We start from the raw sequence: 42,306 nt of genomic DNA, 5'->3' as shown, positions 1-42,306 counted from the left end.
GGCGGGAACAATCTTCTCGAAAGGCCTTCATGACCGACCAGCAGCCGGCCCCCAACCCGCACGCCACGGCGGACGAGGTTGAGGCCGCATTCTCCGATACGAAGCTCGCCCAGGTGCTCTACCACGACTGGGAAGCCGAGACGTACGACGAGAAGTGGCACATCAGCTTCGACGAGCGGTGCATCGACTACGCCCGCGACCGCTTCGAGGCCGCCACCGGCGGGGAGAACGAGAAGCCCTACGGCCGCGCCCTGGAGCTGGGCTGCGGCACCGGCTTCTTCCTGCTCAACCTCATGTCCGCGGGGGTCGCGGAGACCGGCTCGGTCACCGACCTCTCGCCGGGCATGGTGAAGGTCGCGCTGCGCAACGGCGAGGCCCTGGGCCACACCGTCGACGGGCGCGTCGCGGACGCGGAGACGATCCCGTACGAGGACAACACCTTCGACCTGGTCGTCGGCCACGCCGTGCTGCACCACATCCCCGACGTGGAGCAGTCGCTGCGCGAGGTCCTGCGCGTGCTCAAGCCCGGCGGCCGGTTCGTCTTCGCGGGCGAGCCCACCACCATCGGCGACTTCTACGCCCGGTGGCTCGGACGGATCACCTGGGGCATCACCACCAACGCGACGAAGCTCCCCTTCCTCGCGGACTGGCGCCGCCCGCAGGCCGAGCTCGACGAGTCCTCGCGCGCCGCGGCGCTCGAGGCCGTCGTCGACATCCACACCTTCGACCCCGACGAGATGGAGGCCATGGCGGCCTGCGCCGGCGCCGTCGAGGTCGAGGCCACCACCGACGAGTTCACCGCCGCCTTCCTCGGCTGGCCCGTGCGCACCTTCGAGGCGGCCGTGCCGCCGTCGAAGCTCGGCTTCGGCTGGGCCGGGTTCGCCTTCGGCGGCTGGAAGAAGCTCTCCGCGCTCGACGAGGCCGTGATGCGCCGCGTCGTGCCGCGCAAGTTCTTCTACAACCTGGCCATCACGGGCACCAAGCCCGAGTAGTCCGGGCACGCCGGGTTGGACGGGGCCGATCTCGCCTATCTCCGCACGGCCGACGGCGCCGCCGCCGTCGCCGCGGCGGACCGGCTCGCGTTGACCGACCGCACCCTCCTCTCGGACGTGGGGACGGTGCGTGGCATCGCCGGTCCGCACGCCCCCGCCGTCATCGAGCAGGTGCGGGCCCGCCGCCGCGCGGCCGCCAAGCTCGGCGACGTCGACGGCTGGTTGCTCACCGACGAGGCGGTGCAGCAGGCCACCCCGTCGGCGGTCGCGGAGCACCGCGCCCGCCGCCTGGCGTGGCTCTCGGTGCACGACGTCACCTGCTCGATCGGCGCGGAGCTGCGGGCACTGGTGCAGGTCTGCCCGCGGGTCGTCGGCAGCGACCTGGACCCGCTGCGCGCGCGGATGGCCGCGCACAACGTGCCCCGCGCGCTGGTCTACGTGGCCGACGCGCTCACCCCCACGTCCACCGCCGACGTCGTCATCGCCGACCCCGCGCGCCGGGCGGGCGGGCGGCGCATCGTCGATCCCGAACAGATGTCGCCCGCGCTCTCGGCCCTGCGCGCCGCGTACGCCGGACGCTCGCTGGCGGTGAAGACGGCGCCCGGCATCGACTACGACGGCCTGCGGCGGGGCGGCTTCGACGGGGAGGTCGAGATCGTCTCGCTCGACGGCGGCGTCCGGGAGGCCTGCCTGTGGTCGGGCCCCGTCGCCGTCCCCGGGCTCACCCGGGCGACGGTGCTGCGCACGTCGGGTTCCCGCGGCTACGAGGTCTTCTCCACCGACCCGCACGACGTGGACCCGGAGCCGGCGGGGAAGTACCTCGTCGAGCCCGACGGTGCCGTGATCCGCGCCGGCTTGGTGCGGCACTACGCCGCGCGCCACGGGCTGTGGCAGATCGACCCGCACATCGCCTACCTCAGCGGCGACGCCGTGCCCGCGGGGGAGCGTGGGTTCGAGATCCTCGAGGAGATGAAGTTCTCCGAGAAGGCGCTGCGCGCGGAGCTGCGGCGGCGCGACGTGGGGTCGGTGGAGATCCTGACGCGCGGCGCAGGCGTGGATCCGGATGCGCTGCGGAAGAAGCTGAAACTGGCGGGCTCGTTGCCCATGACGGTGGTGATCACCCGCATCGGCCGCGAGGTCGTCGCCTACCTGACCCGCCCGACGCGGTGATCAGGCGGTCTTCGCGTTCTCGCGCGCTTCCTCGTCGAGCACCCGCTGCACGGCCGCGCTGATGGGTCGGCCCGTCTCCTCGCTGATGTCGCGGACGATGTGCGCGGCGTGCTGCAGCGCTCGCTTCCGCCAGAACTCGTCGCGCGCGCTTCGCCGTGGCGCTTCGGCTCGCTCGGTCATGGACGTTCTCCTTCGGCCTGCTCGTCCTCATTCTTGCTGGTGACCCACTCGTCGGCAAGTGACCGGAGCATCTCCCGGTCTTCCTGTGTTGCTATCTCCGACTCCTTCAGTCGGCCGATCACTGCCCATCCGAACGACATGCGGTCACTGTCGTCGCTGAGGACCTGATCGAACGACCAGCTGACTCGCCGCCACCACTCCGCCCGACGGTCCGCCTCGACCTTCTGTCGCCACGACACCAGTACGCCAATCGCCGCGAACATCCCGACCGCCAACGTGACCCACGCCTGTGCCGGCATCGCATCGCCCCCTCTTCCATTGGACGCGTCAGCGGCTCCGACGGTTCCCGCGGCGGCCGGATCCGCGGATGACACCATGGAGCGCATGCACGAATCCCGCCGCTCCGATGTCGAGATGTTCCACGTCATGGACGTGCTGGCCGCGGCGGCGCGGCGCCGGGAGACCCACGGCGACGTGATCTCGCTGGCCGCGGGCCAGCCCAGTGCGGGTGCGCCGAAGCCGGTGCTCGCCGCCGCGCACGCGGCGCTGGACGCCGGGCCGCTGGGCTACACCGAGTCGATGGGCATCGCGCCGCTGCGGGAGACCATCGCCGCGCACTACGGCCGCGCGTACGGCCTCGACGTCCCGCCCGAGGCGGTGGCCGTGACCACCGGCTCGTCGGGCGCGTTCACGCTGATCTTCCTCGCCGCCTTCGACGCGGGCGACACCGTCGTCATGGCCCGGCCCGGCTACCCCGCCTACCGGAACACGCTGACGGCGCTGGGCTGCGAGGTCGTGGAGCTGGACTGCGGCGCCGACACCCGCTACCAGCCGACGGTCGCGATGCTGGAAGCGCTCGACACGCCGCCCAAGGGACTCATCGTCGCGAGCCCGGCGAACCCGACCGGGACGATCCTGGCACCGTCGGAACTCGTGGCCCTGGCGCGCTGGTGCGAGGCGCACGGCACGCTGCTCATCTCCGACGAGATCTACCACGGCGTGAGCTACGGCCGGCCCACGTCGTGCGCGTGGGAGACGTCCCGCGAGCAGGTGGTCATGGGCTCGGTGTCGAAGTACTTCGCCATGACCGGCTGGCGGCTCGGCTGGATGCTGCTGCCCGAGTACCTGCGGCGGCCCGTCGAGCGGCTCACCGCGAACATGACCATCTGCCCGCCCGCCATCAGCCAGTACGCGGCGGTCGCCGCGTTCTCCGACGAGGCGCGGGTCGAGCTGGACGCGCACGTCGCAGGGTACGCGCGCAACCGCGAGGTGGTCCTCGCCGGACTGCGGGAGCTGGGCGTCACGGAGGTCGCGCCGCCGGACGGCGCCTTCTACGCCTACGCCGACATCGGCCACCTCACCGACGACTCCCTCGCCTGGTGCGCGCGGGTGCTCGACGAGACCGGCGTCGCGATCACGCCCGGCCTGGACTTCGACACCGTGCGCGGCCGGCGGACCATCCGCCTCAGTTTCGCCGGCGCGACCGCCGAGATCGAGGAGGCGCTGCACCGCCTGCGGCCCGTGTTCCGACACTGAGTGTCATATCCGGTGATCCATGTCACACTGGGGCGGTGGAGACCTTCCCGCACCGCCCGGTGATCGCGGCCTCGTGGCTGCGGTCGGACCGCGCGGGCCTGCGCCCCGACGCGCATCCCGACCCCGAGATCGGCGCCATCGAGGCCGCCGACGCCCTGCTCGACGCCGCCCGGCCGGTGCTGGCCCGGGCCGCCACCGCGCTCAGCGGGTCGAACACCGCGCTCCTGCTGGTGGACCACCGCTCCCGGCTCGTCTCCCGGGTGACGGCCGACCTGACCCTGGAGCGCCGCCTCGAGGGCCTGGGCGCCATCGCAGGTGCGGGATTCGGCGAGGAGGAGATGGGCACGACGGCACTGGGCACGCCGCTCGAGGTCCGGGGCGACGTGGCGATCAACGGCGCCGAGCACTACCTCGAGCAGTTCCGCACGCTGAGCTGCTTCGGGCGCCCGATCATCCATCCGGCGACGCGGCGCCTCGCCGGCGTCATCTGCATGGCGGAGATCGCGGACCGGATCAACCCGTTGTCGATCCCGCTGGTGCGCGGCCTGGTCGACGACATCTCGGGCCGGCTGCTCGACCGCTCCCATGCCTCGCACCGCGCGGTCATCGCCGCCTATCAGCGGCTGGCGCGACGCCGGGACGTCGCCGTGGCCGCGATCGGCGACGACCTGCAGCTCACCAATGCCGCCGCCGCGCAGCTGCTCGCGCCCGGCGACTTCGGCACGCTGCGGCTGTTGCTCGCCGACGGCGCGCCGCGCACGGCCGTGCTCACGCTCGTCTCGGGCGTCGTCGCCGACGTCGTGGTCAGCAGGCCCGACGGTGCGCCGCACGCCGCGGTCTTCCGGCTTCGACCGCGCCCCGGCGGGCCTTCCGCGCCGGTCATCGCCCCGCGGCCCGTGACCGCGCCGACCGTCGCCGTCAGCGGCGAGCCCGGCACCGGCCGGAGCACGCGCGCCCTGACCTGCGTCGCCGAGGACGCGCACACCGTCCTCGACGTGGCCGGCGCGATCCTCGCCGGGCGCGAGCCGGACGTTCCGGCGGTGCTGCGCGCGTGTCGGGAGGCGGGCCGCGGCCTCGTCGTCGACGGCGCGGACCTGCTCGACGAGCGCTCGGCGAGGCTGCTGCACGCGGCCGTCGCGAACCCGGCGGCGGGCCCCGCGGTCTCGATCGTGGTGGTGACGGGGCCGGCCGAGTCGCTCTCGCCCGCCGTCGGCGCGCTGGTCGCCTGCTGCCGGCGGCGGATCGTGCTGCCGCCGCTGCGGGAGCGGACCACCGAGATCGCCTCCCTCGGCCAGGGGCTCGTGGCCGCGGTGGACCCGCACCTCGAGCTCGGCGCCGACGCCGCGGACGCCCTGCTGTCGCAGGATTGGCCGGGCAACCTCGCGGAGCTGTCGATGGTGCTCACGGAGGCGGCGGACGCCGTCCTCGCGCGGGGCGGGCGCACCGTCACCGCCGAGGACCTGCCGGCCGAGTACCGCGGCTCGACCCGTGCGGCCCGGCTGCGGGGGATGGAGCAGGCGGAGCGCCAGGCGATCCTCGCCGCGCTCGCGTCCGCCGACGGCAACAAGAGCCGCGCCGCCGCGGAACTCGGCATCAGCCGCACCACCCTGTACGCCCGCATCCGGGCGCTCGGCATCCGGGGCTGACCGGACCGTTTCGGCTGGTGAGGAAGGGTGCGCGGCCCGGCGCCGCCCGGTGACCGTCCACCCGGAGTGTCCAGTTTCCGAACACGGCCGCCCGCTCGCTCCGTGCGAGAACTGTAGGTGACGCCACGTGGCGTGCATCACACCCACGGTTCGCAAGGAGAATCCGATGACCACCATCGCCGTGCCCGATCTGCTTCCCGCCGTCGCCGATTTCGTCTCCCGGGATCGGAGGATGCTGATCGGCGGGCAGTGGGTCGACGCCCTGTCCGGCCGCACCTTCGACACCCACGACCCGGCGACCGGGCAGGTGATCACCCGGGTCGCGCACGGCGAGGCCCCCGACATCGACCGCGCCGTCGCCGCCGCCCGCGCCGCCTACGAGGGACCGTGGTCGCGGATGAAGCCGAACGAGCGGGAGCGCCTGATCTGGAAGGTCGGCGACATCCTCTCCGAGCGCGCCGAGATCTTCGGTCAGCTCGAGGCACTCGACAACGGCAAGTCGGTCGCCATCGCCACCGGCGTCGACGTGGGCTGGTCGGCCGACGTCTGGCGCTACAACGCCGGCCTCGTCACCAAGATCCGCGGCGCCGCGGTCACCCCGTCGATGCCCTTCGCGCCCGGCGGCGAGTTCCACGCGTACACCCGCCGAGAGTCGCTCGGCGTGTGCGGCCAGATCGTGCCGTGGAACTTCCCGATCCTCATGGCCACGTGGAAGCTGGCACCCGCGCTCGCCGCCGGGAACACGGTGGTGCTCAAGCCCGCCGAGCAGACCCCGCTCACGGCGCTGATGCTCGGCGAGGTCTTCGAGGAGGCGGGCTTCCCGCCGGGCGTGGTGAACATCGTCCCCGGCTTCGGCGACGCCGGCGCCGCGCTGTCGGGTCACCCCGACGTGGACAAGGTGGCCTTCACCGGCTCCACCGAGGTCGGCAAGAAGATCGTCTCCGCCGCCACCGGCAACCTCAAGAAGGTCTCGCTGGAGCTGGGCGGCAAGAGCCCCAACATCGTCTTCGCGGACGCCGACCTGGAGGCCGCCGTGGCAGGCTCGGTCGCCGCGTGGACCTTCAACCACGGCCAGTGCTGCGTCGCCGGCACCCGGATGTACGTGCAGCGGTCCATCTTCGACGAGTTCACCCAGGCGGTCGCCGACGCCGCGGCCGCCGCCAAGATCGGGCCCGGGCTGGATCCGACCACCGAGCTCGGCCCGCTCGTCTCGCAGGAGCAGTTCGACCGGGTCAACGGGTACATCCAGCAGGGCCTGGCCGACGGTGCGCGGGCGCTGACGGGGGGCAAGCGCTGGGGCGACGAGGGCTACTTCATCGAGCCCACGGTCTTCGTTGACGTCGAGCCCGGCTTCTCCATCGTCGAGGAGGAGATCTTCGGCCCGGTCGTCGCGGCCCTGCCCTTCGACGACGAGGACGACGTGGTGCGCGCCGCCAACGACTCGATCTACGGCCTCGCGGCGGGGATCTGGACCAAGGACGTCTCCAAGGCGCACCGCACCGCCGCGGCCGTCAAGGCCGGATCGGTGTGGGTCAACCAGTACAACGGCTTCGACACGGCGCTGCCCTTCGGCGGCTTCAAGCAGTCCGGCTGGGGCCGCGAGCTCGGCGACTCCGCGATCGACCTCTACACCCAGACCAAGTCCGTCAACATCGCGCTCTGACGCGGAAGGGGAACATCATGAAGACCAAAGCCGCAGTGCTGCTCGAAGCCGGAAAGCCCTTCGAGATCATGGAACTCGAGCTCGACGGCCCCGGTCCCGGCGAGGTGCTCATCAAGTACACCGCCGCCGGCCTGTGCCACTCGGACCTGCATCTGACCGACGGCGACCTCCCGCCGCGGTACCCGATCGTGGGCGGCCACGAGGGCTCCGGGATCATCGAGGAGGTCGGCCCCGGCGTCACGAAGGTCAAGCCCGGCGACCACGTGGTGTGCAGCTTCATCCCGAACTGCGGCACCTGCCGCTACTGTTCCACCGGCCGCCAGAACCTGTGCGACCTCGGCGCCACGATCCTCGAGGGCTCGATGCCCGACGGGACCTTCCGGTTCCACGGCGGCGGGCAGGATTTCGGCGCCATGTGCATGCTCGGCACGTTCGCCGAGCGGGCCACCATCAGCCAGCACTCGGTGGTGAAGATCGACGACTGGCTCCCGCTGGAGACGGCCGTCCTCGTGGGCTGCGGCGTCCCGTCGGGCTGGGGGACCGCGGTCTCGGCCGGCGGCCTGCGCCCCGGCGACACCGCCGTGATCTACGGCATCGGCGGCCTCGGTATCAACGCCGTGCAGGGCGCCGTGTCGGCGGGCTGCAAGTACGTCGTGGTGGTCGATCCGATCGCGCTCAAGCGCGACACGGCGCTGAAGTTCGGTGCGACGCATGCCTTCGCGACCGCGGAGGAGGCGCAGGAGAAGGTGACCGAGCTGACCTGGGGGCAGGGCGCCGACGCCGCGCTGATCCTGGTGGGCACCGTCGACGAGAAGGTGGTCCAGGACGCGACCGCGGCGATCGGCAAGGGCGGCAAGGTGGTGATCACCGGCCTCGCCGACCCGGAGAAGCTCACCGTGCACGTCTCCGGCACCGATCTCACGCTGAACCAGAAGACGATCATGGGCACGCTGTTCGGATCGATGAACCCGCAGTACGACATCGTCCGGCTGCTGCGTCTTTACGATGCGGGGGAGCTCAAGCTCGACGAGCTGATCACCACCCGGTACTCGCTGGAGGACGTGAACCAGGGCTACGCGGACCTGCGCGAGGGCAAGAACATCCGTGGCGTGATCATCCACGACTGACCGAACGCGGGCGACGGCCCCGGGCACGCGCCCGGGGCCGTCGCGGCATGCGGAGGGACTCGACTCAGGCGAGCGCGCGGCGGAACGCGGCGATGGCGAGGTCGAATCCGGCCTGCGCGCCGTGGGTCTCGCGCAAGGCGTTGAGCATCATGAAGTCGTGGATGACGCCGCCCACGCGCACGGCGGTCACCTGGTTGCCGGCTTCGCGGAGCTTCGCCGCGTAGGCCTCCCCGGCGTCGCGCAGCACGTCGGCCTCGGCGGTGATGACGGTGGCGGGCGGCAGGTCCCGCAGCTGCTCGACGGTGGCGTTCAGCGGCGAGGCGAAGATCTCGGCGCGCTGCGCGGGGTCGGTGGTGTACTGGTCCCAGAACCACTGCATGGCGTCGCGGCGCAGGAAGTAGCCCTCGGCGAACTCGCGGTACGAGCCGGTCTCGAAGTCCGCGTCGACCACCGGGTACAGCAGGACCTGCGCGGCCAGCGTCACGTCACCGCGGGCCTTGGCCTGCAGGGCGAGGACGGCCGCCATGTCGCCGCCGACGGAGTCGCCGGAGACCGCGATGCGGGTGCCGTCGAGGTTCTTCTCGGCGCCGGAATTCACCACCCACTGCGCCACGGCGTAGTTCTGCTCGATCGCGATCGGGTAGCGCGCCTCGGGGGAGAGGTCGTACTCGGGGAAGACGACGGCCGCTCCGGTGCCGACGGCGAACTCGCGGACCAGGCGGTCGTGGGTGTGGGCGTTGCCGAAGACCCAGCCCGCGCCGTGGACGTAGAGGATGACGGGCAGGACGCCGGTGGCGCCCTTCGGGCGGACGATGCGGGTTCGGACCTCGCCGGTGGGGCCGCCGGGCACGGTGATCCACTCCTCGTCGACCTCGGGGAAGGTGACGCCCTCGCCGGACTGGACCTCGTCGACGGTCTTCCGGCCCTCGACGGGGCCGAGGTCGAACAGGTAGGGCGGATTCGCGGTGGCGTCGGAGAAGGCCTGGGCGGCGGGCTCGAGGACGGTCTTGCTCATGATCTGCTCCTTGTCGACTTTCGCGGAGAACGAGCGTTCTCACGCTGGGTGCTACAGTAGGGGAACGATCGTTCTCACGTCAAGGGGTCATGCGGAATGGATACGGATCAGCAGCGCGCCGCCGTGCTGGAGGCGGCGGAGAAGCTGTTCTACGGCAAGGGGATCCAGGCCGTCGGCATGGACGAGATCCGCACCGCCGCCGGCGTCTCGCTCAAGGCGATCTACAAGCTCTTCCCCTCGAAGGACGCGCTCGTCGCCGAGGTGCTGACGATCCGCGACCGCCGCTGGACCGACGGGCTGCACAAGTACGTCGACCGGGCGGGCGCGCCGGAGGAACGGGTGCTCGCCGTCTTCGACTGGCTCGACGAGATGTTCGCCGAGAACGACTTCCGCGGCTGCTCGTTCATCAACAGCTACGGCGAGTTGGGTGCGACCTCATCCACGGTCGCCGAGGCCGCTCAGCACAACAAGTCCTGCTACCAGGACGAGCTCGCCGCACTCGTCGCCGAGGCCGGCCTGCCGGAGCGCGTCGCGATCCAGATCGGGCTGCTCACCGAGGGGGCGCTCACCACCGCCGCCATCCTCGGGCCCGACGGCGTCGTCGACGGTGCCCGGGATGCGGCGAGGGTCCTCATCGCCTCGCAGCGAGCGGCTACGCCGAGGCGGTGAGGACGAGCGGACCGTCCTCCGTGATGGCGACGGTGTGCTCGCTGTGTGCGGCGCGGGAGCCGTCCGCGGAGCGCAGGGTCCAGCCGTCCGGATCGAAGATGATCTTCTCGGTGGTGGCGCAGAACCAGGGCTCCAGGGCCAGCGTCGTGCCGGTCTGCAGGAGCATGCCCTTGCGGGCCTTGCCGGTGTTCGGCACGTGCGGGTCCTCGTGCATCGTCCGGCCCAGGCCGTGTCCGCCGAACTGCGTGTTCACCGGGTAGCCGTACTTCTTCGCGACCTCGCCGATGGAGGCCGAGACCGTGCCCAGCTTGGTGCCCGGGCGCATGTGATCGATCGCGGCGTCGAGGGCCTCGCGCGTGGCCAGGATGAGCCGCGTGTCCTCGTCGCGTGCGGTGCCCACGCTCACGCTGCGGGCGGCGTCGGCGACCCAGCCGTCGATCGACACCGCGATGTCAACGGTGAGCAGGTCACCGTCCTCGAAGACGTACTCGTGCGGAAGTCCGTGCAGGCAGGCGTCGTTGACCGACAGGCAGGTCACGTTGCGGAACGGGCCGCTGCCGAAGGACGGCGCGTAGTCCCAGTAGCAGGAGACGGCACCGCGGTCCTCGATCATCTTCCGCGCGCGGTACTCGAGCTCCATGAGGTTCATCCCGGGCTCGGCCATCGTGGTGAGCTCCTCGAGGAGCTCGGCGATGAAGATGCCGGTGGTGCGCATCTTCGCGATCTCGGCGGGGGTCTTGAGCTCCATCATGGTATTAAAATACCACGCGCTAGCCGGTGGGGCTGAACCGCTCCGCGGCCAGGTACTCCGCCGCCAGCCCGTCCAGGGGCTCGCCCAGCACGGCCGCCAGCGCGACGACGGTGCCGAACGCGGGGGTGGCCATCCGGCCGGTCTCGATCTTGCGCAGCGTCTCCGGGGAGATCCCGGCCGCGCGGGCCACCTCGTCGGGCCGGCGATCGCCCCGGGCCGTGCGCAGGCGCGCCCCCAGCCGCCGACCCGCGGCGATCTGTTCGGGGGTGAGGGGCTGCCGGACCATGCGCCCAGCTTAGCCGGTCAGATCGCCACCATCCGGGTCGCGGCCGAGGCGCTGCGGCGGCCGCGGATCGCGATGAGCTCCCGGGCGTGCGCGTCGAGTGCGACGTCGCCCGGCAGCCGCGGCGCCCACGGCCGGACCGCGGTGGCGTCCCCGTCGGCGTCGAGCGCGGCCAGCACGTGCAGCGCGTGCGCCGCCGGCTGGGGCTCGTGCTCGTGCGGCCAGCAGGTGGCGAGGTGTACCGAGACGTGCATGGTCTGCCGCCCCGTGTGCAGCAGCCGCGCCGTCACCTCGATGACCTGCCCGATCTGCACCGGCCGGTAGAAGCGCACGCCGCCCACGTAGACCGTGACGGCCTCGCCGCCGCTCCAGCCCGCCGCGCAGAGGTAGGCGGCGTCGTCCATCCAGCCCATCACCCGGCCGCCGTGCGCCTTGCCGCCCCAGTTGATGTCGGTGGGCGCGGCGAGGAAGCGGGTGGTGCGCCGCTCGGCCTCGCTCGGCAGCGTGTAGTCGGCGCCGTTCATCGCCGCCGCGATCCGCCGCCGCACGTCGGTGCGGGCCTCGGCCTCCTCCGCGGCGCGCACGTCCTCGGCGAGGACGGGCTGCCACTGGCGCACCGGCGTCGGCTTCCCGGCCTCGTCGACCGCGACGAAGACGAGCAGGCACGTGCTCGCGACGGTGAACGTGCCCACCCGCGGATCGGCCGAGGCGACCTCGCACCGGATGTGCATGCTGCTGCGCCCCGTGTAGACCAGCGTGGCCCGCACCTCGACCACGTCGCCCGAGGCGATGTCGCGGCCGAAGCCGATGTTGCCGACGTACGCGGTCACGGAGTAGCCGCCCGACCAGGCGGCGGCGCAGGCGTAGGCGGCCTTGTCGATCCACTCCAGGACGCGGCCGCCGCGGACGCCGCCACCGAGGGTGGCGACGTCGGTGGGTGCGGCCAGGAACCGCAGGGTGATCCGGCGATCGGTGATGGGCATCGGGCTGAGCTCCTTCGCAGAGCGGTGAACGGATCGCACCATGGTGGAGAGGTCCACGAACGCACTCGACACCGGGGGAGCGCGATGAGGAGTCGGTGATCGGGCGGTAACCGCGCGGGGCGTCCGTGCGTAACACCGCGAGGCGGGCGCCGTACCTACCGAGCGGCGGGTTCGCGCGCCAGGACCACGTCGAAGCGCGTCCGCGACCACGCGACGCCGCCCAAGTCGCGGCCCGCCGGCGCCGGGGTGCCCGCCGGCTGCCGGTCGAAGCGCTTGATCAGCGAGTCCTTCACACCGAAGACGCTGTCGCCGACGACGAGCTGCTCGTCGCCCTCGACGAAGATGTGCGTGACCAGCGTCCGGAACCCGGGGGCGGAGACCATGAAGTGCAGGTGCGCCGCGCGCATCGGGGACCGGCCGGTCGCCGCGAGCAGGCGGCCGACGGGGCCGTCGGCCGGGATCGGGTAGGGCGTGGGTCGCAGGCCCCAGAACCCGTACGCCCCGTTCGCGTCGGCCGCGATCCAGGCCCGCGCCGCGGTGCGGTCGTCGCCGTACTGCACGTCGTAGAAGCCGTCCTGGTCCGCCTCCCAGACCTCGATGCGGGCGCCGGGGACCGGCGCACCGTCGGTCCCGGTGACGGTGCCCTCCACCCAGCACGGCTCGCCGACGGCGCCGCCCGCGATGTCCCCGCCGAACGGGATCTCCGGGGCGTCGTCGACGAAGAAGGGCCCGAAGACCGTGGCCTCCGTGGCGTCGCCGTCGAGCTCGTTGTTGACGGTGACGGTCTGCATCGACGCGCCGAGCACGTCGGAGAGCAGGATGAACTCCTGCCGCTTGTCGTCGGTGATGTCGCCGCACGCGGTGAGGAAGGCGATCGCGGCCTCCCACTCCGCCTCGGTGAGCCGGACCTCGCGGACGAGGGCGTGCAGGTGCCGCACGAGCGCGGCGAGCAACTCCTTCAGGCGCGGATCGTCGGTCGCGGCGAAGGATCGCAGGACGCGGTCGGTGAGTGCCTGCTCGGCCGCCGACTGCTCGGGGGTGACGGTGTGGTCCATGGCGAACTCCCTAGACGGTGCCGGGCGCGGCGCCGGACCACGCAGCGGAGAGGATGCGGTGCAGGTCGGCGGCGGTGACCGGGCGCGGATTCCCGGACGGGACGAGGGGCGCGATCGCCTCGACGGCGGGATCGATGTCGTTCTCCGCCATGCCGAGGTCGCGCAGCGGCCGTACCCCGCCGAGCTCGGCGTAGAGGGCCGCGAGGCCCGCGACGGCGTCGTCGGCGCCGAAGGCCTCCGCCAGCCGGGCCTCCGCCTCCGGCGCGCCGGTCGCGTTGAAGGCGAGGACGTGGGGGAGCACCGCGGCGTGCGTCGGCGCGTGGGGGAGGTCGAAAGCGCCGCCGAGGATGTGGCAGATCTTGTGGTGCAGGCCGGATCCCGCCGAGGAGAAGGCCGACGCGGCGAGGTACGCCGCGTACAGCACCCGCTCGCGCCCCGGGAGCCCCGACGGGTCGGCCGAGACGGCCGGCAGACCCTCGCGCAGGGCACGCGCGGACTCGGCGGCGAGCACCCGGTCGATCGGGTCGGCCCGGGGGCCCCACATCGCGTCCACGCAGTGCGCCAGGGCGTTGAGCCCCGACGTCGTGCTGGTGGCGACGGGCAGGCCGAGGGTCAGCTCGGCGTCGTAGACGATCGCGCGCGGCGCCACCCTCGGGTCGACCCCTGTGGTCTTGCGGCCGTCCTCCGTCAGGCCCCACACCGACGTCGCCTCGGACCCCGAGTACGTCGTCGGGACCGCGACGATCGGCAGGGACGAGGTCAGCGCCACCGCCTTCGCGAGGCCGATCGCGGAGCCGCCGCCGAAGCACAGCAACAGGTCCGCCTGTGCGTCGGCGGCGGCGGTGCGGGCGCGGTCCGCGACCTCGATCGGGACGTGCATCGCCACGTCGTGGTGGGCGAGCGCCACCGGCAGGCCCGCGGTGATGGCCGCAGCCCGCTCGGACTCCCGGGGCGTGCAGAGGAGCATGATCCGCTGCGCGCCCGAGGTGACCTCGGCCAGGGCGTCGCCGACGGTGCCGGATCCGAAGCGGACCTGCTGGGCGAGGGTGTCGTGGGTGAACCTCATGCGCGTACCTCCGTGAGTCGCTCGGCGAACCAGTCCGCGGCCACCGCGTTCCGTTCGTCGGCGTGGTTGTAGATGGTGTGTTCCCCGTCGTCCCAGACTCGCAGAGTCGCGTCGTCGGCGCCGTCGAGGAACGGCTGCTGATCGGCGAGGTCCACGAGCGGATCCGCGCCGCCGTGCAGTACGAGCAGCGGACACGCGATCCGGTCGGCCGAAGGATCGAAGCGCAGGCGCGCGAAGTTCGCGGTGACCGCCGCGTCGTCGTCGGTGCCGAGCATCGCGCGCGCCTGCTCCGCGAAGGTCCGGAAGGGGAGCAGCCGCGGCGCGGCGAAGGCGCCGTTGACGCAGCACGCGCCGACCCCGTCGTGGCGGGCGGCGGTGAGCGCCGCGAAGAGGCCGCCGACGCTGTTGCCCCACACGCCGACGGGGCCGTCGGCGCGCGCGAGGTCCACGAACGTCCCGATGGCGGCGGCGACGTCGACGTCGAGGTACACGCTGTGCTGGAGGCGGGAGTCGCCCTGGCCGGGGCCCTCCGCGAGGATCACCGCGAGCCCGCGCGCCAGCAGCGCGTCGGCGTAGCGCAGGTAGGTAGCGCCCCAGCCGCTCTGGCCGCCGAAGACGACGACGGTGCCGCGCGGCGCCGGGGGCCGCAGGTGCCAGCCGGCGAGCCGGCGGCCGCCGAACGCGGGCTCGATCCGCCACATCGGCACGGGGGAGTGCGTCGCCGCAGCGGCGACGGCCCCGTCGAAGCGCGCGTACAGCGCCCGCTTGCGATCGGTGTCGGCGTTGAAGGCCATCTGCGCGAACAGGAAGCACGCGGCGGCGGCCCGGAAGAGCTCGTACGAGGTGACGCTCCGCCCCGCGGCCGCGGCGTCCGCGGCCTGCGCCGCGCGCGCGGCGCCGAGTCGTTCGGCGACCCCGTCCCACGGCTCGCCCGCGTCGGTGCCGGCGCGCAGCGCGAGCACGTCGTCGTAGCGCATGCCCGCGTCGAGCAGGCGCGTGACGCCCATCGCCCGCCAGTGCGCCTCGTTGGCCGCGGTCGCGCCGGTCATCGGGCCACCGCCTCGGGGCGGGCGGCGGCGCGGCGCAGTGCGGCCCCGAGGCCGTCGATCAGCCGCGGGAGATCGTCGAGAGCGCCCGCGCCGTACAGGTGGAAGTCGGGGCGTACGACGATCGTCTCGGTCCCGGTGGCGGCGAAGTACGCCGCGTACGCGCCGCCGGTGTCCTCGACGGAGTGCTCGTGCCCGGGTTCGACGGTCACGATGGTCGCCCCGAGCCCCGCGAGGGAGGCCAGGCGGTCGGCGCCGAGTACGGCGGTCGCGTCCGCCGTCGTGATCACCGCGAATCCCCACGGATGAAGATCGTCGAACCGCCCGGCGCGGTCGCCGCGGCGCACCACGCCCTGGGGCGCGAGGGTTCCCGCGAGGCAGTTGCGGTCGTCGTGGTCGACGACGCCCGCGGTGATCGTCGGGAAGGGCGGCAGCGACGGGACCTCGCCGCGCAGGAACGCGGCGTCGCGCTCCGCGGCCGCAGCCGGATCCTTGAGGTTCGCGACCCGGCCGAGCTCCACGGCGCAGGCCTGAATGACCTCGACGTGGGGCCGGCGCTCCTGCTCGTAGGTGTCGAGGAGGGCCTCGTCCGCCCGGCCGGACAGCACCAGGTCGAGCTTCCAGGCGAGCGTGATCCCGTCGCGCATGCCGGAACACGCGCCCTGCCCCATGTAGGGCGGCATGGTGTGCGCGGCGTCGCCGGCGAGGAAGACGCGGCCCACGCGCCATGCGTCCGCGGTGCGCGCGGAGAAGGTGTAGACGATGTGCCGCAGGATGGTCAGGTCCTCCGGTCCGAGGCCGTGCTGCGCCCGCAGCCACCGCCACGCGAACTCCTCGGTCGCCATCTCGTCGGCGTCGTCCTCGGGGCGGACGGCCACTTCGAACCGCTGGCGGCTCCGGCCGATCGGCATGAACATGTGCGGCTGGACGGGATCGCAGAACTGCCGGGCCACGGCGAACCGATCGCCCAGGGGGCGCGCGCATTCGGTGTCGATGTTGAGCCATCGATCATCGACGTGGAGGTCGGTGAGGCCGACGCCGAGGATGTGCCGGACGGTGCTCGAGGCACCGTCGGCGCCGACCACGTACGACGCGGTGATCACCCGCTCGGGGGCGTCCGCCCACTGCGCGTCGCGGTCGCGCGTGAACGGCCGCACCGCGAGCTCGACGCGGTCCTCGTGCTGCTCCATGCCGACCACGATCGTGCCCTGGAGCACGTCGACGTTCGGGTACGTGCGGTTGCGGTCGTCGATCGCCTGCTCGATGTGGGGCTGGTACATCGAGTAGTGCGCGGCGAAGCCACTGGACTCGCCCGACCAGTCCACCGCGATGAGCAGATCCTCGGCGCCGTTGCGCCACTCGTACACGGACGCGGGGGCCGCGTCGCGGAGCGCGGCGTCCACGTCGCCGGCGGCCTGGATGATGCGGGCCGTCTCGCCGTCGATGTGGGTGAGCCGGGGCATGCCGTACAGGCCGGGCCAGCGCTCGATCACCACGACGCGGTGCCCCGCGCGCGCCAGCATCGACGACAGGACGAGACCCGTCGGGCCGTAGCCGACGACGGCGACGTCGTACTCGGTGGTGCTTCTCGGTTCCGCGTTCACGGGTCTCCTCCAGGGGCTGGACGGTGGGCTGGACTGTGCGATGGGAGGGACCCTACGAAGCTGTGACCGGCGCCACTATCCGCTGTGCGACGCGACCGGCCGATTCGCGTCGCGAGGTGGTGTCGCGGACCGCCGGTGGTGGGGACGGCCGGGTGTAACGTGCTGGTGAGGGCGCCTCCGGGGTGCCCCGCGGAGCTGTGGAGGCGAGTGCGATGTGGGGTGGCGCGGAGGTGGGCGGCGCGACAGCGCCGTCCCCGCTCGGCCGCTTCGGGGGCCTGCGGACCCGCGATGTAGACGCCTTCCGGAGCGCGGCGGGCGGGCTGCTGAGCACCCATTCGATCGTCGTTCCCCGCGGCGACGGTGCGCCGTTCGACGGCGAGGTGCGATCGGCCCGGATCGCCGACCTGGGCATGATCTACCTCGAGCAGGGCGTGCCGGTCGACGTCGACATCCTCGATCGGATCGACTACTACGACCTGATGCTGGCCGTCGGGGGCAGCAACCGGCTCGAGCTCGTCGACGCCGACGGGGGCGCGGTGATCGACGGCGCCGGCGCGGCGCTGCTCTCGCCCAGGATGCGGGCGCGGATGCGGATGGACGGCGCGTACCGCCAACTGCACCTACGGCTCGAGCGCGCGGCCGTGCACGAGCGCCTGGAATCCCTCGTCGGGCGGCCCGTCGGCGGGCCCGTCGTCTTCGATGTCGCGTTGGACCTCGGTGGTCCGGGGATGCGCAGCTGGTCGAACGCGCTGCGCCTGCTGCTGCGCGACCTCGATGACGAGGCCGGGCTCGCCGCCGAGCCGGCGATGTCCCGGCACTGGCGCGACCTCCTGATCACGGGGCTGCTCGTGGCGCAGCCGCACAGCCACTCCGCGCTGGTGCACGAGTCCGGTCCGGACCGGGTGCACCCGAAGGTCTTCCAGCGCGCGCTCGACCACATCGACGCCGGCCTGCGCGGGCCGCTGTCGGTGCCGGACGTCGCCGCGCACGCCGGGGTGGGCGTGCGTTCGCTGCAGCGGTCCTTCCAGGAGCGACTGGAGATCACGCCAAGCGCCTACATCCTCGGGGAGCGGCTCGACCGGGTGCGTGCCGACCTGCTGGACGCGCGCGTCGACCGGACCGTCACGGACACGTCGTACGCGTGGGGGTTCACGCATCCGTCGCGGTTCGCGGCGATGTACCGGCGGCGGTTCGGGGAGTCCCCGTCGCAGACCCGCGAGCGCGCGGCGGGAAGCCCGCCCCGCTAGCCCGCCGTCAGGTCGGCGATGAGGTCCGTGACCCGCTCGAGGTGGCGATCGGTGCGGTCGGCCAGGTGCGCGACGGCGAGCTCGACACCGCCGCCCGCCCCTGCCCCGGCCAGCGGCACGTAGGTGATGCCGTCGAGCCGGAGCGCCGTGATCGGCTCGGGCGCCAGCGCGATGCCGAGCCCCGCCGCGACGAGGGTCCCGAGCGTCGAGGTCTCGCCCACCTCGTGCCGGATCGTGGGGGCCACGCTGCCCTCGCGCAACAGCGCCACGACGCGGTCGTACATGGCGGATCGCCGGCCGGCGCTGTGCACGATGAACGGCTCCCCGGCCAGGTCGGCCACCCGCAGCCGCTTCCGGCGCGCGAGGGCGTGATCGGAGGGCAGCGCGACCACCCATGGCTCGCGCCGCAGGACTCGGACCCGCAGCGACGGGTCGGCGACCGGCGGGCGCAGCAGCGCGATGTCGATCGCGCCGGTGCGCAGGGCCTCGACCTGGTCCGGCACCAGCATCTCGCCGCGAAAGGCGAAGTCGATGCCGGGCAGTTCGTCCGCGAGCCGGCGGGCCAGGGGCGGCAGCAGGCTGTAGGTCGCCGTGCCGACGCAGCCGATGGTCAGGTGCCCGGTGGCGCCGGCGGCCACGCGGCGCGCGTGGTCCGCCGCGTCGTCGACGGAGGACAGAACGGCCCGCGCCCGCTCGAGGTAGGCGCGCCCCGCGTCGGTGAGTTCGACCCGGCGGGTGGTGCGGTGCAGCAGCTCGACGCCCAGATCCTGTTCCAGCTGCCGGATCTGGTGCGAGAGCGGCGGCTGCGCCATGTGCAGGCGCTGCGCCGCGCGGCCGAAGTGGCGCTCCTCGGCGACCGCGACGAAGTACTGCAGCTGGCGCAGATTCATACGACAAGAATATCAATTAGCCATCATTTTGGTACTTCAGTATCTGTATGTCTCGCCCTACGGTCGAAGCCATGGAAGCTTTCGTCTACACCGCCGCACGCACGCCCTTCGGGCGGTTCGCGGGTGCCCTCGCCGCCGTCCGACCCGACGACCTGGCCGCGACCGCGATCCGCGCCGTGCTCGACCGCGCCCCCGGCCTCGGCGCGGGCGCGTCGGTCGACGAGGTGGTCTGGGGCAACGCCAACGGCGCCGGGGAGGACAACCGCAACGTCGGGCGGATGGCCGCGCTGCTCGCCGGGGTCCCGGTCGGCGTCCCCGCGACCACGGTGAACCGCCTGTGCGGCTCCGGCCTCGACGCCGCGATGATGGGCAGCCGCGCGATCGAGACCGGCGATGCCGAGGTCGTGCTCACCGGCGGCGTCGAGTCCATGACCCGTGCGCCCTGGGTACTGCCCAAGAGCGCCAAGCCCTTTCCTGCAGGCGACGTCACCGCGGTGTCGACCACCCTCGGCTGGCGCCTGGTCAACCCGGCGATGCCGCCCGAGTGGACGGTGAGCCTCGGCGAGGCCAACGAGCAACTGGGCGAGAAGTACTCCGTCTCCCGGGAGCGGCAGGACGGCTTCGCGGCGCTGTCGCACCGTCGGGCCCACGCGGCGTGGGAGGAGGGCTTCTACGACGACCTCGTGGTCCCCGTCGGCGGGCTCGAGCGCGACGAGAACGTCCGGCCCGGGTCCACCGCCGAGAAGCTGGGGGCGCTCAAGCCCGCCTTCCGCCCCGACGGGACCATCACCGCGGGCAATGCCAGCCCGCTCAGCGACGGCGCGGCGGCGGTCCTCCTGGGCTCGGGTGCAGCGGCGGAGACGATCGGGCTCGACCCCCTCGCCCGGATCGCGGGCCGCGGCGCCGCGGCGCTGGAGCCGCAGCTGTTCGGGTACGCCCCGGTCGAGGCGGCGAACCGGGCCCTCGCCCGCGCCGGGATCTCCTGGGACGAGGTCGGCGTCGTCGAACTCAACGAGGCCTTCGCGGTGCAGTCGCTGGTGTGCGTCGACGCGTGGGGGATCGACCCCGCGATCGTCAATCCCTACGGCGGCGCCATCGCGCTCGGGCACCCGCTCGGCGCGTCCGGCGGACGACTGCTGGGCACCCTCGCGAAGGCCCTGCGGGCGCGCGGCGAGCGGTACGGCGTCGCGGCCGTCTGCATCGGCGTGGGCCAGGGCCTCGCCGTCGTCCTGGAGAACGTCTCGGAGAACACGGAGGCAAGCGCATGAGCAAGGCAGTGGTGCACGGGAGCGTCGACGACGCCGTCGCGGGCATCGAGGACGGTTCGACGGTCCTGATCGGCGGCTTCGGCCTGGCGGGCATGCCCTTCGACCTCATCGACGCCCTCATCCGGCAGGGCGCGACCGACCTCACCGTGGTCTCCAACAACGCCGGCAACGGCGACGTCGGGGTCGCGGCGCTGCTCGCGGCCGGCCGCGTCCGCAAGGTCGTCTGCTCCTTCCCCCGGCAGAGCGACTCGTACGTCTTCGACGAGCTCTACCGCGCGGGGAAGGTGGACCTCGAGGTCGTCCCGCAGGGCAACCTGGCCGAGCGGATGCGCGCCGCGGGCGCGGGCATCGGCGGCTTCTACTGCCCGACGGCCGTCGGCACGCCGCTCGCCGAGGGCAAGGAGTCCCGCGAGATCGACGGGCGCACGTACCTGCTCGAGTTCCCCATCCGGGGCGACTACGCGCTCATCGCCGCCCACCGGTCCGACCCGTGGGGGAACCTGCTCTACCGCAAGACCGCCCGCAACTTCGGGCCCGTCATGGCGACGGCCGCCGCGACCACGATCGTCCAGGTCGACGAGGTCGTCCCGCTCGGCACGATCGACCCCGAGGCGGTCGTCACGCCGTCCATCTACGTCGACCGGATCGTTCCGGTCGCCGCTCGGCACTACACCGTGGAGGGTGCACGATGACCACGCAGCAGCGCATGACGATGGACCGGCTGGCCGCCCGGATCGCGAGCGACATCCCGCGGGGCGCCTTCGTCAACCTCGGCATCGGCCAGCCCACCAAGGTCGCCGACCACCTGCCGGACGAGCGCGAGGTGGTGCTGCACACCGAGAACGGCATGCTCGGCATGGGGCCCACGGCCACGGGCGACGCCGTCGATCCGGACCTCACCAACGCCGGCAAGGTGCCCGTCACCGAGAAGCCCGGCGCGGCCTACTTCCACCACGCCGACTCCTTCGCCATGATGCGCGGCGGGCACATCGACGTGTGCGTGCTCGGCGCCTACCAGGTCTCCGAGCGCGGCGACCTCGCCAACTGGCACACCGGCCGCGAGGGCGACATCCCCGCCGTCGGCGGCGCGATGGACCTCGCCATCGGGGCGAAGCAGGTCTACGTGATGATGTCGCTGTTCAGCAAGTCCGGCGAGTCCAAGCTCGTCCCGGCCTGCACCTACCCGCTCACCGGCCTCGGCTGCGTCAACCGGGTGTACACCGACGTCGCGGTCTTCGAGACCGGGCCCGACGGTGTCCGCGTGCTCGAGACCTTCGGCACGAGCCTCGACGAGCTCCGGGACCTGCTGCCGGTCACCCTGCTCTGACCGCGTACCGCGGCCCCTCGTACCGCTGACCCGAGCGTCCGGGCACCGTCGTGCGACGGTGCCCGTGCGCGTCAATTCTTGGCGACGCTGTCGCCCGTGCGGCGGCCCGACGTGAACGCGAAGACGGTCCCGTCGTCGCCGACGGTGACCAGCTCGCCGTCGGGCCCGATCGAGACGCCCGAGGCGGACTTCACCGAGTCCGGCAGGTCGAAGGTGCGCAGCGTGGTGCCGGTGTCGGTGCGGAACTCGATGAGCTGCGACTGCACGGCCGCCCACGAGCGGACCACCGCGTAGCCGACGCCGCCGCGGATCTGCGTGGCGGGGGAGACCATCGCGACGTCGGTGCGCTTGAAGGCCTCGCGGACGCTCGTGCCGTCGTCCTTGAGCGCGACGAACGAGGCGCGGTGCAGTCCGGGCGCGGCGGGGATGATCGTCCCGTCGGGCGAGACCGACGGGGGCAGCGTGCTCTGGTACCCGAGGTCGTGCGTCCACTTCGTGGCGCCGGTCTTCGCGTCGAGCGCGGCGAGCTTCTCGCCCCGCAGGTTCACGTACAGCGTCGAGCGGTCCGTCGACAGCGCGGGCGAGCCGATCGCACCGTCGGGCAGGTCCGCGCGCTCCCACGCGTACCGCAGGTCGTGCCGGTCGCCGCCGTTCTTGCCGTAGTCGACCGCCATCACCTTCGACGGTCCGCCCTTCGCCCCGACGACGACGAAGGCGCGCTCGGCCTGCGTGTCGACGGCGGGCGGCCCGGACACCGGGCAGCCGGGGCCGTTGGTCGCGCAGTCCTCGAGGCCGGCGCCGTTGGCGTTCGCCGAGACCTGCGGGAACAGTCCGATCGCGGCACCCGCGGCGTCCCCGTCGTGCGTGTCGACGAGCACCATCTGGCCGAGGTGCGTCACGGCGAGCACGGTGTTGTCGCCGGCGAGCTTGATCCACAGCGGGGTGCCCGCGGTGGGATAGCGCCAGCGCACCTGGTTGTCGGCGTTGAAGCTGTACACCCAGCCGGGGATGCCGAGGTAGGTGTAGTCGAACTGATCCACGACGGGGGCCTGCAGGTCGGCGCCCGCGGCGTCGCGGCGACAGTAGGTCTTGCGGCCGACGGTGAGCTCGAGGTTGAACGTGGTGCAGCCGGTCTCCGTGCGGGCGGTCACCGAGACCACGCCGCGGTTGGAGATCGCGGGCTGCACGGTGTTGGGGCCGACGAGGTCGCGCGTCCAGGCGGGGACGAGGGAGGAGGCGGCGTCCTTCTCCGCGTACGAGTTGTTGCGCGAGTCGCCGTACATGCCGGGCCAGGAGGCGGAGTCGTCGGCGTACACCCAGGTGTTGTCGGGCGTGCAGGAGACCAGCACCGCGGCGGCGGCCACCGTCGCGCCCAGTGTGAGCGCGCGCCTACCCAACCGCATGTGTCTCCCTCGACTATCGACTGCCACGATCGCCCCACAGACTAGCGCGGCGGCGGTACCGGACCGGCGGGGCGCACCCGCCGGATAGGCTCCCCGGCATGACGAGCATGTGGAACGCCCCGTATCGATCGCGGTGGCGGCACGCGCGGCAGGCCGATCAGCAGGCGCGATTCCTCACGCCCGCATCGCTGCGCTGGGTCCTCAAGAACAAGGCGTACACTCCCTGGTACCTGGTGCGGTACTTCCGCCTCCTGAAGTTCCGGGTGGCGAACCCGCACATCGTGCTCAAGGGCATGGTCTTCCTGGGCAAGAACGTCGAGATCCACGCGACGCCCGGCCTCGGCCGGATGGAGATCGGCCGCTGGGTGCACATCGGCGACTCGAACAAGATCCGCTGCCACGAGGGCTCGCTGCGCATCGGCGACAAGTCGGTCTTCGGCCGCGACAACGTGGTCAACTGCTACCTCGACATCGAGTTCGGGCCCGCCTCCCTCGTCGCCGACTGGTGCTACATCTGCGACTTCGACCACAAGATGGACGACATCAACATCCCCATCAAGGACCAGGGCATCGTCAAGGGGCCCGTCCGCATCGGCGGCGACACCTGGGTCGGCACCAAGGTCACCGTCACCCGCAACACCCTCATCGGCCACGGCACCGTGCTCGGCGCGCACGCCGTGGTGCGCGGGGAGATCCCGCCCTACTCGATCGCCGTCGGCTCGCCGGCGCGCGTGGTGAAGAACCGCAAGGACATGTGGGACGCGTCCATCGCCGAGCGCGCCGAGCTCGAGCGCGCGCTCGCCGACATCGAGCGCAAGAAGGCCGAGGCCCGCGGGCTGCCGGGGAACGGCTAGGGCGCGCGGACGAAGGTGGCGCACTCGGGGCAGTCGTCGAGGTAGCGGTGCCGGCAGTCGACGGTGTGCTGCAGGTACGTGATGGCCGCGCGGCGCGCGCGGACCTCGGCCTCGAGGGCCTCGATCTTCGCCACGACGACTGGCTGCGCCGCCGCCTTCGTCGGGGCCATCGCCGCGATCACCTCGGGCAGTGACAGGCCGACGGCGCGCAGCTTGAGCACCGTGCGCGCCTGCTCGACCGCGGCGGCGTCGTAGCGGCGATAGCCGTGGGAGTCGCGCGCGACGATGAGCGCGCCCACGTCCTCCCAGTGCCGCAGGACGTGCGCCTCGACGCCCAGCAGCGCCGCAACTTCACCGATCGTCATCGCGCCCTTGCCTTCAGGTCGACTTGAACCCCTACATTCTCGCCCATGAGTCGCACTTCGAATGGACTGGTCCTGGTGACCGGTGCTGCAGGGAACCTGGGACGGGAGATCGTGGCGCGCCTGCGCGCCGACGGTGCCGCCGTGCGCGGGATGGTCCGGACGCCGCCCGCCAATGCGGTGCACGACCTGGTCATGGGGGACCTCACCGACGGTGCCGAGGTGCGCGCGGCATTGCGCGACGTGGACGCCGTCCTGCTGATGTGGCCCTTCCTCGGCACCGCCCAGTCCGGGCCGGTCGTCGACGCCCTCACGGAGTCCGGGACGCGGGTCGTGTACCTCTCGTCGACCGCGATCGATGCGGCGGCGGACGTCGGTGCGGAGCCCGATCCGATCGCCCGGACGCACGCGGATATGGAGGCGCTCCTCAGCGCGACGGGCGTCCCCGTGACCGTGCTGCGCTCGGACACCCTGGCGTCGAACGCCCGCGGGTGGCGGGCTCAACTCGCGGCCGGCGACGTCGTGCGTGGACCCGCCACGGCGCCGACGGCGGTCGTCGACGAGCGGGACGTGGCCGCCGCCTCGGCCGCGGTGCTCCTCGACCCGCGGGCGGGGGAGTTGCACAGGATCACCGGCCCGCGACCGATCGACCGGGCCGAGCAGGTCGACGCGCTCGGCGCGGTCCTCGGCCGGGCGTTGCGGTTCGAGGCGGTGCCGTACGGCGCCGCCCTGGCGCAGCTCCTCGCCGACGGCCGTCCCCGCGCGTTGGCAGAAGCGGTGGTCGAGGCGGCGCGGTCGCGTCCGGCGTCCCGACTCGTGACGGATGACCTGGCAGCGCTCACCGGGCGGGTGGCCCGGCCGTTCGCGCAGTGGGCGCGCGACCGTCGTGCGGAGTTCGACGCAGGCTAGGAGCTACAGCACGTAGAACGGGCGGGCGTAGCGGAACTGGCCCCGCACGTCCGGGGTGTACGCGCCGAGCGTGCGCACCATGAACGAGTCTCCGGACCACTCCGCGACGTCGGGCTCGATGCCGACCTCGGTGCCGGGGACGAAACCGAAGCGCGGGTAGTAGTCCTTGTGGCCGAGCAGCGCGACGAGCCGCTCGCCGAGGGCGTCGGCGGCGCCGAGCGCGGCGAGGATCAACGCCGAGCCGATGCCCTGGGCCTGCGCCTCGGAGCGCACGCCGAGCGGCCCCGCGGCGAGCACGGGCGTCTCGCCGACGGCGGCGCGGGTGAGGCAGACGTGGCCGATCACGGCGCCCTCGTCGTCCTCGGCGACGAAGGAGAGCTCGTCGATCCAGGCGCCGCTGAGCCGCAGCGCCTCGACCAGAACGACCTCCAGCGGCTCCGTGCGCCCGGGCGGCGTCATGGGGGCGAACGCGCTCCGGTGGACGTCCGCGACCGCGGCGTGATCCTCCGGCGTCTCGTTGCGGATCAGCACGCGTGCTGCTTCCCGTGGTCCATGGGAAGGAGGTCTAACAAACGCGCTGTCATGAATCGACCGTGCCACAGGATTCACGATGATGCACATCGTGCAGGTCGGGGGCCCGGGCCGACCTAGAGCGGATTCGTCGGATCGCGCTCGGGGAGGGGCCGCTCGTCGATCACGCGCCGCCCGAGCGGGGTGCGCGGACGCCGCTTCGCGGCGAGGTAGACCTGCGTCGTCTCGCGGGCGACGGCCTCCCAGGTGAGCTCCTCCACCTCGGCGCGCGCCGCGGCGGCCCAGCGGTGCGAGGATGCCGGATCGTCGAGCACGGCGCGGATCGCGGCGGTGAGGCCGGGTACGTCGGCGGGCTCGACGGACAGGCCCGTCTCGTCCGTGCGGATGAAATCCGCCAGGCCGCCGGCGGTGGTCGCGATGACGGGGATGCCCGTCGCGGCGCCCTCGAGCGCGACGATGCCGAAGGGCTCGTAGCGGGACGGGATCACCAGGGCGTCGGCCGAGTGCAGCTGCGCGACCAGCTCCTCGTGGTCGAGGGCGCCCGTGAACTCGACGGCCCGCAGCACCCGCTGCTCCCGCGCGACCTCGCGCAGCCACGTGGCCTGCGTCCCGTCGCCGGCCACCGTCAGCGTGGTCCCGGGGTGCGTGCGGCGCACCCGGGCCAGCGCGGCGATGAGGTCCTGCACGCCCTTCTCGTACTCCAGCCGGCCGACGTACAGCAGGCGGGGCGCGCCCCGTCGGGCGGCGGTGCGGGACCGGTCCCGGTAGGGCCAGGCCGTGGCGTCGATGCCGTTCGCGATGGTGTGCAGCTGCGCGAGTCCGGGCCCGAAGAGGCGGTTCACCTCGTCGGACATCGAGCGCGAGCAGGCGATCACCGCGTCGGCCTCGTTGGCGAGCCACCACTCGGTGGAGTGCACCTGCCGGTTGACGGGCCCGGAGACCCAGCCGCTGTGCCGGCCCGCCTCGGTGGCGTGGATCGTCGCGACGAGGGGCGCGTCGAAGGCCTCGGCGAGGCCGACGGCCGCGTGCGCGGCGAGCCAGTCGTGGGCGTGCACCACGTCGGGCACCCAGGGCCGGCCGACGGTGCCGGCGCCGTGCAGGGCGTCCTCGCCGGCGGTCGGGTTGTACCCGGCCAGCCGCAGGCCCGCCCGGAGCATGGAGTGCCCCATCGACAGCACCCACGGCATCATGTCGGTGCCGAAGTCGAGGGCCAGCGGATCCTCGGCGGCCATGATGACGCGGATCCCGTCGACGACGGCGTCGGACGTCGGGTGGCTGCGGGGGTCGGTACCCGTCGGCTGGCGCGAGACGACGACCACCTCGTGGCCCTGGTCGCGCAGTTGCAGCGCGAGGTGGTGGACGTGCCGGCCGAGGCCGCCGACCACGACGGGCGGGTACTCCCAGGAGACGAGCAGGACGCGCATGTCAGAACCCTCCCAGCGGCGCGGGGAGGCGCCGGGCGTCGAGGCCGGGGAACGGATCGTCGGCCAGCCGCCAGGTGCGGGCCAGCGCGACGGCGCGGGCCTCGTCGCCGCGCTCGGCGGCCTCGGCGATCTCCCGCAGGGCGTGGGCGTGCTTGTAGGCGCGGTCGCGGGCGTACGCCGCGGCGGTGTCCTTGGAGACCATGAACGGCCAGTCGGACTGCAGGCACATCAGTGCCTCCTGCAGCACCTGGTCGCTCACCACGTCGCGCGTGCGTCCGGCCCGCTTGTCCAGGACCCGCAGCACCGTCGTGGTGATCTCCTCGTTGAGCTCGACGAACTCGCGCACGAGCGGGCCGTCCCAGACGTGCCAGTCCTTGCCCGAGCCCCACGAGCTCGCGGGGATCTCGCGGGCCGCGCCCACGTACCCGGCCTCGGCGGCGGAGCGCAGCGTGCCGACGCGGACCCCTGCCTCCGGCAGGGCGCGCAGGACGCGCTCGAGCCAGATCGGGCCCTCGTACCACCAGTGGCCGAAGAGCTCGGTGTCGAAGGCGGCGACCACGAGGGCGTCGCGGCCGATGCGCGCGCTCTCGGAGCGGACGCGCGCCACGACGGTGTCCACGAAGTCGGCGACGTGCTTGTCGATCACCGCGTCGGCGCGCGCGGGGTCGTACGGCGCCTTGTCGGCCTCGGCGACGTTCTTGCCGGTCACCCGGCTGGGCTTGAGGCCGGTGGCGTGGTCGTGGGCGTAGAAGTCGCGGTAGGCGGCGTGGCCGGGGTAGCCGGACTTGGGCGACCACACGCGGTAGCTCACGGGCAGGTCCCGGCCGAAGGCGAGGACGGAGGAGTCGCCGACCGGGCGCGCGAGGGCGGTGTCGCCCCCGAGGGTGGGCCCGTCGACCATGAAGTGCGTGACGCCGGCGGCCTCGTAGCCGGTCTCCATGCCGGGCTTGTAGGCGCACTCGGGCGCCCAGATCCCGGTCCGGGCGGGGGAGCCGAGCCGGGACGTGCCGTAGGCGAGGCCCTCGCGCAGCGACAGCTCGCGCAGGCGGGGGTGGAGCAGGGGCTGGAAGGGGTGCGCCAGGGGGCCGCCGAGCAGTTCGACGGTGCCCGCGTCGGCCAGCCGGCGCAGCACGGGGCTGCCGCCGTGGCGCCAGCGGGTCTCGAACAGCTCGAGGGCGTGCGCGGCGTTGCGGTGCTCGCGCGCGCCGAGTTCCGCCGCGGCGGGGCGCCCGGAGAGGGCGGCCTCGTGGGCGCGGAGCTGCCAGTTGCCGAGGTAGTGGTGCATGGCTTCGAGGCAGTACGGGTCGTCGAGCTGCGCGGCGAGCACGGGGGTCACGCCGAGCGTGAGCTGGTCGGTGCGGCCCTCGGCCGCGAGCCGGTCGAGCATCTCCGCCATCGGCAGGTAGGAGGCCGCCCACGACTGGTACAGCCACTCCTCGCCGACGGGCCACGCGCCGTGGTGGGCGAGCCACGGCAGGTGGGAATGCAGGACGAAGGCGATCATCCCGGGCTCGCGCCCGGCGGTCACGGCTTCCTCGCGTAGAAGAACAGGTCGAGGCTGTCCGGGGCGTCGGCGCGCAGGTCGAAGTCCTGCGCCGCGACGGCGGCGACGTCGTTCGACAGCTCCTCCGGCCAGGGCTCGCCGGCCAGCGACCGCTCGATCTGCGCGTCGATGAAGCTGCCGCCGTGACGGCGGTCCAGCTCTGCCAGCCGCGCGCCGTGGTAGACGCCGAGCTTCTCGTTCACCTCGAATCCCGCGTCCTCGAGCAGCTCGACCAGCTCGGCCGAGTTGAGCTCGCGGGTGTGGAACGGATTGAGCGGGGTGTCGCGGCCGGGGGAGAAGGTCACGCGGTTGGGGGTGGAGATCGCGAGCTCGCCGCCGGGGCGCAGGATGCGGGCGACCTCGCGGAGGAACTGCGGCTGGTCCCACAGGTGCTCGATCACCTGGAAGTTCACGACGGCGTCGACGGACGCGTCGTCCAGCGGCAGCTCCGCGAGGTTGCCGTGCAGCATCGTGACCTTCGGGTACGCGGCGCGCACGTGCGCGACGGCGGACTCGTCGTAGTCGAGCGCGGTCACCGTCGCGCCGCCGTCGGCGAGCATCGCGGCGCCGTAGCCCTCGCCGCTGCCGGCCTCGAAGACCGACTTCCCGGCGTAGCGGTCGACGATCGCGAGATAGGCGATCTCGTGCCGGCGGAACCAGTAGTTCTCCTCGGGGATTCCGGGAACGGTTCGCTCGCCGGTCAGGGGCAGCGGGTCACACATTCTTCTCAGCCTAGTCGTCGACGGGGGTGGGCCATCCCACATGGACAGTTACCAATCGGTAACTTACTCTGGCGTTAAACAGTGTCGTGAGGCGGTGCTAAGTTCTACTCGCCGAACCTGAGGCGGGGGAGGATTTCCGTCCCTCGCGGCAGTGTGAGAATGTGCCTACGAGTATCCGATCATCGATGGAGGTCGACGAAGACCAATGACGAACGTAGTCGTACTGATCAAGCAGGTCCCGGATACGGGTTCCGAGCGCAAGCTGGCCGATGACTTCAGCCTCGACCGGTCGATCGACCCGTACCTGGACGAGATCAACGAGAAGGCCGTCGAGCAGGCCCTCCAGATCAAGGAGGCCAACGGCGGCGAGGTCACCGTGCTGACCGTCGGTCCCGCCAGCGCCACCGATGCGATCCGCAAGGCTCTGTCCATGGGCGCCGACAAGGCCGTCCACGTGCAGGACGACGCCATGCACGGCTCGGACGCCATCCAGACCTCCTGGGTGATCGCCCGCGCGCTCGGCACCATCGAGGGCGTCGAGCTCGTCATCGCCGGCAACGAGGCCACCGACGGTCGCGTCGGCGCCGTCCCGGCCATCCTGGCCGAGTACCTGGGCCTGCCCCAGCTCACGCACCTGCGCAAGCTCACCGTCGAGGGTGACGCTCTGAAGGCGGAGCGCGAGACCGACGAGGGTCTCTTCGAGCTCGAGGCCTCGCTCCCCGCGATCGTCTCGGTGAACGAGAAGATCAACGAGCCCCGCTTCCCCTCCTTCAAGGGCATCATGGCCGCGAAGAAGAAGGAGATCAACGTCCTCTCCCTCGCGGAGATCGGCGTGGAGCTCGACGAGGTCGGCGGCGCGAACGCCGGCACCACCGTCACGGGCGTGACCCCGAAGCCGGCCAAGGAGGCGGGCGAGAAGGTCGTGGACGAGGGCGACGGCGGCGACAAGGTCGCGGCCTTCCTCATCGGCCAGAAGATCATCTAAGACCCCTCGAATCCACTCATAAGGAGAGAAGCCGATATGGCAGAAGTACTCGTCCTCGTCGAGCAGGTCGACGGGAATCTGAAGAAGGTCACCGCCGAGCTGCTGACCGCCGCCAACGCCCTGGGTGAGCCGTCCGCCGTCGTCGTGGGCGCCCCCGGCACCACCGACGCCGTCGCCGAGCAGCTCAAGGCCGCCGGCGCCGCCAAGATCTACCGCGCGGAGTCGGCCGACGCCGACGGCTACCTGGTGACCCCGAAGGTCGCCGTGCTCGCCGAGCTCGCCGAGAGCACCGGCGCCGCCGCCGTGCTCACCGCCGCCACGTTCGAGGGCAAGGAGGTGGCCGGCCGCGTCGCCGCGCGCCTCGGCTCCGGCCTGATCGCCGACGCGATCTCGTTCGGCCCGGGTGGCGCCGCCGTCCACTCGATCTTCGGTGGCTCGTTCACCGTCGACGCGACCGCGGGTGGCGACACCCCCGTCGCCTCGCTGCGCCCCGGCGCCATCGAGGCCGACGGTGTCGCCGGCGCGGGTGAGATCGTCGACGTCGCGGTCCCGGCCGAGGCCGAGAACGCGGTGAAGATCACCTCGAAGAACCCGATCCAGGGCGGCAGCCGTCCGGAGCTCACCGAGGCGACGATCGTCGTCTCCGGTGGTCGTGGTGTGGGCTCGGCCGAGAAGTTCTCGGTCGTCGAGGAGCTCGCCGACTCGCTGGGTGCCGCCGTCGGCGCCTCGCGTGCCGCCGTCGACTCGGGCTACTACCCGGGCCAGTTCCAGGTGGGCCAGACCGGCAAGACCGTGTCGCCGCAGCTGTACATCGCCCTGGGCATCTCGGGCGCCATCCAGCACCGCGCCGGCATGCAGACCTCGAAGACCATCGTGGCCGTCAACAAGGACGAAGAGGCCCCGATCTTCGAGATCGCCGACTACGGCATCGTGGGCGACCTGTTCGACGTCGCCCCGCAGCTCACCGCGGCCGTCAAGGCGCACAAGGGCTGATAGCAGTACCTCGTACGTACGAGCCCCGTCCGGATCCGTCCGGGCGGGGCTCGTTCGTCTTCGCTACCGTGGGGAGAGGACCCCGCTTCCGCTCGTCGACCAGCCCGACGGGTGTGAACGGTCCTGAACGACAACCACATACGCGGAGGAGAACAGCCATGTCCGAGAACGCGAACTTCACCACTTCCGATTCCGGAGCGCCCGCCGGGAGCGACGAGCTCTCGTTGACCGTCGGCGCCGCCGGCCCCATCGCCCTGCACGACCACTACCTCATCGAGCAGATGGCGCAGTTCAACCGGGAGCGGATCGCCGAACGCCAGCCGCACGCGAAGGGCAGCGGCGCCTTCGGCACGTTCGAGACGACCGCCGACGTCACCGCCTTCACGTGCGCGGAGGTCTTCGCGCCCGGCGCGAAGACCGAGATGATGGCCCGGTTCTCGACGGTGGCGGGGGAGCGCGGAAGCCCCGACACCTGGCGCGATCCGCGGGGCTTCGCGCTCAAGTTCTACACGCCCGCGGGCGTGTACGACATGGTCGGCAACAACACCCCCGTGTTCTTCATCAAGGACCCGATGAAGTTCCAGCACTTCATCCGTTCGCAGAAGCGCCGCGCCGACAACAACCTCCGCGACCACGACATGCAGTGGGACTTCTGGACCCTGTCGCCGGAGTCCGCGCACCAGGTCACCTGGCTGATGGGCGATCGCGGTATCCCGAAGTCGTGGCGGCACATGAACGGCTACAGCTCGCACACGTACCTGTGGGTCAACGCCGAGGGCGTCAAGCACTGGGTCAAGTACCACTTCGTGTCGGACCAGGGCGTCGAGACGCTCACGCAGGACGAGGCCGATCGGCTGGCGGGAGCCGACGGCGACTTCCACGTACGCGACCTCTTCGACGCCATCGCCCGCGGCGAGCACCCGAGCTGGACGCTCAAGGTCCAGTTGATGCCCTTCGACGACGCGGCCGACTACCGGTTCAACCCGTTCGACCTGACCAAGGTGTGGCCGCACGCCGACTACCCGCTGCAGGAGGTCGGTCGGATGACATTGCACACCAACCCCACCGACAACCACAGCCAGATCGAGCAGGCGGCGTTCGAGCCCAGCAACATCGTCCCCGGTATCGGATTCAGCCCGGACCGGATGCTGCTCGGTCGTGTCTTCGCGTACGCCGACGCGCACCGCGCGCGGCTCGGCGCGAACTACAAGCAGATCCCCGTGAACCGGCCGCGCACCGAGGTGCGGAGCTACTCCAAGGACGGCGCGATGCGGATCGATCCGGTCCGGGATCCGGTGTACGCCCCGAACTCCAAGGGCGGCCCCGCCGCCGACTACCCCGGGCAGCCCGAGCCGCAGTGGGCGGCCGACGGCGAGCTGGTGCGGGCGGCGTACGTCGCGCATCGCGAGGACGACGACTGGGGCCAGGCCGGCACCCTGGTCCGCGACGTGATGGACGACGCGCAGCGCGAGCGGCTGGTGTCGAACGTCTCGGGCCACCTGCTCGACGGGGTGACGGAGCCGGTCCTCCAGCGCGCCTTCGACTACTGGCGGCGGATCGACCAGGAGATCGGGGAGAGGATCGAGCGGGCCGTCCGCGAGGCGCAGGGCTGACGTCACCGACGGGGCCGGGTGCGGGCACGTCCGCGTCTAGGATCGTCTCTCGTGAGCAGTGTGTTGATCGTCGACGACCAGCGGCTGATCCGCGACGGCCTGAAGATGCTGCTCACCGCCGCCCCCGACTTCACCGTCGCGGGCGAGGCGACCAACGGCGACGAGGCCGCCCGCGCCTACCGCGAGCTCGCGCCCGACGTCGTGCTCATGGACCTGCGGATGCCCGGCGCCGACGGGGTGCACGGCATCGAGCGGATCATCGCCGCGGACCCGTCCGCCCGGATCGTCGTGCTGACCACGTTCGACGACGACGATCACATGTATCCGGCGCTCGCCGCGGGCGCCGTGGGCTTCCTGGTCAAGGACATCGCCCCGGAAGCGCTGCTCGACGGCCTGCGGCGGGCGCTCGGCGGCGAGGTACCCATGTCGCCCGGCCCCGCGCGCCGGGTGCTCGACGAGGCCCTGCGCGCCCGCTCCGCCACCGCGGAACCGTCGGGGGCGGAGCCCGCGGTGCCGCTCACCGACCGCGAGCGCGACGTGCTCGCGCTGGTCGCCGACGGGTTGGGCAACGCGGCCATCGCCGGTCGGCTGCATGTCGCCGAGTCGACGGTGAAGGCGCACATCGCGAACTTGCGGCAGAAGACGGGCGCGCGGTCCCGGGTCGAGCTGGCGCGCTTCGCCTCCGGGTAGTCGCGTCCGCTGCGTCAGGCGGCGCGGATCGGCACGGACAGCGCGACCACCCACCGGTCACCGTCGGGTCCGGTGGTGATGGTGCCGCCGGCGAGCTCCGCGCGTTCGGCCATCCCGGTGAGCCCGTAGCCGTGCCCGCGGTGCCCGTGCGCGGGAAGCGGACTCGTGACCCAGGCCTCCCACGCGCCGTCGGCCGCGCCCACGTCGACGGTGACCGTCGCGCCGCGGGGCGCGTGCTTCATGACGTTCGTGAGCGCCTCCTGCACGACCCGCACCAGGGTCAGGGCGTCGATCGCGGCGGGGCCGGCTTCACCCAGGTCGATGCGCGCGCGGACGTCGAAGCCCGCGTCGACGGTGCGCTCCACCGCCCGCCGCAGCTCGGCGTCGGTGTCGTCGATCGTCCGGTCCTGCACGGGCTCCCGCGCCCGCATCGCGGCCAGCAGCCGCCGGATGTCGGCGAGGGAGTCCGTCGCCGTCCCGTGGATGTCCGCGAGGACCTCGTCGAGGCCGGGGTCGATGCCCGCGTAGACGGTGCGCGCGACGCCGACGCGCAGCGAGATCGCCGACATGTGGTGGGCCATCAGGTCGTGCAGCTCGCGGGCGAGGGCGGCGCGCTCGTCGCGGCGGGCCTGGAGCGCCTCCTCCGCGAGAGCTCGCCGCTCGCGTTCCGCCTGCGCGAACCGCTCCCGCATGTACAGCCCGCCCACGACGGGGAGCCCGACGAAGCTGAGCGTCTCGGCCAGCACCCGGATCAGCGTGTGCTGCTCGTTGTCGAACAGCGATCCGGTGATGTAGCAGGCCGCCCACACGAGTGTCGCCGTGACCACCTGCCACCGAGGCCGCTGCGAGGCCGCGAGCTCGGCGAGGGCGAGCGCTGCGAGGTAGGGCACGAGGCCCGCCGGCCCCCAGGCCTCCGCGGAGAGCAGGCCACCGCACAGCACGGACAGGGCGATCGAGACGGCGAACGGCGCGCGGCCCCCGAGGGCGAACAGCGCGGCGGCGAGCATCGATCCCGCGATGTACGCGGGCGAGGCGTGGAAGCGTCCGGGGTACACGCTCACCGCGAGCAGCACGGGCACCACCACGAGGGGAGCGACCCGTACCCCGACGGTCCATCTGGTGCGCGACATGGCAGCACCGTACGGCACCGCGGGGCCGGGGGAGAAGCCGTGACCTGCGCACATAGCGTCGGGTCAGGGGATTGTCAACCCCCTCCCGGCTAGTCCCGCGCCCGGTTTCCGTGTCCGAAGGGCGGAGTCGCGCGCGGGCGCCGCCGACGACGCTGGAGTGCATGATCACCGATACCGCCGCGCGGCCACGAGCCGTCGCCGGCACCAACCGCCGTCGCTTCCTCACCGCCCTGATCGCCGCCCCACTCGCGGGTGCTGCGGTCGCAGGATGCCGTGCGACGGCGGCACCGTCGAGCCCCGGCGCGCCCGTCCTGCCGGGCGGCCGCCGGGCCCTGCCGATCCCGCCGCTCGCGCGGTCCGTCGTGGGCGCCGACGGCGTGCGACGGTTCGATCTCGCCACGCAGGCCGGATCGACGGAGATCGTCGCCGGCCGCCGCAGCGCGACGTGGGGATTCAACGGCGACATCCTCGGCCCCACGCTGCGCGCCCGGGACGGCGAGAAGGTCGCGGTGACGGTGCGGAACGGTCTCGCCGAGGCGACCAGCGTGCACTGGCACGGCATGCACGTCCCCGCCCGCGCCGACGGTGGCCCGCACCAGATGGTCGAGCCGGGCGCCACGTGGAAGGCGGAATGGACGGTGCGGCAGCGCGCCTCGACGCTCTGGTACCACCCGCACCCGCACGGCGTGACCGAGAAGCACGTCTACCGCGGGCTCTCCGGCTTCTTCCTCGTCGACGACGACGCGCAGGACGCGCTGGGCCTGCCGTCCGAGTACGGCGTCGACGACGTCCCCGTCGTCGTGCAGGACCGGAAGTTCACGCCCGCGGGCGAACTGGACGAGACGGCACCGGGCGAGACCGGGCTCATCGGCCCGACCGTGATCACCAACGGCATCGCCGGCGCGAGCCTCGTGGCGCGCCGCGACCGGATGCGGCTGCGCCTGCTCAACGGCGCGTCCGCGCGCTGCTTCGAGTTCGGCTTCGCGGACGGCCGCCGGTTCGAGATGATCGCCTCCGACGGCGGGCTGCTCGCCGCGCCGGTGTCCCTGGACCGCCTCATGCTCAGCCCGGGTGAGCGCGCCGAGATCGTGGTTCGCGTCGCCGCCGGCGAGCGCACGATGCTGCGCTCGTACCCGATCACGCAGCGCGGCAGGATCTCCGGCGAGACGGCGCGCGAGTACGGGCAGGAGGACACCCTCGACGTGCTCGAGCTGGTCGGGTCCGAGACCCTCGCCGCCGGGGCCGGCGCCGTGCCCCGCGACCTCGGCGCCATCGCGCCGCTCGCCGCGGGCGCGACGGCACCGTCGCCGGCGGCGCGGGCCTTCGACCTGCAGTGGTACATGATCAACGGCGAGCGGATGGACATGAGCCGCATCGACCTCGCGCCCGTCGTCGACACGACCGAGGTGTGGACGGTGCGCAACAAGGACAACTGGCCGCACAATTTCCACATCCACGACGTGCAGTTCCAGGTCGCGTCGTTCAACGGGAGGACCCCGCCCGCGCACCTGCGCGGCTGGAAGGACACCGTCTACCTCGCGCCCGGTGACAGCTGCGCCCTCGCCATGCGCTTCACCGACTACACCGACCTGACGATGCCGTACATGTACCACTGCCACCTGCTCTACCACGAGGACCGCGGCATGATGGGCCAGTTCGTGGTGGCGGGGAAGGGCCAGACCGCGCCTACCCGGCTGGAGATGGCGGGGATGCCGGGCATGTCGATGCCCTCGTCGTCGGCGCCCTCGTCGGCCGGGGGCTCCGCTCCCTCCGCATCCGCGGGAGCGCACGGCGGGCATTGACCGGCGGGGCGCACGGCGACACCCGGTGTAACGATCGCAAGGACGGAGCCGACCTCACCGGTGAGGAACCCTCCGTGCCGCAACCCCCTGCGGCACGGACGAGTCGGAGGAGGACGCTCATGCTGAAGAAGACGCTCGTCACCGGAATCGCCACCGCGGGCCTGGTCGCCGGAATCGGCGCCGTGCCCGCGCAAGCCGCACCGCTCGCCGTGCCGCAGGTACCGCTGGCCGCCACCCAGGTCGCGGGCCTGGGCATCCCGCAGCCCTTCACCACCCGGATCGGCGCCGACACGACGGGCCGGCCGGGCGAGGTGCGCCTCGCCGCGCACAGCTCCGTCGGCTACAACTCGTACGGTTCGCTGGTGCGGATCGACTTCCGCAACGTGCGCACCGGCGCGCGGGGTTCGGTCACCGTCAAGCCCTTCGCCAACGGACAGGTGCCCACCACGGCCGTCGCGCACACGGGGACCGGCAGGGTCACCTACGCCGCCCGCTTCGTCAGTTCCGGCACCGTGGCGGTCGTGCTGGCACCGACGCCGGGCAGCGGCTCCTTCGACGTCCGCTGAGTAGCGATCACGGCGCCAGCGCGGCGAGCGCGAGGTCGAGCACGGCGTCGAGCTCCGACGGCGGCGGCACCTCGCCGACGATCAGCCACCGGTAGACGGCTGGGCCGAACAACAGGTCGCGCACCTGCGCGTCGGAGACCCCGCCCCGGATCGCTCCCGCTTCCCGCGCCCGCGTGATGGCGTCCGCGAGGACCGCCGCGCGGGGTGCGAGGTAAGTCTCCTGCAGGGCCGCCCGAAGGTCCGGGCGGTGCGCCCCAGCGGCGTGCACCGCGAGCACGGCTCGCGCGGCGGGGGAGTGCGCGATCCCGGCGACGAAGGTCGCTGCGAGGCTCCGGAGGTCGGCGACCGGATCGTCGGTCGTCGGCGCCCGCAGCGGCGGCACCGTCGCGATCAGGGCGCCGACGACGAGGGCGTCGCGATCCGGCCACCGACGGTAGATCGTCGGCCTGCCCACGCCGGCGCGTTTCGCGACGGTCTCGATGGTCAGGCCCTGGTACCCGACGTCCTCGAGCTCGGCGAGCACGGCGTCGATGATGGCGCGTTCGGCCGCGGCGCTGCGCGGTCGTCCGGGGGTTGCTGCGGGCATGCGCCCAGTATAGTTTCGTTACATGACGGAACGTAATACAACGGTGCCGGTATCCGCGACGGCGGGCCTGTTCGCGGTCTGGGCGATCCACGACGCTGAGGAATGGGTCATGAACGGTCCGTGGGCGCGCGAGCGTGGACTACCGGTCTCGGACGAGCTGGCGCACACGGCGATCGGTGTCATGGGAGTCGTCGTCGGCGCGGCCGCGATCGACGGCCTTCGCAGCGGAGGTCGCTCAGCCTGGTACCAGACGGCGCTGCTGGCCTACGGCCTGCACGGCTTCTCGCACCTCGCGCTGGCGGCGCGGTTCGGCGGCTACGCGCCCGGCGTCGTCACCACGCCGATCACGGTGTTGCCCTTCTGGTGGTGGGCCTCGTCGCGGCTCGCACGCGCGGGGGTGCGGCGGTCCGCCGCCGGGCTGCTGCCTGGCGCCGTGGCGATGTTCGTCGGAGGCGTCGCGGGCTCCTACGGCATTGCGGCGCTAGTGCGTCGCGCCGGACACGACCGCGGATTCTGAACGGTTCGGGGCAGTTCTGCGGCCTTTCCGAGGTGGTGGCAGGACCTACGATGGGCGGAGCCGTGGGGCCCGGACGGGCGCCGCGGGCGACACGTCGAGGAGTTCAGATGGCCACCTCCGAGCTTTGTGAACCGCCGATCGCGACCGGAATGCGATGATGGCCGACCACGACGGCGAGTCTCCGCGCCTCGCGCTGGCGTCGGCCTCCGGGCGCTGGCTGATCGCCGCCGCGGCCCTCGGCTCGGGCGTCGCCTTCCTCGACGGCTCGGTGGTGAACGTGGCCCTACCGGCGATCGGGCGGGACCTCGGCGGCGGACTGTCGGTGCTGCAGTGGGTGCTCGACGGCTACCTCCTCACCCTCAGTGCGCTGCTCCTGCTCGGCGGCGCGCTGGGAGACCGGTACGACCGGCGCCTCGTCTTCCTCGCCGGGCTGGTGGTGTTCACGATCGCCTCCGTCGGGTGCGGGCTCGCGCCGACCGGCGAGGTCCTGATCCTCGCGCGCATCGTGCAGGGCATCGGCGGCGCGCTGCTGGTGCCCAGCAGCCTCGCCATGATCGAGACGGTCATCCGCCCGGAGGATCGTGGCCGCGCGATCGGGCTGTGGGCCGGGCTCAGCGGCGTCTCGTCCGCGATCGGGCCCTTCGTCGGCGGCTGGCTGGTCGACGCCGCCTCGTGGCGCTGGGTGTTCCTCATCAACGTGCCCCTCGCCGCGGCGGCCCTGATTCTCACCGTCCGCCACGTCCCGAGTATCCGCGACGCCCGGGTGCGGGGGCCGCTCGACGTGGCCGGCGCGGCCGCCGTGACGATCGGCCTCGGCGGGGTGACGTTCGCGCTGATCGAGGCGCCGGTCCAGGGCTGGACGCCCACCGTCGTGGGGGCTCTCGTCGTCGGGCTGCTCGCGGTCGCGGCGTTCCCCGTCGTCGAGCACCGCGCCGCGGACCCCCTCGTCCCGTTGCGCCTGTTCCGCTCGTCGCAGTTCAGCGGCACGAACATCGTCACGCTCGCGGTGTACACCGGGCTCGGCGGCGCGCTGTTCCTGCTGTCGCTGCACCTGCAGGCGAACCTCGGCTACAGCGCGTTGCAGGCGGGCCTGGCGTTCGTCCCGTTCACGGCGATCATGCTGGTCCTGTCCGGCCGGATGGGGGCGCTTGCGCAACGGACGGGTCCGCGCGCGCTGATGACGGCGGGCCCGCTGGTCGCGGGCGTCGGCCTCGCGCTCCTCGTCCGGGTCGTTCCCGGCGCGACCTACTGGGGCGGGGTGTTGCCCGGGATCGTCGTCTTCGGTCTGGGCATGGCCATGACGGTCGCGCCGCTCACGGCGACGGTGCTCGAGGCCGTGCCCGCCGAGTACGTCGGCGCGGCATCGGGGGCGAACAACGCGATCTCGCGTTTCGCGAGCCTGCTCGCCGTGGCCGTCCTCCCGCTCGCGGTGGGGATCACCGACCCGAGCGGACCGTCGCTGGAGAGCGGCTTCGCCCGGGCGATGCTCGTCTCGGCGGCGCTGTGCGTGATCGGCGGCGCGGTCGCCTTCGCGACCGTGCGGAACCCCGCCGAGTCGGCTCACGCCCGCGCGTAGTCGGCACCGTCGGAGACGAACTCGGGGTGGCCGTAGGTGGCGAGGCGCCGCCGTACGAGCCCGGTGAGGTATCGGTCGACCCGTCCCGCAGGAATGGGATCTTCACACCGCGCTCGCAGACGAGGAGGCGCCCCGCGAGGAACGGGTACGTGAGCCCGACGATGCCGACGTCGACCGCCGAGAAGTCGACGCCCAGGCGGGCGGCCTCGGAGGGCTTGAAGTCGCAGAAGGCGATCGCGAAGGCGGTCTTGCTCCAGGCCTTCTCCACCCGTTCCGCGGCCCGGTCGAACGGGGTGCGCCCCGGCCGGAGGTAGGCCTCCATCGACGACCGGACCAGGGCGCCGCAGGTCTCGTCGTCGAAGTCGTCGCGCAGCAGGGCGGCCCGGCCGTTGAAGACGGCGACGATGCCCTCGGGGGTGGTCGGCAGCAGCTCCTCCGGGAGCCCGAGGAGGAAGCAGCGGTAGCGGTTGAATTCGACGATGGCGCGCTCGCCGGGGCCGAAGCCGCGCTTCGCGCGGAGCGCCTTGATCGCGATGAGGTAGCTGCCGACGGTGCCCGCCGGCATCTGGTCCACCTGCGGGATGGGGATGCCGTAGACCTCCCGGTTCCAGGCGCCCGGCCTGGTCAGCGCGTGGAAGCGCACCATCGAGTGCATCAGGCGCACCATCGCGGCGGCCTCGAAACCCTCCCGGTGGCGCTGCAGGGCGCCGGGCAGCGTGGTCACGGCGAAGAAGTTCGAGGTCTCGTTGATCCGGCGCGCCGCGCGGGCGCCGGACAGGGCGCCGGTGAGCGCCATCGGCAGCGCCGCGTAGGTGTTGAGGAAGGTGGCGAGGAAAACCCCGCGGGTGATGAACGGCGCCGTGAGGGCGGAGCCGATCCGCGCGAGGCGCGCACCCTCCTCGACGAGGTCCATGTCGACCCAGGAGGGAGTGTCCTCCATCGCGGCGACGAAGGCGCGGAGCTCCTCCGGGGCGTCCGGCACGGCGTCGATCCCCTCGTGGCAGGCGCGGCGCAGCATCGCGACCAGCGTCTTCGTGCCGTAGTGCGGCTCGAGCGAGGCGTACGGATCGGCGACCACGTCGCCGAGGAGCGTGGTGGTCGCGATGAGTTCGACGGTCCGCTCGTCGTCGAGGGTCCGCGCGCGCCGCCCCAGCCGCGGGCGCAGGGTGGACCGGACCTCGGGGTCCGCGGTGTGGCGGAAGGGCGCCGCGGTGAAATCGATCGCGCCGTACAGGCCGGGCTGCAGGGCCGCCTGGGAACGCACCCGTTCGGCGAGTCCGGGGTAGTGCCGCATGGGAACGCTCCTTAACTTTCATTCCGTAAGTACGACGATGACAGGGTGTAAGTTATCCTGTCAAGGGAATGACGCGAACTCGTATGAGCGCCACCGAGCGGCGCGAACAGATCCTCGACGTGGCGCACGACATCGTCGCCACGGAGGGCTTCCACGCGGCCACGCCCAAGCGCATCGCCGACGAGGCCGGCGTCACGCGGACGGTGCTCTACCAGCAGTTCGGTGATCTCGCGGGGCTGTTCGTCGCCCTCATCGACCGCGAGGCCGATCGGATCGGCGAGCAGTACCTCCGCGCCGTCGCCGAGGTGGCGCCCGACTCGGGCAATGATCCCTTCGTCTCGGCCTTCGAGGGTGCGGTGCGCGCCATCGACGAGAACCCCGCCGGCTGGCGGCTGTTCCTCCTGCCTCCCGAGGGGGCGCCGCCCGCCCTGCACGAGCGCCTCGCCGAATCGCGGGACGCGGTGGTCGCGTTCATGGAGCTGAGCCTGCGCAGCACTTTCCCGGGGATCGAGGATCCCGAGTACCTGGCGCGCGTGGTGCACGCGACCGCGCGGGAGCTGCTATGCCTGCACCTGACCGATCCGGACAATGCCACCGTCGAGCGGCTCACCGGCCTCATTCGCCGGCTCCGCACCTTCGCGCCGCCGCCCGCGTAGCGGGCGTCCGGCTATTCCGGCAGGAGCCGGGCGAGCAGGCGGCGGAGCGTCGCGGCCTCCTCGTCGGACAGTCGGGCGGCGAGGAGTTCGTCCTCCGCGGCGCGGATCCGCTGCTTCGCCCGGGCCTGGACCGCCGCGCCGTCGGCGGTCGCCGCCACGGTGCGGCGGCGCGCGTCGTCCGCCTGTTCGCGCGCGACGAGGCCGCGCGATTCGAGGTCGCCCAGGTGCTTGCCGAGGCGGGTGGTGTCGCGGCCGGTCCGCCGCGACAGCTCGACCTGGGAGACCGCACCGCCCCGGAGCAGCGTGGTGAGGATGGCGTACTCCCACATGGATACCCCGGTGTCGCGCAGGATCGGCTCCTCCAGCGCCAGCAGGCGGTGCCCGAGGACGCCGACCGCTTCGGCGAGGTCGGGTCCGGGCGTGGGGTCGTCTGTGACCACGATTCCTCCATGTCCTCTACCGCGGTGCACGAATATCGTCTACCGTGGTGCACGGTGCAGCTGCACCGTCGATCATTCGAACCTACGTGGAGGCCACATGGACACCGCGGATCTGGACCGCGCCGCGCGGGAGTACGCGGCCCTCCTATCGGAGGCCGCGGCGGCGGACCTCGCGGCACCCGCCGGGAAACG

Annotated in this window: 43 protein-coding genes (1 of these 43 cut by a window edge); 23 read left to right on the top strand and 20 right to left on the bottom strand. The window is 72.6% G+C overall.

Features of this window, described 5'->3' with window-relative positions; all coding sequences use genetic code 11:
* The first annotated feature begins 29 nt into the window (after positions 1-29).
* Entirely contained in the window at positions 30-992 is a 963-nt protein-coding gene (locus WFK95_RS23695) for a class I SAM-dependent methyltransferase (RefSeq protein WP_336672176.1), read from the top strand.
* Positions 993-1,007: 15 nt separating this feature from the next.
* Positions 1,008-2,162: a class I SAM-dependent methyltransferase gene (locus tag WFK95_RS23690; RefSeq protein ID WP_336672172.1), complete on the top strand. Its 1,155-nt coding sequence runs from the start codon at positions 1,008-1,010 to the stop codon at positions 2,160-2,162.
* Here WFK95_RS23690 and WFK95_RS23685 read toward each other — a convergent pair whose 3' ends face one another.
* A complete protein-coding gene (locus WFK95_RS23685) occupies positions 2,163-2,342 on the bottom strand; it encodes a hypothetical protein (RefSeq protein WP_224648410.1) in 180 nt (59 codons plus the stop codon). It lies immediately after the preceding gene.
* Entirely contained in the window at positions 2,339-2,728 is a 390-nt protein-coding gene (locus WFK95_RS23680; protein ID WP_224648408.1) for a hypothetical protein, read from the bottom strand. Before WFK95_RS23680 ends, WFK95_RS23685 begins: the two co-directional genes overlap by 4 nt.
* On the opposite strand from WFK95_RS23680, the gene WFK95_RS23675 reads away from it, so the two are divergent.
* The 4 genes from WFK95_RS23675 to WFK95_RS23660 all read left to right on the top strand — a co-directional run bounded on the left by WFK95_RS23675 (position 2,718) and on the right by WFK95_RS23660 (position 8,314).
* Positions 2,718-3,878: a pyridoxal phosphate-dependent aminotransferase gene (locus WFK95_RS23675; RefSeq protein ID WP_336672171.1), complete on the top strand. Its 1,161-nt coding sequence runs from the start codon at positions 2,718-2,720 to the stop codon at positions 3,876-3,878. The two genes, WFK95_RS23680 and WFK95_RS23675, sit on opposite strands and share 11 nt — an antisense overlap.
* Positions 3,879-3,913: 35 nt before the next feature.
* The gene (locus WFK95_RS23670) at positions 3,914-5,524 is read left to right on the top strand and encodes a sigma-54-dependent Fis family transcriptional regulator (RefSeq protein ID WP_336672170.1); all 1,611 of its coding nucleotides are present in this window, start codon (positions 3,914-3,916) and stop codon (positions 5,522-5,524) included.
* Positions 5,525-5,690: 166 nt separating this feature from the next.
* Complete coding sequence (locus WFK95_RS23665; protein WP_336672169.1) at positions 5,691-7,187, top strand: aldehyde dehydrogenase family protein; 1,497 nt, start codon at positions 5,691-5,693, stop codon at positions 7,185-7,187.
* Positions 7,188-7,204: 17 nt separating this feature from the next.
* Positions 7,205-8,314 (top strand): NDMA-dependent alcohol dehydrogenase, encoded by a 1,110-nt coding sequence (locus WFK95_RS23660; protein ID WP_224648399.1) that lies wholly within the window; start codon positions 7,205-7,207, stop codon positions 8,312-8,314.
* A 64-nt stretch (positions 8,315-8,378) separates the two neighbouring features.
* On the opposite strand, the gene WFK95_RS23655 is transcribed toward WFK95_RS23660, so the two are convergent.
* Positions 8,379-9,329: an alpha/beta hydrolase gene (locus WFK95_RS23655; RefSeq protein WP_336672168.1), complete on the bottom strand. Its 951-nt coding sequence runs from the start codon at positions 9,327-9,329 to the stop codon at positions 8,379-8,381.
* A 96-nt stretch (positions 9,330-9,425) separates the two neighbouring features.
* Here WFK95_RS23655 and WFK95_RS23650 point away from each other — a divergent pair, with 96 nt between their 5' ends.
* A complete protein-coding gene (locus WFK95_RS23650; RefSeq protein WP_336672167.1) occupies positions 9,426-9,998 on the top strand; it encodes a TetR/AcrR family transcriptional regulator in 573 nt (190 codons plus the stop codon).
* Here WFK95_RS23650 and map read toward each other — a convergent pair.
* The 7 genes from map to mhpA all read right to left on the bottom strand — a co-directional run bounded on the left by map (position 9,982) and on the right by mhpA (position 16,786).
* The gene (gene map / locus WFK95_RS23645) at positions 9,982-10,749 is read right to left on the bottom strand and encodes a type I methionyl aminopeptidase (RefSeq protein ID WP_336672166.1); all 768 of its coding nucleotides are present in this window, start codon (positions 10,747-10,749) and stop codon (positions 9,982-9,984) included. The two genes, WFK95_RS23650 and map, sit on opposite strands and share 17 nt — an antisense overlap.
* A gap of 19 nt (positions 10,750-10,768) precedes the next feature.
* Positions 10,769-11,035: a helix-turn-helix domain-containing protein gene (locus WFK95_RS23640; RefSeq protein ID WP_336672165.1), complete on the bottom strand. Its 267-nt coding sequence runs from the start codon at positions 11,033-11,035 to the stop codon at positions 10,769-10,771.
* Positions 11,036-11,052: 17 nt separating this feature from the next.
* A complete protein-coding gene (locus tag WFK95_RS23635) occupies positions 11,053-12,015 on the bottom strand; it encodes an acyl-CoA thioesterase (RefSeq protein WP_336672164.1) in 963 nt (320 codons plus the stop codon).
* A 155-nt stretch (positions 12,016-12,170) separates the two neighbouring features.
* Complete coding sequence (locus WFK95_RS23630; protein WP_336672163.1) at positions 12,171-13,070, bottom strand: dioxygenase family protein; 900 nt, start codon at positions 13,068-13,070, stop codon at positions 12,171-12,173.
* Positions 13,071-13,080: 10 nt separating this feature from the next.
* Positions 13,081-14,136: a maleylacetate reductase gene (locus tag WFK95_RS23625; RefSeq protein ID WP_336672162.1), complete on the bottom strand. Its 1,056-nt coding sequence runs from the start codon at positions 14,134-14,136 to the stop codon at positions 13,081-13,083.
* Entirely contained in the window at positions 14,133-15,185 is a 1,053-nt protein-coding gene (locus WFK95_RS23620; RefSeq protein WP_224648382.1) for an alpha/beta hydrolase, read from the bottom strand. Before WFK95_RS23620 ends, WFK95_RS23625 begins: the two co-directional genes overlap by 4 nt.
* The gene (gene mhpA, locus WFK95_RS23615; protein ID WP_336672161.1) at positions 15,182-16,786 is read right to left on the bottom strand and encodes a bifunctional 3-(3-hydroxy-phenyl)propionate/3-hydroxycinnamic acid hydroxylase MhpA; all 1,605 of its coding nucleotides are present in this window, start codon (positions 16,784-16,786) and stop codon (positions 15,182-15,184) included. Before mhpA ends, WFK95_RS23620 begins: the two co-directional genes overlap by 4 nt.
* 212 nt (positions 16,787-16,998) lie before the next feature.
* On the opposite strand from mhpA, the gene WFK95_RS23610 reads away from it, so the two are divergent.
* Positions 16,999-18,033, top strand: a complete 1,035-nt coding sequence (locus WFK95_RS23610; RefSeq protein WP_336672160.1) for a helix-turn-helix transcriptional regulator — start codon at positions 16,999-17,001, stop codon at positions 18,031-18,033.
* Here WFK95_RS23610 and WFK95_RS23605 read toward each other — a convergent pair.
* The gene (locus tag WFK95_RS23605; protein ID WP_336672159.1) at positions 18,030-18,923 is read right to left on the bottom strand and encodes a LysR substrate-binding domain-containing protein; all 894 of its coding nucleotides are present in this window, start codon (positions 18,921-18,923) and stop codon (positions 18,030-18,032) included. The genes WFK95_RS23610 and WFK95_RS23605 overlap by 4 nt on opposite strands.
* A 71-nt stretch (positions 18,924-18,994) precedes the next feature.
* On the opposite strand from WFK95_RS23605, the gene WFK95_RS23600 reads away from it, so the two are divergent.
* From WFK95_RS23600 to WFK95_RS23590, 3 genes are read left to right on the top strand one after another with little or no spacing between them, the layout of a single operon-like run.
* Positions 18,995-20,191, top strand: a complete 1,197-nt coding sequence (locus tag WFK95_RS23600) for a thiolase family protein (protein ID WP_336672158.1) — start codon at positions 18,995-18,997, stop codon at positions 20,189-20,191.
* Positions 20,188-20,883 (top strand): 3-oxoacid CoA-transferase subunit A, encoded by a 696-nt coding sequence (locus WFK95_RS23595; RefSeq protein ID WP_224648360.1) that lies wholly within the window; start codon positions 20,188-20,190, stop codon positions 20,881-20,883. The genes WFK95_RS23600 and WFK95_RS23595 overlap by 4 nt, the downstream gene beginning before the upstream one ends.
* Positions 20,880-21,518, top strand: coding sequence for a 3-oxoacid CoA-transferase subunit B (locus WFK95_RS23590; protein ID WP_336672157.1), 639 nt, complete (start codon positions 20,880-20,882; stop codon positions 21,516-21,518). Before WFK95_RS23595 ends, WFK95_RS23590 begins: the two co-directional genes overlap by 4 nt.
* A gap of 71 nt (positions 21,519-21,589) precedes the next feature.
* Here the strand turns inward: WFK95_RS23590 and WFK95_RS23585 are convergent, their stop codons facing one another.
* The gene (locus WFK95_RS23585; protein ID WP_336672156.1) at positions 21,590-22,921 is read right to left on the bottom strand and encodes a hypothetical protein; all 1,332 of its coding nucleotides are present in this window, start codon (positions 22,919-22,921) and stop codon (positions 21,590-21,592) included.
* 98 nt (positions 22,922-23,019) lie between these two features.
* Between WFK95_RS23585 and WFK95_RS23580 the strand changes: the two genes are divergently transcribed.
* The gene (locus WFK95_RS23580) at positions 23,020-23,775 is read left to right on the top strand and encodes an acyltransferase (RefSeq protein ID WP_224648353.1); all 756 of its coding nucleotides are present in this window, start codon (positions 23,020-23,022) and stop codon (positions 23,773-23,775) included.
* Here the strand turns inward: WFK95_RS23580 and WFK95_RS23575 are convergent.
* A complete protein-coding gene (locus tag WFK95_RS23575; RefSeq protein WP_224648351.1) occupies positions 23,772-24,140 on the bottom strand; it encodes a MerR family transcriptional regulator in 369 nt (122 codons plus the stop codon). The genes WFK95_RS23580 and WFK95_RS23575 overlap by 4 nt on opposite strands.
* A 45-nt stretch (positions 24,141-24,185) precedes the next feature.
* On the opposite strand from WFK95_RS23575, the gene WFK95_RS23570 reads away from it, so the two are divergent.
* Positions 24,186-25,046 (top strand): SDR family oxidoreductase, encoded by an 861-nt coding sequence (locus WFK95_RS23570; protein WP_224648349.1) that lies wholly within the window; start codon positions 24,186-24,188, stop codon positions 25,044-25,046.
* A gap of 3 nt (positions 25,047-25,049) precedes the next feature.
* Here WFK95_RS23570 and WFK95_RS23565 read toward each other — a convergent pair whose 3' ends face one another.
* The 4 genes from WFK95_RS23565 to WFK95_RS23550 all read right to left on the bottom strand — a co-directional run bounded on the left by WFK95_RS23565 (position 25,050) and on the right by WFK95_RS23550 (position 29,266).
* Positions 25,050-25,577, bottom strand: coding sequence for a GNAT family N-acetyltransferase (locus WFK95_RS23565; RefSeq protein WP_336672155.1), 528 nt, complete (start codon positions 25,575-25,577; stop codon positions 25,050-25,052).
* 116 nt (positions 25,578-25,693) lie between these two features.
* Complete coding sequence (locus WFK95_RS23560; RefSeq protein ID WP_336672154.1) at positions 25,694-27,001, bottom strand: glycosyltransferase family 4 protein; 1,308 nt, start codon at positions 26,999-27,001, stop codon at positions 25,694-25,696.
* 1 nt (position 27,002) lies between these two features.
* Positions 27,003-28,505 (bottom strand): glycoside hydrolase family 57 protein, encoded by a 1,503-nt coding sequence (locus tag WFK95_RS23555; RefSeq protein ID WP_336672175.1) that lies wholly within the window; start codon positions 28,503-28,505, stop codon positions 27,003-27,005.
* Positions 28,506-28,525: 20 nt separating this feature from the next.
* Positions 28,526-29,266, bottom strand: coding sequence for a class I SAM-dependent methyltransferase (locus tag WFK95_RS23550; RefSeq protein WP_336672153.1), 741 nt, complete (start codon positions 29,264-29,266; stop codon positions 28,526-28,528).
* A 205-nt stretch (positions 29,267-29,471) separates the two neighbouring features.
* On the opposite strand from WFK95_RS23550, the gene WFK95_RS23545 reads away from it, so the two are divergent.
* The 4 genes from WFK95_RS23545 to WFK95_RS23530 all read left to right on the top strand — a co-directional run bounded on the left by WFK95_RS23545 (position 29,472) and on the right by WFK95_RS23530 (position 33,547).
* Complete coding sequence (locus WFK95_RS23545) at positions 29,472-30,251, top strand: electron transfer flavoprotein subunit beta/FixA family protein (RefSeq protein WP_224648341.1); 780 nt, start codon at positions 29,472-29,474, stop codon at positions 30,249-30,251.
* A 36-nt stretch (positions 30,252-30,287) separates the two neighbouring features.
* Entirely contained in the window at positions 30,288-31,244 is a 957-nt protein-coding gene (locus WFK95_RS23540; RefSeq protein ID WP_336672152.1) for an electron transfer flavoprotein subunit alpha/FixB family protein, read from the top strand.
* Positions 31,245-31,402: 158 nt separating this feature from the next.
* Positions 31,403-32,857, top strand: a complete 1,455-nt coding sequence (locus tag WFK95_RS23535) for a catalase (RefSeq protein ID WP_336672151.1) — start codon at positions 31,403-31,405, stop codon at positions 32,855-32,857.
* 51 nt (positions 32,858-32,908) lie between these two features.
* Positions 32,909-33,547, top strand: coding sequence for a response regulator transcription factor (locus tag WFK95_RS23530; protein WP_336672150.1), 639 nt, complete (start codon positions 32,909-32,911; stop codon positions 33,545-33,547).
* Positions 33,548-33,561: 14 nt separating this feature from the next.
* Here WFK95_RS23530 and WFK95_RS23525 read toward each other — a convergent pair whose 3' ends face one another.
* Complete coding sequence (locus tag WFK95_RS23525) at positions 33,562-34,677, bottom strand: sensor histidine kinase (RefSeq protein ID WP_336672149.1); 1,116 nt, start codon at positions 34,675-34,677, stop codon at positions 33,562-33,564.
* 161 nt (positions 34,678-34,838) lie between these two features.
* Here WFK95_RS23525 and WFK95_RS23520 point away from each other — a divergent pair, with 161 nt between their 5' ends.
* Together WFK95_RS23520 and WFK95_RS23515 are read left to right on the top strand one after the other, a co-directional pair.
* Complete coding sequence (locus tag WFK95_RS23520; protein ID WP_336672148.1) at positions 34,839-36,479, top strand: multicopper oxidase family protein; 1,641 nt, start codon at positions 34,839-34,841, stop codon at positions 36,477-36,479.
* Between the two features lie 119 nt (positions 36,480-36,598).
* Entirely contained in the window at positions 36,599-37,045 is a 447-nt protein-coding gene (locus WFK95_RS23515) for a hypothetical protein (RefSeq protein ID WP_224648328.1), read from the top strand.
* A 7-nt stretch (positions 37,046-37,052) separates the two neighbouring features.
* Here the strand turns inward: WFK95_RS23515 and WFK95_RS23510 are convergent, their stop codons facing one another.
* Positions 37,053-37,631, bottom strand: coding sequence for a TetR/AcrR family transcriptional regulator (locus WFK95_RS23510; RefSeq protein ID WP_224648326.1), 579 nt, complete (start codon positions 37,629-37,631; stop codon positions 37,053-37,055).
* A gap of 22 nt (positions 37,632-37,653) precedes the next feature.
* Here WFK95_RS23510 and WFK95_RS23505 point away from each other — a divergent pair, with 22 nt between their 5' ends.
* The 3 genes from WFK95_RS23505 (at position 37,654) to WFK95_RS23490 (ending at position 41,674) form a co-directional block, all read left to right on the top strand.
* A complete protein-coding gene (locus WFK95_RS23505) occupies positions 37,654-38,148 on the top strand; it encodes an HXXEE domain-containing protein (protein ID WP_224648323.1) in 495 nt (164 codons plus the stop codon).
* A gap of 157 nt (positions 38,149-38,305) precedes the next feature.
* On the top strand, positions 38,306-39,724 hold the full coding sequence (locus WFK95_RS23500) for an MFS transporter (protein WP_308011458.1): 1,419 nt from the start codon (positions 38,306-38,308) through the stop codon (positions 39,722-39,724).
* A 1,377-nt stretch (positions 39,725-41,101) separates the two neighbouring features.
* Entirely contained in the window at positions 41,102-41,674 is a 573-nt protein-coding gene (locus tag WFK95_RS23490; RefSeq protein ID WP_224648306.1) for a TetR/AcrR family transcriptional regulator, read from the top strand.
* A gap of 11 nt (positions 41,675-41,685) precedes the next feature.
* Here WFK95_RS23490 and WFK95_RS23485 read toward each other — a convergent pair whose 3' ends face one another.
* Positions 41,686-42,114, bottom strand: coding sequence for a MarR family winged helix-turn-helix transcriptional regulator (locus tag WFK95_RS23485; RefSeq protein WP_224648304.1), 429 nt, complete (start codon positions 42,112-42,114; stop codon positions 41,686-41,688).
* Positions 42,115-42,211: 97 nt separating this feature from the next.
* Between WFK95_RS23485 and WFK95_RS23480 the strand changes: the two genes are divergently transcribed.
* On the top strand, positions 42,212-42,306 hold the 5' end (the start) of the coding sequence (locus WFK95_RS23480) for a hypothetical protein (RefSeq protein ID WP_224648302.1). Its footprint extends 295 nt past the window's final position; 95 of the gene's 390 nt are visible here — the first part of the coding sequence; it begins with the start codon at positions 42,212-42,214; the stop codon falls past the right edge of the window.

The sequence above is a fragment of the Tsukamurella sp. USMM236 genome (genome assembly GCF_037148755.1).
Taxonomy (GTDB): domain Bacteria; phylum Actinomycetota; class Actinomycetes; order Mycobacteriales; family Mycobacteriaceae; genus Tsukamurella.
Note: the sequence above shows the minus strand (reverse complement) of the source record. Positions and strands in the feature narration are given on the sequence as shown.

Coding starts and splice junctions, on each gene's coding strand:
- WFK95_RS23560 (WP_336672154.1), bottom strand. CDS start 27,001: ATGCGCGTCCTGCTCGTCTCCTGGGAGTACCCGCCCGTCGTGGTCGGC.
- WFK95_RS23550 (WP_336672153.1), bottom strand. CDS start 29,266: ATGTGTGACCCGCTGCCCCTGACCGGCGAGCGAACCGTTCCCGGAATC.
- WFK95_RS23655 (WP_336672168.1), bottom strand. CDS start 9,329: ATGAGCAAGACCGTCCTCGAGCCCGCCGCCCAGGCCTTCTCCGACGCC.
- WFK95_RS23555 (WP_336672175.1), bottom strand. CDS start 28,505: ATGATCGCCTTCGTCCTGCATTCCCACCTGCCGTGGCTCGCCCACCAC.
- map (WP_336672166.1), bottom strand. CDS start 10,749: ATGATGGAGCTCAAGACCCCCGCCGAGATCGCGAAGATGCGCACCACC.
- WFK95_RS23490 (WP_224648306.1), top strand. CDS start 41,102: ATGAGCGCCACCGAGCGGCGCGAACAGATCCTCGACGTGGCGCACGAC.
- WFK95_RS23595 (WP_224648360.1), top strand. CDS start 20,188: ATGAGCAAGGCAGTGGTGCACGGGAGCGTCGACGACGCCGTCGCGGGC.
- WFK95_RS23520 (WP_336672148.1), top strand. CDS start 34,839: ATGATCACCGATACCGCCGCGCGGCCACGAGCCGTCGCCGGCACCAAC.
- WFK95_RS23620 (WP_224648382.1), bottom strand. CDS start 15,185: ATGACCGGCGCGACCGCGGCCAACGAGGCGCACTGGCGGGCGATGGGC.
- WFK95_RS23660 (WP_224648399.1), top strand. CDS start 7,205: ATGAAGACCAAAGCCGCAGTGCTGCTCGAAGCCGGAAAGCCCTTCGAG.
- WFK95_RS23695 (WP_336672176.1), top strand. CDS start 30: ATGACCGACCAGCAGCCGGCCCCCAACCCGCACGCCACGGCGGACGAG.
- WFK95_RS23600 (WP_336672158.1), top strand. CDS start 18,995: ATGGAAGCTTTCGTCTACACCGCCGCACGCACGCCCTTCGGGCGGTTC.
- WFK95_RS23635 (WP_336672164.1), bottom strand. CDS start 12,015: ATGCCCATCACCGATCGCCGGATCACCCTGCGGTTCCTGGCCGCACCC.
- WFK95_RS23540 (WP_336672152.1), top strand. CDS start 30,288: ATGGCAGAAGTACTCGTCCTCGTCGAGCAGGTCGACGGGAATCTGAAG.
- WFK95_RS23640 (WP_336672165.1), bottom strand. CDS start 11,035: ATGGTCCGGCAGCCCCTCACCCCCGAACAGATCGCCGCGGGTCGGCGG.
- WFK95_RS23580 (WP_224648353.1), top strand. CDS start 23,020: ATGACGAGCATGTGGAACGCCCCGTATCGATCGCGGTGGCGGCACGCG.
- WFK95_RS23590 (WP_336672157.1), top strand. CDS start 20,880: ATGACCACGCAGCAGCGCATGACGATGGACCGGCTGGCCGCCCGGATC.
- WFK95_RS23665 (WP_336672169.1), top strand. CDS start 5,691: ATGACCACCATCGCCGTGCCCGATCTGCTTCCCGCCGTCGCCGATTTC.
- WFK95_RS23515 (WP_224648328.1), top strand. CDS start 36,599: ATGCTGAAGAAGACGCTCGTCACCGGAATCGCCACCGCGGGCCTGGTC.
- WFK95_RS23685 (WP_224648410.1), bottom strand. CDS start 2,342: ATGACCGAGCGAGCCGAAGCGCCACGGCGAAGCGCGCGCGACGAGTTC.
- WFK95_RS23525 (WP_336672149.1), bottom strand. CDS start 34,677: ATGTCGCGCACCAGATGGACCGTCGGGGTACGGGTCGCTCCCCTCGTG.
- WFK95_RS23505 (WP_224648323.1), top strand. CDS start 37,654: ATGACGGAACGTAATACAACGGTGCCGGTATCCGCGACGGCGGGCCTG.
- WFK95_RS23500 (WP_308011458.1), top strand. CDS start 38,306: ATGGCCGACCACGACGGCGAGTCTCCGCGCCTCGCGCTGGCGTCGGCC.
- WFK95_RS23535 (WP_336672151.1), top strand. CDS start 31,403: ATGTCCGAGAACGCGAACTTCACCACTTCCGATTCCGGAGCGCCCGCC.
- WFK95_RS23675 (WP_336672171.1), top strand. CDS start 2,718: ATGGAGCGCATGCACGAATCCCGCCGCTCCGATGTCGAGATGTTCCAC.
- WFK95_RS23680 (WP_224648408.1), bottom strand. CDS start 2,728: ATGCGCTCCATGGTGTCATCCGCGGATCCGGCCGCCGCGGGAACCGTC.
- WFK95_RS23570 (WP_224648349.1), top strand. CDS start 24,186: ATGAGTCGCACTTCGAATGGACTGGTCCTGGTGACCGGTGCTGCAGGG.
- WFK95_RS23575 (WP_224648351.1), bottom strand. CDS start 24,140: ATGACGATCGGTGAAGTTGCGGCGCTGCTGGGCGTCGAGGCGCACGTC.
- WFK95_RS23545 (WP_224648341.1), top strand. CDS start 29,472: ATGACGAACGTAGTCGTACTGATCAAGCAGGTCCCGGATACGGGTTCC.
- WFK95_RS23625 (WP_336672162.1), bottom strand. CDS start 14,136: ATGAGGTTCACCCACGACACCCTCGCCCAGCAGGTCCGCTTCGGATCC.
- WFK95_RS23650 (WP_336672167.1), top strand. CDS start 9,426: ATGGATACGGATCAGCAGCGCGCCGCCGTGCTGGAGGCGGCGGAGAAG.
- WFK95_RS23510 (WP_224648326.1), bottom strand. CDS start 37,631: ATGCCCGCAGCAACCCCCGGACGACCGCGCAGCGCCGCGGCCGAACGC.
- WFK95_RS23610 (WP_336672160.1), top strand. CDS start 16,999: ATGTGGGGTGGCGCGGAGGTGGGCGGCGCGACAGCGCCGTCCCCGCTC.
- WFK95_RS23630 (WP_336672163.1), bottom strand. CDS start 13,070: ATGGACCACACCGTCACCCCCGAGCAGTCGGCGGCCGAGCAGGCACTC.
- WFK95_RS23585 (WP_336672156.1), bottom strand. CDS start 22,921: ATGCGGTTGGGTAGGCGCGCGCTCACACTGGGCGCGACGGTGGCCGCC.
- WFK95_RS23605 (WP_336672159.1), bottom strand. CDS start 18,923: ATGAATCTGCGCCAGCTGCAGTACTTCGTCGCGGTCGCCGAGGAGCGC.